The 52,787-nt window shown below is 40.5% G+C and carries 51 protein-coding genes (1 of these 51 only partly in view); 17 read left to right on the plus strand and 34 right to left on the minus strand.

Annotation, left to right across the window (positions count from 1 at the left end; all coding sequences use genetic code 11):
* Positions 1–95 carry the beginning of a nucleoid occlusion protein gene (locus FHQ08_RS02105; protein WP_230912734.1) on the minus strand. Its footprint begins 901 nt before the window's first position, so only the first 95 of its 996 coding nucleotides appear in the window; its start codon is at positions 93–95; its stop codon lies beyond the left edge, outside the window.
* 24 nt (positions 96–119) lie between these two features.
* The gene (gene rsmG / locus FHQ08_RS02110) at positions 120–851 is read right to left on the minus strand and encodes a 16S rRNA (guanine(527)-N(7))-methyltransferase RsmG (protein ID WP_230912735.1); all 732 of its coding nucleotides are present in this window, start codon (positions 849–851) and stop codon (positions 120–122) included.
* 173 nt (positions 852–1,024) lie between these two features.
* Here rsmG and FHQ08_RS02115 point away from each other — a divergent pair, with 173 nt between their 5' ends.
* The 3 genes from FHQ08_RS02115 (at position 1,025) to FHQ08_RS02125 (ending at position 2,777) form a co-directional block, all read left to right on the plus strand.
* Positions 1,025–1,402, plus strand: a complete 378-nt coding sequence (locus FHQ08_RS02115) for a hypothetical protein (protein ID WP_230912736.1) — start codon at positions 1,025–1,027, stop codon at positions 1,400–1,402.
* A gap of 74 nt (positions 1,403–1,476) precedes the next feature.
* The gene (locus tag FHQ08_RS02120) at positions 1,477–1,986 is read left to right on the plus strand and encodes a CvpA family protein (protein WP_230912737.1); all 510 of its coding nucleotides are present in this window, start codon (positions 1,477–1,479) and stop codon (positions 1,984–1,986) included.
* A gap of 89 nt (positions 1,987–2,075) precedes the next feature.
* On the plus strand, positions 2,076–2,777 hold the full coding sequence (locus tag FHQ08_RS02125) for a type 1 glutamine amidotransferase (RefSeq protein ID WP_230912738.1): 702 nt from the start codon (positions 2,076–2,078) through the stop codon (positions 2,775–2,777).
* A gap of 15 nt (positions 2,778–2,792) precedes the next feature.
* On the opposite strand, the gene FHQ08_RS02130 is transcribed toward FHQ08_RS02125, so the two are convergent.
* Together FHQ08_RS02130 and FHQ08_RS02135 are read right to left on the minus strand one after the other, a co-directional pair.
* Positions 2,793–3,326 carry a GNAT family N-acetyltransferase gene (locus tag FHQ08_RS02130; RefSeq protein ID WP_230912739.1) on the minus strand — a complete coding sequence of 178 codons (534 nt, stop codon included), beginning with the start codon at positions 3,324–3,326 and terminating at the stop codon, positions 2,793–2,795.
* A 100-nt stretch (positions 3,327–3,426) separates the two neighbouring features.
* Complete coding sequence (locus tag FHQ08_RS02135) at positions 3,427–4,884, minus strand: NCS2 family permease (protein WP_230912740.1); 1,458 nt, start codon at positions 4,882–4,884, stop codon at positions 3,427–3,429.
* Positions 4,885–5,089: 205 nt separating this feature from the next.
* On the opposite strand from FHQ08_RS02135, the gene rpmG reads away from it, so the two are divergent.
* Positions 5,090–5,239, plus strand: a complete 150-nt coding sequence (gene rpmG / locus FHQ08_RS02140) for a 50S ribosomal protein L33 (protein ID WP_230912741.1) — start codon at positions 5,090–5,092, stop codon at positions 5,237–5,239.
* A gap of 116 nt (positions 5,240–5,355) precedes the next feature.
* On the opposite strand, the gene FHQ08_RS02145 is transcribed toward rpmG, so the two are convergent.
* From FHQ08_RS02145 to FHQ08_RS02160, 4 genes are read right to left on the minus strand one after another with little or no spacing between them, the layout of a single operon-like run.
* Complete coding sequence (locus FHQ08_RS02145) at positions 5,356–6,303, minus strand: iron-hydroxamate ABC transporter substrate-binding protein (RefSeq protein WP_230912742.1); 948 nt, start codon at positions 6,301–6,303, stop codon at positions 5,356–5,358.
* A gap of 13 nt (positions 6,304–6,316) precedes the next feature.
* Complete coding sequence (locus FHQ08_RS02150) at positions 6,317–7,318, minus strand: FecCD family ABC transporter permease (protein ID WP_230912743.1); 1,002 nt, start codon at positions 7,316–7,318, stop codon at positions 6,317–6,319.
* Positions 7,318–8,295: a FecCD family ABC transporter permease gene (locus tag FHQ08_RS02155; protein ID WP_230912744.1), complete on the minus strand. Its 978-nt coding sequence runs from the start codon at positions 8,293–8,295 to the stop codon at positions 7,318–7,320. Before FHQ08_RS02155 ends, FHQ08_RS02150 begins: the two co-directional genes overlap by 1 nt.
* A gap of 9 nt (positions 8,296–8,304) precedes the next feature.
* Positions 8,305–9,087 (minus strand): ABC transporter ATP-binding protein, encoded by a 783-nt coding sequence (locus tag FHQ08_RS02160; RefSeq protein WP_230912745.1) that lies wholly within the window; start codon positions 9,085–9,087, stop codon positions 8,305–8,307.
* A 202-nt stretch (positions 9,088–9,289) separates the two neighbouring features.
* Between FHQ08_RS02160 and FHQ08_RS02165 the strand changes: the two genes are divergently transcribed.
* The gene (locus FHQ08_RS02165; protein WP_230912746.1) at positions 9,290–9,913 is read left to right on the plus strand and encodes a carbonic anhydrase family protein; all 624 of its coding nucleotides are present in this window, start codon (positions 9,290–9,292) and stop codon (positions 9,911–9,913) included.
* Positions 9,914–9,947: 34 nt separating this feature from the next.
* Here FHQ08_RS02165 and FHQ08_RS02170 read toward each other — a convergent pair whose 3' ends face one another.
* Positions 9,948–10,754 carry a hypothetical protein gene (locus FHQ08_RS02170; protein WP_230912747.1) on the minus strand — a complete coding sequence of 269 codons (807 nt, stop codon included), beginning with the start codon at positions 10,752–10,754 and terminating at the stop codon, positions 9,948–9,950.
* A gap of 94 nt (positions 10,755–10,848) precedes the next feature.
* On the opposite strand from FHQ08_RS02170, the gene FHQ08_RS02175 reads away from it, so the two are divergent.
* Together FHQ08_RS02175 and FHQ08_RS02180 are read left to right on the plus strand one after the other, a co-directional pair.
* Positions 10,849–11,745: a cation diffusion facilitator family transporter gene (locus FHQ08_RS02175; protein ID WP_230912748.1), complete on the plus strand. Its 897-nt coding sequence runs from the start codon at positions 10,849–10,851 to the stop codon at positions 11,743–11,745.
* Between the two features lie 276 nt (positions 11,746–12,021).
* The gene (locus FHQ08_RS02180) at positions 12,022–12,579 is read left to right on the plus strand and encodes an AAA family ATPase (RefSeq protein ID WP_230912749.1); all 558 of its coding nucleotides are present in this window, start codon (positions 12,022–12,024) and stop codon (positions 12,577–12,579) included.
* A 72-nt stretch (positions 12,580–12,651) separates the two neighbouring features.
* Here FHQ08_RS02180 and FHQ08_RS02185 read toward each other — a convergent pair whose 3' ends face one another.
* Complete coding sequence (locus FHQ08_RS02185; RefSeq protein WP_230912750.1) at positions 12,652–13,503, minus strand: aldo/keto reductase; 852 nt, start codon at positions 13,501–13,503, stop codon at positions 12,652–12,654.
* Between the two features lie 2 nt (positions 13,504–13,505).
* The gene (locus FHQ08_RS02190; protein ID WP_230912751.1) at positions 13,506–13,868 is read right to left on the minus strand and encodes a TM2 domain-containing protein; all 363 of its coding nucleotides are present in this window, start codon (positions 13,866–13,868) and stop codon (positions 13,506–13,508) included.
* Between the two features lie 220 nt (positions 13,869–14,088).
* Between FHQ08_RS02190 and FHQ08_RS02195 the strand changes: the two genes are divergently transcribed.
* The 4 genes from FHQ08_RS02195 to cydC all read left to right on the plus strand — a co-directional run bounded on the left by FHQ08_RS02195 (position 14,089) and on the right by cydC (position 20,363).
* Positions 14,089–15,543, plus strand: a complete 1,455-nt coding sequence (locus tag FHQ08_RS02195) for a cytochrome ubiquinol oxidase subunit I (protein WP_230912752.1) — start codon at positions 14,089–14,091, stop codon at positions 15,541–15,543.
* Positions 15,540–16,541, plus strand: coding sequence for a cytochrome d ubiquinol oxidase subunit II (gene cydB, locus FHQ08_RS02200; protein WP_230912753.1), 1,002 nt, complete (start codon positions 15,540–15,542; stop codon positions 16,539–16,541). The genes FHQ08_RS02195 and cydB overlap by 4 nt, the downstream gene beginning before the upstream one ends.
* Before the next feature lie 325 nt (positions 16,542–16,866).
* The gene (gene cydD, locus FHQ08_RS02205; protein WP_230912754.1) at positions 16,867–18,627 is read left to right on the plus strand and encodes a thiol reductant ABC exporter subunit CydD; all 1,761 of its coding nucleotides are present in this window, start codon (positions 16,867–16,869) and stop codon (positions 18,625–18,627) included.
* Entirely contained in the window at positions 18,624–20,363 is a 1,740-nt protein-coding gene (cydC, locus tag FHQ08_RS02210; RefSeq protein ID WP_230912755.1) for a thiol reductant ABC exporter subunit CydC, read from the plus strand. Before cydD ends, cydC begins: the two co-directional genes overlap by 4 nt.
* 84 nt (positions 20,364–20,447) lie before the next feature.
* On the opposite strand, the gene FHQ08_RS02215 is transcribed toward cydC, so the two are convergent.
* Together FHQ08_RS02215 and FHQ08_RS02220 are read right to left on the minus strand one after the other, a co-directional pair.
* Positions 20,448–21,086: a hypothetical protein gene (locus FHQ08_RS02215; RefSeq protein ID WP_230912756.1), complete on the minus strand. Its 639-nt coding sequence runs from the start codon at positions 21,084–21,086 to the stop codon at positions 20,448–20,450.
* A 74-nt stretch (positions 21,087–21,160) separates the two neighbouring features.
* Complete coding sequence (locus tag FHQ08_RS02220; RefSeq protein ID WP_230912757.1) at positions 21,161–22,132, minus strand: polyprenyl synthetase family protein; 972 nt, start codon at positions 22,130–22,132, stop codon at positions 21,161–21,163.
* A gap of 88 nt (positions 22,133–22,220) precedes the next feature.
* On the opposite strand from FHQ08_RS02220, the gene FHQ08_RS02225 reads away from it, so the two are divergent.
* A complete protein-coding gene (locus FHQ08_RS02225) occupies positions 22,221–23,135 on the plus strand; it encodes a 1,4-dihydroxy-2-naphthoate polyprenyltransferase (protein WP_230912758.1) in 915 nt (304 codons plus the stop codon).
* Here FHQ08_RS02225 and hemH read toward each other — a convergent pair.
* The 11 genes from hemH to FHQ08_RS02280 all read right to left on the minus strand — a co-directional run bounded on the left by hemH (position 23,124) and on the right by FHQ08_RS02280 (position 36,702).
* On the minus strand, positions 23,124–24,095 hold the full coding sequence (gene hemH, locus FHQ08_RS02230) for a ferrochelatase (protein WP_230912759.1): 972 nt from the start codon (positions 24,093–24,095) through the stop codon (positions 23,124–23,126). The two genes, FHQ08_RS02225 and hemH, sit on opposite strands and share 12 nt — an antisense overlap.
* A gap of 200 nt (positions 24,096–24,295) precedes the next feature.
* A complete protein-coding gene (locus FHQ08_RS02235; protein WP_230912760.1) occupies positions 24,296–25,021 on the minus strand; it encodes a gamma-glutamyl-gamma-aminobutyrate hydrolase family protein in 726 nt (241 codons plus the stop codon).
* Positions 25,018–26,541 carry a gamma-glutamylcysteine synthetase gene (locus FHQ08_RS02240; RefSeq protein ID WP_230912761.1) on the minus strand — a complete coding sequence of 508 codons (1,524 nt, stop codon included), beginning with the start codon at positions 26,539–26,541 and terminating at the stop codon, positions 25,018–25,020. Before FHQ08_RS02240 ends, FHQ08_RS02235 begins: the two co-directional genes overlap by 4 nt.
* Before the next feature lie 396 nt (positions 26,542–26,937).
* The gene (locus FHQ08_RS02245) at positions 26,938–27,651 is read right to left on the minus strand and encodes a LutC/YkgG family protein (RefSeq protein ID WP_230912762.1); all 714 of its coding nucleotides are present in this window, start codon (positions 27,649–27,651) and stop codon (positions 26,938–26,940) included.
* Between the two features lie 2 nt (positions 27,652–27,653).
* On the minus strand, positions 27,654–29,144 hold the full coding sequence (locus tag FHQ08_RS02250; protein WP_230912763.1) for a LutB/LldF family L-lactate oxidation iron-sulfur protein: 1,491 nt from the start codon (positions 29,142–29,144) through the stop codon (positions 27,654–27,656).
* A 17-nt stretch (positions 29,145–29,161) separates the two neighbouring features.
* A complete protein-coding gene (locus FHQ08_RS02255; RefSeq protein ID WP_230912764.1) occupies positions 29,162–29,929 on the minus strand; it encodes a (Fe-S)-binding protein in 768 nt (255 codons plus the stop codon).
* Positions 29,930–30,322: 393 nt separating this feature from the next.
* Positions 30,323–32,065: an ABC transporter permease/substrate binding protein gene (locus FHQ08_RS02260; protein ID WP_230912765.1), complete on the minus strand. Its 1,743-nt coding sequence runs from the start codon at positions 32,063–32,065 to the stop codon at positions 30,323–30,325.
* Complete coding sequence (locus FHQ08_RS02265; protein WP_230912766.1) at positions 32,058–33,314, minus strand: quaternary amine ABC transporter ATP-binding protein; 1,257 nt, start codon at positions 33,312–33,314, stop codon at positions 32,058–32,060. The genes FHQ08_RS02260 and FHQ08_RS02265 overlap by 8 nt, the downstream gene beginning before the upstream one ends.
* Before the next feature lie 191 nt (positions 33,315–33,505).
* The gene (locus tag FHQ08_RS02270) at positions 33,506–34,141 is read right to left on the minus strand and encodes a TrkA C-terminal domain-containing protein (protein ID WP_230912767.1); all 636 of its coding nucleotides are present in this window, start codon (positions 34,139–34,141) and stop codon (positions 33,506–33,508) included.
* Positions 34,142–34,385: 244 nt separating this feature from the next.
* The gene (locus FHQ08_RS02275; RefSeq protein ID WP_230912768.1) at positions 34,386–35,594 is read right to left on the minus strand and encodes an acetate/propionate family kinase; all 1,209 of its coding nucleotides are present in this window, start codon (positions 35,592–35,594) and stop codon (positions 34,386–34,388) included.
* Positions 35,595–35,664: 70 nt separating this feature from the next.
* Entirely contained in the window at positions 35,665–36,702 is a 1,038-nt protein-coding gene (locus FHQ08_RS02280; RefSeq protein WP_407929122.1) for a zinc-binding alcohol dehydrogenase family protein, read from the minus strand.
* A 147-nt stretch (positions 36,703–36,849) separates the two neighbouring features.
* Between FHQ08_RS02280 and FHQ08_RS02285 the strand changes: the two genes are divergently transcribed.
* Complete coding sequence (locus tag FHQ08_RS02285; protein WP_230912770.1) at positions 36,850–37,389, plus strand: biotin transporter BioY; 540 nt, start codon at positions 36,850–36,852, stop codon at positions 37,387–37,389.
* A 127-nt stretch (positions 37,390–37,516) separates the two neighbouring features.
* Here the strand turns inward: FHQ08_RS02285 and FHQ08_RS02290 are convergent, their stop codons facing one another.
* Positions 37,517–38,893, minus strand: a complete 1,377-nt coding sequence (locus FHQ08_RS02290) for an MFS transporter (protein ID WP_230912785.1) — start codon at positions 38,891–38,893, stop codon at positions 37,517–37,519.
* Between the two features lie 211 nt (positions 38,894–39,104).
* Between FHQ08_RS02290 and FHQ08_RS02295 the strand changes: the two genes are divergently transcribed.
* The 3 genes from FHQ08_RS02295 to FHQ08_RS02305 all read left to right on the plus strand — a co-directional run bounded on the left by FHQ08_RS02295 (position 39,105) and on the right by FHQ08_RS02305 (position 40,966).
* Positions 39,105–40,085, plus strand: coding sequence for an alpha/beta hydrolase (locus FHQ08_RS02295; protein ID WP_230912771.1), 981 nt, complete (start codon positions 39,105–39,107; stop codon positions 40,083–40,085).
* 75 nt (positions 40,086–40,160) lie between these two features.
* Positions 40,161–40,352: a hypothetical protein gene (locus FHQ08_RS02300; protein ID WP_230912772.1), complete on the plus strand. Its 192-nt coding sequence runs from the start codon at positions 40,161–40,163 to the stop codon at positions 40,350–40,352.
* 305 nt (positions 40,353–40,657) lie between these two features.
* Positions 40,658–40,966 carry a hypothetical protein gene (locus tag FHQ08_RS02305; RefSeq protein ID WP_230912773.1) on the plus strand — a complete coding sequence of 103 codons (309 nt, stop codon included), beginning with the start codon at positions 40,658–40,660 and terminating at the stop codon, positions 40,964–40,966.
* 54 nt (positions 40,967–41,020) lie between these two features.
* Here FHQ08_RS02305 and FHQ08_RS02310 read toward each other — a convergent pair whose 3' ends face one another.
* The 8 genes from FHQ08_RS02310 to FHQ08_RS02345 form a co-directional block, all read right to left on the minus strand.
* Positions 41,021–41,770: a helix-turn-helix transcriptional regulator gene (locus tag FHQ08_RS02310; RefSeq protein ID WP_230912774.1), complete on the minus strand. Its 750-nt coding sequence runs from the start codon at positions 41,768–41,770 to the stop codon at positions 41,021–41,023.
* A gap of 53 nt (positions 41,771–41,823) precedes the next feature.
* Positions 41,824–42,714 carry an L-serine ammonia-lyase, iron-sulfur-dependent, subunit alpha gene (sdaAA, locus tag FHQ08_RS02315; protein WP_230912775.1) on the minus strand — a complete coding sequence of 297 codons (891 nt, stop codon included), beginning with the start codon at positions 42,712–42,714 and terminating at the stop codon, positions 41,824–41,826.
* Between the two features lie 12 nt (positions 42,715–42,726).
* Entirely contained in the window at positions 42,727–43,383 is a 657-nt protein-coding gene (gene sdaAB / locus FHQ08_RS02320) for an L-serine ammonia-lyase, iron-sulfur-dependent subunit beta (RefSeq protein WP_230912776.1), read from the minus strand.
* 31 nt (positions 43,384–43,414) lie between these two features.
* On the minus strand, positions 43,415–44,470 hold the full coding sequence (locus FHQ08_RS02325; protein ID WP_230912777.1) for a PTS sugar transporter subunit IIC: 1,056 nt from the start codon (positions 44,468–44,470) through the stop codon (positions 43,415–43,417).
* 418 nt (positions 44,471–44,888) lie between these two features.
* Positions 44,889–46,142, minus strand: a complete 1,254-nt coding sequence (locus tag FHQ08_RS02330) for a glycosyltransferase family 2 protein (RefSeq protein WP_230912778.1) — start codon at positions 46,140–46,142, stop codon at positions 44,889–44,891.
* Complete coding sequence (locus FHQ08_RS02335) at positions 46,142–48,148, minus strand: coiled-coil domain-containing protein (protein ID WP_230912779.1); 2,007 nt, start codon at positions 48,146–48,148, stop codon at positions 46,142–46,144. Before FHQ08_RS02335 ends, FHQ08_RS02330 begins: the two co-directional genes overlap by 1 nt.
* Positions 48,149–48,360: 212 nt before the next feature.
* Positions 48,361–49,713: an FAD-dependent oxidoreductase gene (locus tag FHQ08_RS02340; protein ID WP_230912780.1), complete on the minus strand. Its 1,353-nt coding sequence runs from the start codon at positions 49,711–49,713 to the stop codon at positions 48,361–48,363.
* Positions 49,714–49,934: 221 nt separating this feature from the next.
* The gene (locus tag FHQ08_RS02345) at positions 49,935–51,341 is read right to left on the minus strand and encodes a zinc-ribbon domain-containing protein (RefSeq protein WP_230912781.1); all 1,407 of its coding nucleotides are present in this window, start codon (positions 51,339–51,341) and stop codon (positions 49,935–49,937) included.
* A 205-nt stretch (positions 51,342–51,546) separates the two neighbouring features.
* Between FHQ08_RS02345 and FHQ08_RS02350 the strand changes: the two genes are divergently transcribed.
* Positions 51,547–52,506 carry a 2-hydroxyacid dehydrogenase family protein gene (locus FHQ08_RS02350; RefSeq protein ID WP_230912782.1) on the plus strand — a complete coding sequence of 320 codons (960 nt, stop codon included), beginning with the start codon at positions 51,547–51,549 and terminating at the stop codon, positions 52,504–52,506.
* On the opposite strand, the gene FHQ08_RS02355 is transcribed toward FHQ08_RS02350, so the two are convergent.
* Positions 52,499–52,787, minus strand: a 289-nt coding sequence (locus FHQ08_RS02355; protein ID WP_230912783.1) for a transposase, incomplete at its 5' end; no start/stop codon positions are given. The two genes, FHQ08_RS02350 and FHQ08_RS02355, sit on opposite strands and share 8 nt — an antisense overlap.

Genomic DNA, 52,787 nt, shown 5'->3' on the forward strand with positions numbered 1-52,787 from the left:
GGTACAATTGCTGCCACGGGTAATTCTTGAACTTGTTTCAGTTCATTATCTGATTTATTTTTACGATTCTTACCAAAAAATGACGCAAATGCCATAATGCACCTCCCGATATATGACGCTTATTGAATCAATGGCTGTTTAGCTGGCATACCTGCTTTACGAGGGTATCGATTTGGTGTTTGCTTTCGTTTTTGAATCACAATGATATCCCGAGCTTCATCAGAGTCAGGTAATGTAAATGACTTTGTCTTAATGTACTTACCACCTAGCGTGGCGATAGCAAAACGGCTTTTAGTCAATTCATCAGCACCTTGACGACCCTTTAATGCCAAAAAATAGCCTTCTGGTTGAACATAGGGTAAGCAAAATTCACTTAAGATTGGTAATTGGGCCACTGCACGGCTTAACACTAGGTCAAAGCTTTCCCGCAACGGTTGTCCCTTACGCGCAAAGTCTTCGGCACGGCCGTGTTTTAGTGTCACTTGACTCAAGTTAAGCTGAGCCACCAATTCACCGAGAAAATTGATACGCTTATTTAGCGAATCAATGATCGTGATTTTTAAGTCCGGCCGCAGGATTTTTAAAGGTAAGGATGGAAAACCCGCACCAGCACCGATATCACAAATACGACTATCACTCGTAAAAAGTTCAGGAAGATAGAGCAGCGGTGTCACTGAATCAAAAAAGTGTTTCAAATAAACGGCTTCTTTTTCCGTGATTGCCGTTAAATTAACAACTTTGTTTTGAGTTGTTAAAAAATTAAAATATGTCTCAAACTGCTGTAATTGCGTGTCTGAGACTTCAATTTGAAATTGCTGTGCTAAAATTGTTCTAAATGTTTCCGGGGACATCATGGGCCTCCAAACTTTACTTGTGAAACATCGATGTTTCACGTCCTCAATAACTTTAAACTATCTTAATAATTCATGCAAGGTGTTAAGAATTATTTATTGTACCTTGACTTTATATGAGTTCATTCTATGATTAGATTAGTGTTTTATATATTGATTAAGGAAGTCTTTGGATGGAACTCGCAGGGAAAAAAGTAACTTATGATGAAGAATTATCTGATGCTCAATTACAAGAATTACACACAAATTACCAACATTTATGGCAAGCATTAAAAGTTGTCGAATTTGACGATGGTCAACGTGAACTACAAGTTCTCTACCAAGAAGCAGATAATACAGCCAATTATGAAGCTGCTTTCTTTACACTTCAAGTACGTCACCGCGATGATCGTTTCCACTTTGACGAATATACCATTATTGTGAACAACAAAAGTACGTTTAATGATAGTGACGATGAAGAAGTCATTGAACTCTCTCAATATGATGACTGGGCAAAATTAGAAGCTCAAGCCGTTACCTCAGCTAAAAAATGGGCCGCAAAGTTTAACTAAGCTACATCTTTGGGTTGATGCGCCGCACCAATTATATTGTTAAAATTTAGACAGAAACATGCGAAAGGACTAGCATGATGATTCTGTCTATTTTTTTAATTCTATTATTGATCGGTGCTTTTTTTCACGGCTACCACCGTGGTTTTATCAAACAATTGATCTATACACTTGGCGGGTTACTCGTCTTTTTGATTGCCTATCGTTATAATACGGACTTTAGTCAAGGTATTGCCAATTTCTTTCAAATATTTAATCCTAATTTTATTGTGACCTATGTGACCCATATCATCAGTTTTTATTTCATTCTGGCAGTGGGTAACTTCTTGATCATTTGGCTAGCTCGAGCTTCAAAAGCAATCACTTGGCTGCCTGTTGTGCATCAAACGAATGGCTTAGCTGGTGGTTTGCTTGCATTAGTATTGGGTTACTTTGGCCTCTTCATAGTGCTGTGGACCCTTACGCTACTACCATTAACAACCATGCATCAAGTGTTACAGCAATCCTCCGTTGCTCAATGGATCGTTCATCAGACACCGTTATTAACTGAACAATTGATCCAACAAATTCTTGGTATTGGACACTAGTGGGCAAACAAGGGTAAAATAACTCTATATTTTAGACACTTGTATTATTTCACACTTGTATTATTTCTATGAGAGAAGGCATGTTATCAATGACTGATCCAGTAAAAGCTGCACCCATAAAAATTGCTTATCTATACGAAGATCTCATGAATACTTATGGGGATAGCGGCGATGTTAAGATCTTACGTTATCTGCTTGAAAAACAAGGTTACCAGGTAACTGTGACCAATATCAGCCTCACAGATGATTTTGACGCTGAAACTTATGACTTTCTTTTCTTTGGTGGCGGCCAAGACTTCGAGCAAACCGTTGTTGCTAAAGACTTACTGCGGCATAAAGCCACCTTAGCTCATTACATTGAAACTGGTAAGCCTATGCTGGCCATCTGCGGCGGCTACCAATTACTCGGTGATTACTATAAAACCGCTGAGGGAACGGTCATTAAAGGCTTAGGTATCTTGCCTTTACACACCGTCTTTAAAGCCGATAGCCGCATGATCGGTGATACAGAATTTGATACGGCTTTTGGTAAAGTCCGGGCCTTCGAAAACCACAGTGGCCGGACCTATTTTGATGATCCTGATAAATTAAAGCCACTAGGAAAAGTCATTCAAGGTTACGGCAACAATCCTGAGGACGGCGTTGAAGGCTTACATTATAAAAACACCATTGGGAGTTACGCGCATGGCCCTATTTTAAAAAACCAAAATATGGCGACTGCTATTTCCAAATTAATTGTCAAGAATCATCAAGAGCGCATAACCAAACAACTGACAAAAACATCGATTTAAAAAGCAGATAGGTGATCAATCTGTCTTTAAGTGACTATAAACAACCACATCCCAAAATTGGTCGTTATAGTTTAAATACTGACGTAGGACACCATCTAAATGGTAATTAAGCCGTTCCGGGATGCCTCGGCTAGCAGTGTTTTGGGTGACAGCTTGAATCTCGATACGTTGCAAATCTAATTCATAAAAAGCGATTTCTTCCAGTTTTTGAACCGCCTTAGTCATTAGTCCTTGCCCCTGATGGCTCTGATCTAACCAATAACCAATTTCAGCGTGTTGATTGATTGGATCAATATGGTGTAGATCTAGCGCACCAATTACTTGATCATCGAACAGCAATACAAACGCATAAACGGTGCCATCAATTGATTTTTTCAACATGTTCTGAATCCAATTTGCTTCGTCTTCTACTGTCATATTTGGTGTTGCCCAAGGCATATAATCCTGAAGAATACTGATATTTCGCTGAACGAGCCCAAATAAGGGCTGCGCATCCTGAATGGTAAGTCTACGCAAACTGAGATGGTCATTAATTTTTGTTTGAAACATAATTGCCTCCATCAAATATTTAAATTTAGGTATAATAAAAAGGCCACACGTGTTCGCAAACACTTGGCCTTTTTATTATACCTGCTTTTAGAAAGAATACTTAAATAATTGCTAAGACAACAAAGTTCACAATAAACAAAATCGTAACGACCCATAAAATCGGATGAATCTGCTTAGCTTTACCCGTAATTGTTTTGATCAAGCAGTACATGATAAATCCTGCAGCAATCCCATAAGAAATATTGTAGCACAGGCCCATAAAAATTGAAGCCATGAATGCTGGAATTGCCTCGCCCAAGTCATCCCAGTCAATGTTTTTGAAAGATCCCATCATCATGACGCCGACAGCAATCAAAGCCGGTGCAATAGCTTGCGTAGGAATAATCGAAATGAATGGTGCGAATAAACTACTTAATAAGAATAAAACGGCTACGACGACGCTCGTTAAACCAGTACGACCACCCGCACCAATGCCAGCTGTACTTTCCACATAAGTCGTCGTATTGCTGGTTCCAAAAATAGCGCCGACAGATGTCGCAATAGAATCGGCAAACAAAGCTTTATCCATCTTGGAAGAGAAACCAGAGCCACTCTCCAAGGCAACTTCATCTTGAGCTGAGAAGATTCCCGTGCGCCGCCCAGTCCCAATAAATGTCCCTAACGTATCAAATGTATCCGAAAAGCTAAATGCAAAGACCGTCATAATAACTAATGGTAACTTATCGGCCGAGCTGAAGAGCGCCCCCATGCCTTTTGCGCCAAACGCTGCGCCAAACGTAGTTCCCAATTGTTGCACTGAATTAGCCAAGGAATTGGCATTTGAAATATGCAAATTAGTAACGCCCATCGGAATACCAATCAAAGTTGCAATAATGATACTGATCAGAACAGCACCAGGTACATTTTTGACCAATAAAATAACAACAACGATCAGACCGATCAAGGCTAATAGTGCGCCTGATTGAGAAAAATTAACTAAAGCTGGCACAATGCCCCCATTAGAAACAATATCTGTTAAACCGCCCTTAAAGTGCGTTTGCGTAGGGTCAAACGGTTTGCCATTAACGGAAGCAATGCTGGACGCCTCTGATGTAAATTGCAAAAAGCCAGCATTCTTAACACCAATGTACGCGATGAAGACACCGATTCCACCGCCCATGGCTTGTTGTAATACTTCTGGAATAGCGGTGATGATCATCTTACGAATCTTAGTGACCGTGATAAAAATGTTGATCATGCCACAAATGAACACAAGTGCTAAAGCTTCCTGCCAAGAAAAACCTAAGGCAAAAACAACTGTATAAGTAAAGAACGCATTCAAGCCCATACCTGGTCCCAACGCATATGGTACATTGGCGAAAAGCCCCATAAATAAAGTACCCACAGCTGAAGCAACAATCGTTGCAAGAAAGACAGCTTGCGAAGGCATACCTGTCAGCGATAATACGGATGGGTTAACAAAAAGGATATATGACATCGCGAAGAAAGTCGTGATACCGGCAATAATTTCAGTACTTACTTTGGTCCCATTAGCTTTAAGATCAAAAAAGTTCTCCATAAAAATAATTCCTCTTTTCAAAATCAATGAGCTTATTATAACGATTATTTTTTGAAAAATCAACATTTTTAGGAACAAATTTAGTGTAAACGATTTTAATGTTCGTGTTTTGATTTATTTTTTATTTTTGAGTATAATAATCACATTGACTTTTAAATTCAATCCTGTAAATTATTAAGAGGACAATTATAAAGGAGCGATTCTGATGCGTAACAATATCATTTTGGAACACAAAGAATCTGGTGAACGTATTTACTTAACTTCTAAGAATAAGCGTAATACACCAGATCGTTTATCTTTACGTAAATATTCTCCAAAATTGCGTAAACACGTGGTCTTCACTGAAACTAAATAAGGCCTAACAAAAAAAGCAGCCTAGCTAGGTTGCTTTTTTTGTTGTCTTTTTTTAATAATGCTTATGGTTCACCTTTCAAAATGAACCGAAAGACTTTTAGCAGCTGAACATCCCAGCTATTTGCCAGCTTTAAGTAAAGCATCCGTCACAAGTTTCAATTGTCCCATGGTCGCATAGGGATCATAATAATACATTTTCTGGAACGGCAGCTGGATCACGTGTCCTTGTTTCACCGCGGGTAGTTTTTTCCAAACGGGATTAGCTTTTAAATCTTTTAATTCCTGGCTGCCGCTGCCCTTACTGCTATAGTTCGTAAAAAACATATAATCTGCATCATATTGCGGCAATGCTTCGATTGAGACTTGCTTGAATCCAGCGCCTTTATCTACCTCTGCCACTTTTTTCGGTAAGGTAAAATTTAGTCCAGTTGTCAATGCCTGACCCCCGCGGCCAAAATTAGTCCCAAATACGTACATTTTCCCGTCTTGTAATTCATAAATGCCGACAGTCTTGTCCTTAGCAATACCCGCCTTATCCAAACGTTGGCGGTCTTTAGCTGCCTGTTGTTTAAACTTCTTTTGCCAAGCTTTCGCTTCTTTTTGTTTATTTAATAATTGGCCAAATCGAGTGGTTACCGCATTGATATTGCGCATTTTTGTATATGGCAGCAAAACAGTTGGCGCAATTTTAGACATGCTTTTAACATCGGCTTCTGTATCCGTAATAATTAGATCCGGTTTTAGCTTTAAAACCGCCTCAGCATTCATCGGTGTACCAACGTCTTTGATCTTATGACGCACTGCCGAACTAATAAAAGGATTACCCAAATCCCACTTAGTCGCACCAACAACGTTACCTTTAAGTGCAAGCACTTGCCCCATGTACGTCCGTACAACGATCCGTTTGGGGTGATCAGGGACTTTAATACTGCCATTAGCAGCCTTGAATGTGTGTGTGCCGCTGCTAGCAGCCTGCACCTTTCCGCCCCCAAAACTAATCAAACTAAACAAAACGACTACTCCAATTACAAACCCACCAAAAATATACTTCAGTTGTTGTTTCATCTATATTAAACTCCTAACGTGTTGTTTTTAACATCAAAACAATAAAATACGGTACTGTGATCATAGCAACGACTAACCCAACTGGCAACTCACTCGGCGCAAATAAATGACTGGCGACAAAATCGGCCAGAAGTAATACATTGATGCCGACTAAAATAGTCAATGGCAAATTGTATTTTGCTTTATTGCCGATCAATAACCGTGCAATATGGGGCGCCATTAATCCTACAAAACTGATCGCACCACCACCAGCCACACCGATCCCGGCTAAGGCAATGGCAAAAATCAATAATTGCCGGCGTTTATGATCATAATCTAGCCCTAAACTCATCGCATTTCGCCGGCCTAGTAAAATTAGATCAGAATTATGTAAGGCTAATAGACCAAAGGGCAACAATAAACAGCCAATAAGCCCTAATATCAGCATGTAAGGCCAATCTAAATTCCAGAAACTCCCTGATAGCCACACCAGCACTTTGTCAAAATCATCTTGAGAAACTTGCAACTGAATCAACAAAATCAACCCATTAAGCAGCGTGCCCACAGCCACACCACTCAATAATAACCGCAATGGCGACTGGTCTTGGCTAATTTTAAAAACTAATCCAGCAGTCAACAATGCGCCAATTAGAGCGCAAACTGGTAACCAAATATTTTGACTTAAAGATACCCCAAGCTGTGTCAAGCCTAAAAACAAAACTGCTCCTAAACTAGCCCCAGCATTAATGCCTAGTATACTCGAATCAGCCAAATCATTGTTCGTCAAGCGCTGAAACACAGCCCCACTCATGGCTAAACTGCCGCCAACAATAATACTCATCACAATATGCGGCGCCCGAAATTGCCATAGGATCAATTCATTTTGGGCCGAACTTTGGTTTAAAAGAGCCCGCCCTAACTGCAGTGGCGTGAGACTTACCTCTCCAGTAGCAACACTCAGAAGACTGACACCCAAAAAAAAGACACTTAGAATAAAGATCCAGAAAATAAAGCGATGTTTTTTAGCTGTGATCATTACGCTACCACCGCCTCACTTTGACGATACACATACCAAATTAAAAAGCCGCCACCTAAAATCGCTGATAAGCCGCCCAAGGGTAATTCAAATGGCCGGGCCAACAAACGCGCCAATAAATCACAAAACATCAAGAAAACTGAGCCAAAACACATAATTTCAAGATATACATGTTTAAAATCGCGTTTATCAAAATAATGTACCAAATGTGGTATACCCAGACCAATAAAAGCAATATTGCCACCAACAGCGACACTGCCAGAAGTTGCTAAAACAACAATTATAACTGCAACACTGCGGATGAGCACGATGCGGCTGCCTAGGCCCTGACTTAACTGATCATTTAGACCAATAATTGTAATGTCCCGGGCAAAGTAAATGGTTAATCCCAAAATGATGAGCAATAAAATCAATAAGAGCCACATTTGTTTACAGTCCACTCCAGAAAAACCGCCCACCAAAAAATTACGGAATCGTTGACTGGATTTAGTTAAAATACTAATACCGTAAGCGATGCCATTTAAAAATCCTGAAAAAATTGTCCCACTTAAAATTAAACGGGTGGGACTTAAACCTCGGCGCGTCATTGACAGTAAGAAAACGATCAAAAAAGTCAAAAAAGCACCCAGAAAAGCCAAACTAACGCGCCAGAAAAGTGTAAAAGGCACTCCTAAAATCGTCCCACAAATCAAAGCTAAATTAGCCCCGCTATTGATACCCAACAGCGAAGGATCGGCAATTGGATTATTTGAAACGGTTTGCAAAAGCTTCCCTGCGAGTGCTAATAATGCGCCCACAATGGCTGCCGCTAATACCCGCGGCAAGCGCAACTGCCAAATAATAGCAAAATTTTGTGACTGACTTGCAAAAAAATCACTTAGGGCGTAATTGTGAACCCCAAGCAATAAGCTATTCATAAAAAGTAACAATCCTAAAATACAAAGACTGATTAAGAAATAATTTCGATTTTTGCGCATTGACAAGCCTCAAATTGTGTCGTAAGTCAATAATAACGGACAGTGTGCTTTAGGATCCATGGTCACTTTGGCACGGACATGGAAAACGTCCGCCAACATCTGCGCCGTAAAAACATCTTGAGGTCGGCCTTGATAAGCAATCGTCCCTTGTTTGAGACAAACCAAATTATCACAAAATCGGGCTGCTTGATTTAAATCATGCAGGACAATAATGATTGTTTTGTGCAATTCGCGGTTCAAAACGCGGACCAACTTCAATATTTCTAGTTGATGTGGTAGATCCAGAAAAGTTGTCGGTTCATCTAACAACAAAATCTCGCTGTCTTGAGCTAAAGTCATCGCAATAAAAGCACGCTGCCGCTGGCCACCTGATAGATCTGCAATGGGCGTATCCGCAAATTCTTGAATATTCGCATTCACCATCGCCCGTTGAACAGCTTTGTGATCAGCTTCGTGATCAGTTGTCCAGCGATGTTGATAGGCATAACGCCCATAACCTACCAAGTCACGAACCGTAATATCTCCAGGAGCTTGAGGGTTTTGCGGCAAACAGGCTAAAAGCTGGGCTCGCTTTTTCGCGCTAAACTGATGTAACTCATGATCTTCCAGAATGACGCGCCCTGTTTTTAATTTATGAAAACCGGAAAGCGCACCTAGCAAAGTTGATTTACCACTACCATTTGGTCCGATCAATCCAATGACCTCGCCTTTAGGGAAAGTGACGTTCATCTGCTTAATAATCGTGTGCGTTCCGTAATTGATCGTTAAATTTTGTCCAGCAAAAAATGTCATGGCATCACCTTCTAATTGAGAATCTTTCTCAATTTATCTTAGTCCTAATATTAGCAGATTATTAAAGCTTTGTGGGATTGCAACCGAATACAATATAATAGCGTACAATCTATAATTTTATTTTTATAAAGCTTTCTAACCTTTAGTTGCGGTAAAATAAAAAATAACCATATCTATGACTAACAAAAATGAGGCGAATATTATGTTTAACTATGAAACTCAAAACGACTGGCCCATCGTCAGTGGACAAATGCAATCTCCGATCGATATTGAACATCACTTAGCTCAGCCAGTAGAAGATTTGCCCGACTTTGTGCATTATCAAATTAAGATGATTCGGCGGCCAGACGGTAAACTTTCCCTTAAAGGCGATGGTACTGCAACTTTACAAAAGCGCGAAGCCCGCTTCATAGAAGGTCATTTTCATCATCCTAGTGAACACCTGCTAGACGGTCACCAATTTGACTTAGAACTTCACCTTGTTCATGAATTTATTAATGGTCAAAAAGCTGTTATTGCGTTACTTTTCAATGTGGGCGCTGCTGATGCCACTTTAGATAATATCTTACTAAACCTACCTCAACCTGATAAACAGCTTAAATTACCAACACCGATCCAACTAACGGACTGGTTTGACGCTGCCAGTTATTATCACTATATCGGTTCGCTGACAACACCACCGGTTATTGAGGGTATCGAATGGTACGTGGCCGCCACGCCACTAACGATTGCGCCGAAACAATTAGCTACTTTCAAACAATTATTTCCGGAAAACAATCGTCAAATCCAAGCACTTAACGATCGCCCAATTCTACTGTTATATTAATATATATTAATATGAATTTGTTAATTGTACTTATTCATCGATAAGGTATTGATGCTTGATCAATCAAGCGTAGTGCTGCCGGTGTACGCAAATAGTCAATATCAAGATCGCCCTTAAATCGAACACGTTCTAAAGCATCAGCATCTTCAAGTAACGCCAATAGTTTAAATCGGCGCTGCTGCGCGCGATCGTTATAATGCGCAAAAGCTTGTTCGGCTGCCGCTGCTGGCAGTGAATGATAGGTGATCAAATCCAATAGCACATGGCTGTCGTTGGTATTTAATTCAGGCATGGGTAAAACTGCTTGAGAATTCAAGAGAACCATGGACTGTAAAGCAAAAGCTTTAGTGAATCGCTTTAATTTTGTTGCTGTTAGCGGCGGGGTGATTTTGTAGTGATTTAATAAACGTGCCGTCCCCAGCGCACCATGTTTTGGATCAATTTGATCATTTATGCGCCCAATATCATGAAAAATCGCACTGAGATAGAGTATCAAACTATCCTTTAATGAAACCTGCTGCATAATACTTAGCAGAACACTTAGTTTTAGTACCCTCTGCGCATGTTCACGTCCGTGATCATGCGTTTTTGTCTGCCAAAAATCAAAAATCGTTTTTTGATTTAACGCATATTGCACTAAAGTTTCATACCAATCCTTACGTGAGTCTTGTAATAAAGCTTGTACTTCAAGGGACGTTAACTGAGTAATAACCTGTTTCTTGACCGAACTAGGGGCTTGGTTCCGCCAAAACACTCCCGCATTTTGGGTTGCCAACCAAAGTGGGGGCTGAGTACCATCGGTTGTCCACGCATGTATCGCGTCTGCATAATAATTTGTCATTTTGTAAGCACTTCCTGTTGTTAATCTATCCTGTTCATGTTAGAATATAGGAAACATATGAGCGGTTATTCATATGAAATGGGAGGCATGTATTATGCACGAACATCATCATAGTACCAATGTTTCAACTATTAATCGAGCTTTTAAAGTCGGTATTATTCTAAATATTGCGTTTGTCATCATTGAGGGTGGCTTTGGTTTTGCAGCCAATGCTTTGGCCTTGATTGCCGATGCAGGCCATAATTTGAGTGACGTTTTAGGGTTGCTAGTTTCCTGGGTTGCTATCATTTTAAGCCGGCGTGCACGAACTGATCAAATGACTTACGGCTATAAGCGTAGTTCCATCTTAGCCGCTTTATTCAACGCCGTTTTTTTACTGGTCGCTATTGGCGGTATTGTGGTTGAGGCCATTCAACGGCTGCAGAATCCACAACCAGTCGCCGAACTTGATGTGATCATTGTGGCAACGATTGGGATATTTATCAATGGCTTTACGGCCTTATTATTCCGTCATGATCAAAAATCCGATTTAAATGTTAAAGGTGCCTTTTTGCACATGGCTGCAGATGCTGGTGTCTCAGTTGGCGTTGTTTTAGCCGCTATCGTCATGAAAATGACAAATTGGTTTTGGCTAGATCCGGTTGTCAGTTTACTGATTGCTCTGATCGTTTTACTAGGGACTTGGGGCTTGTTACGCGATGCTGTTAACCTTTCTCTAGATGCGGTCCCGAAAGATATTGACCTCGAGCAGGTCAAACAAATTATTCAAGCTAAAGATACCGTTTCAAATGTGCACGACCTGCATATATGGGCATTGAGTACTACTGAGAATGCCTTGACTGCGCACATTTGTCGTACCACATTGGAAGATAACAATACCTTCATTAAAGCCCTTGATTCGCAACTAACCTCACAATTTGATCTCAGCCATACCACGATTCAAGTTGAATTAGGTAAAATCAGTGATGAATCCACTGATCGGAGTATTTAAATTTTTGAAAATAACCATGATTTATTCATACTTTGTTCACATTTTAATTTTATGATTAACTCATAGCTTGAAGGATACCCGACCTGATAGCTTAATTTTAGAAAATAAAACATTTCATTTACTTCCTCCCAAAAGTGAATTGAAGTTAGGTAGTAACCTACCTTTTCTAAACCTTATGAAAAAGCTGTGCGGCTAATTACCGCACAGCTTTTTTGTTTGTCATGACTCTAAATTATCGGTACCATATAGATAGTAAATGAATGATGGAGGTGCGAGATGAATATCGCATTGATCGGACCACACGGCGTTGGTAAAACCGTTTTAGGCAAAGCAGCTGCCAAACAAACAAATTTACGTTACTATTCTTTAGATGCTGCTCGCAGCCAATACTTTACAAAATATGGCTATGACCCTCGTCAAGCTGAACAGTATAGTCGTCAAAATGATATGGTTGCCCTTTTTAAATACTGGAAACCATTCGCGATCAAGACAATCGAAGAAATCTTGCCAGCAAAAGATAATCACTTATTTGATCTTGGTGCTAGTTTTATTGTTTCCCCAACACCAGCCGAAATTGAGCAATTGCAAAAAGTCGTTGCCGCAAATCAAACCGTTTTGATTTTGATGTTACCTTCAAAAGACCTTGAAATCTCTAAAAATACCTTATTAAAACAAGGTATCTATAATGAGTTGACCGAGAACTTTTTAAGTACGTATTCAGATCTACAGATCACTGACCATATTTTTTACACACATGGCCACACGCAAGCTGAAAACGTGACACGTCTCGTGAAAATGATCAATGACATCAAACAAGAATCTCATAATAATTGAGAGTGAGATAAAGAGTGTTGCCTTTTTGAACGCGTTTAAAATTTAATTTTATCTCACGCTCATCATAATTGATCAGTGTGTCGTCATGGTTCCTTTTAACCAATCTATATCATTAGGATCATGACTATGCCGTTGATTTTTATCAATAACTGCGATTTGGTTCATTTCTTCGGCCGTCAGCTTAAAATCAAAGACATTTGCATTCTCAATGATACGATTTTGGTGAATGGATTTAGGAATGACGATTTCATCACGTTGAATATGCCAACGAATGATGATCTGGGCCACTGTTTTTTGATGTTTTTCGGCCAATTCATTCAAGACGGCATCTTGTAGTAAATTTGCTTGGCCTTGACCTAGAGGCCCCCAAGCTTCATGAAAAATATCATTTTCTTTTAAAAACTGATGAAGTGCTTTTTGCTGAAAATAAGGGTGCGTTTCTACCTGATCAACCATGGGCTTGATGGCTGTTTGTGCCATCAAGTTTTTTAAATGACTAATTTCAAAGTTAGAAACACCAATGGCTTTGATCTTATCTAAGCCATAAAGCTCTTCCATCGCCTGCCAGCTTTCCACATAGCCTGGTGCAGGCCAGTGAATCAAATAAAGATCCAAATAGTCTAACTGCAGCCGATTTAGAGTTTCTTGAAAAGCTCGTTTAGTCTGATCATAACCTCGATCAGCATTCCACAATTTTGAAGTAATAAATAACTCCTCTCGAGGGATGCCACTTTCGGCAATGGCTTCCCCCACCCACTGCTCATTATGATAGATCATGGCAGTATCGATCGAACGATAGCCTGCTTCTAAAGCCCATTTAACGGCTTGTTTCACGTCACTGGCCTGATTGACCTTAAAAACACCTAAGCCTAATTGTGGCATTGATTTGCCATTTGCTAAAAGTACACTAGGAATCTGATTCATTATTACACCTCATTATATTGAAATTGCCGTCTGCGTTCTTGGATCGTATGTATACATTGTTGACGCGTTGCCGCATTTGTTTGTGCTACCCACGCTTTTAAATGGCACCCATCATAAAGCCACCAAATAAGATTAATCAGTAATAGAAGATACCAAGTAAACCAGCCAACGGCAATAGCGATGATTGCAACAGCCGACATAGCGAACCCAACTTTATACTGGCGAAGATAATAATGATGGCCGCCAAACCAACCAAGCAGCAGCCAAAGCCAAAAAGTGCCCCAGCCACTACGCTTATTTTTACGATAAGTCATTTTAAAAAAATGCTGTTCATCTAGGGTCAACAGCTCATTTGCCTGAGTCAAAAAATCACCTCTGCTTAATATCTTAGCATAACCCATCGATAGTGCGTATAGACCACCAAAAATAACGAAAAATCAGTACGCAAAACTTATAATAAATAGTAGATAAAATTTTTACGCTGTTTATAGCAATTACTAGTTGCTATTAAAACGGTTTCTGTCTACAATAAAAGTGGTTATTGAATATAACTTTATTATTTTCTTCACTAGGGGAGGTTTTTTTATGGCACTAATGAGTATTGGCGTTTTGTCGCTTGCACGTTGGCAATTCGCTATGACCACAGTGTTCCATTTCTTTTTTGTGCCGTTTTCCATTGGCATGGCGCTTGTCGTCGCAATTATGGAAACCGCTTACGTCCACACAAAAAAGCCAGTTTATAAGAAAATGGCCAAGTTTTGGGGTAACATTTTCTTACTAAGTTTCGCTGTCGGTGTCGTAACTGGTATTATTCAAGAATTCCAATTCGGGATGAATTGGTCTAATTATTCTCGCTTTATGGGCGACATCTTTGGCGCACCACTGGCTATCGAAGCACTGCTGGCATTCTTCATGGAATCCGTGTTCATCGGTGTTTGGATGTTTACCTGGAATCGTTTCAAACCAGGTATTCACGTCATTTTCATTTGGTTAACGATGCTAGGTTCAATGCTATCAGCAATTTGGATCTTAGCCGCTAATAGTTTCATGCAGCATCCAACTGGCTTCGAAATCAATCAAGCAACAGGTCGTGTTCGGATGACTGATTTTGGTGCGATTGTTGCTAATCCCCAACTTTGGCGTGTATTTCCACACGTTATTGTAGGTGCAATTTTGACTGCTTCCGTAGCTACTGTTGGTATTGCAGCATTTGGCGTTTTACGCAAGAAAAATGCCGATTTCTATAAGCAATCAATGCGCGTCGGTCTTTGGGTCGTTTTGATTGCCTCTTTCGGTGCAATTATTACAGGTGACTTGCAAACACAACAAGTCGTTAAAGATCAGCCAATGAAATTTGCTGCAACTGAGGGTATTTACGAGGATACTAAAGATCCAGCACCCTGGACAGCGGTTGCTTTGATCGATACTAAGAACCATAAAGTAACTCATTCCATTGAAATTCCTAGAGTACTTAGTATTTTAACGTATCATAAGTTATCTGGTGGCGTTAAGGGTATGAATACGCTTAACCAAGAATTACATGCTAAGTATGACAAAAAGTTTGGTGCTGATATGAATTATTATGTACCAGTTAAAACTGTCTTTTGGAGCTTCAGAATCATGGCTGCTGGCGCAGTGGTCACATTGATCCTATCTATTCTTGGACTTGCTTATACTCGGCCTGGTAAAGATAGTATTGAAAACAAACGCTGGTTGTTATGGTTATTAGGTATCGCAACTTACTGCCCATTTGTTGTCAATTCGACTGGTTGGTTTGTAACTGAATTTGGTCGTTACCCTTGGTTAGTTTATGGGTTACAAACGATTGCCGATGGGGTTTCACCAACCACAACCGCTGGGCAATTATGGTTCACGAATATCGTGTACTTCTTAATGTTCTCCTTGATGGGTTCAATTATGGTCTTCTACTCTAGAAAACTAATGATCAAAGGTCCAGACGATCTAGAATCAGCGGGTTATGATAATGGTGACGCATCAAAGAAGACTGACCCATTTAGCAAGGAGGCGTTTCAATCATGACTGGATTGCAACTATTATGGTTTATTTTGATTTGTGTCTTGTTCATTGGCTTCTTCTTCCTTGAAGGCTTTGACTTTGGGGTAGGCATGTCAACGCGCCTATTAGCTAGAAACGATGCTGAACGTGAAGCATTAATGGCAACGATTGGTCCCCATTGGGATGGTAATGAAGTTTGGTTGATCACTGCTGGTGGGGCTATGTTTGCTTCTTTCCCACTTTGGTACGCCAGTCTCTTTTCTGGTTATTACATTCTGCTATTCCTCGTTTTAGCAGCTTTGATTTTCCGTGGAGTTTCTTTTGAATTTTCAGCTAATGCTGACTCAATCAGTGCACGCCATTTCTGGTATTGGGCTTTATTCATTGGCAGTACCATTGCACCGTTCTTACTAGGTATGATGTTTACAAGCTTGATTCAAGGCCTTCCGATGGACAGTCATGGCGATATTTATGCTGGCTTTACGGATAATGTCAACTTATTATCAATCGTTGGTGGTGTAGCAGTGACCTTGCTCTGCCTCATTCATGGCTTAAATTATACACGGTTAAAGATCGATGGTAACATGCGCGACCGGGCTAGAAGTTTAGCTGAAAAGTTGTATTTCGTTTTATTTGCTGGTGAAATTGTTTTCGTCATTTTATTAGCCATTTACACAGACTTTATGAAATTACGGCCAATGTCAACTTGGGCCATCTTGATCTTAATTGTCTTGTTCTCTGCTTTATCTATGTGGGGTGCATATAGCAATAAAGAAGGTTTAAGTTTCATTACTTCCGGTTTAACTTTAGGCAGTATTGTGATCCTATTGTTCAACGGATTATTCCCACGCGTCTTAATTGCAAATAATCCAGCACACAGTCTATTGATCAAAGATGCTGCTGCTTCACCTTATACTTTGACGATCATGACGATTGTTGCTTGCATTTTATTACCAATCATGTTGATCTACTTCATTTGGACATTCTTCTTATTCAAACGGCGTGTTAAAACAGCTGATTAAGATGCGTACATCTAATAGTCATCAAAACTAAAATCGGTTATCAATTTTAGTGTGAGACTGGGACAAAACTAACGTCTTGTGCCCAGTCTCTTTCTATATCTAAATGATTTAAATTTAAGAGCGTGAAATAAATATAGGAGCTTTAGGGGAGGCCATTGCCCTTTGGCACACGTTTAAACTAAAATTATTCGCACGGGATTAACCAAAGGCATAAAGTCTTCTATAATAAAAAACGTATGGTGTAAGTACGTAACAAGTGGCCGTTTAATTCAGTTTTACGCCTGCCGCTTCTAAACCATAATATACAGAGAAACTGGTGGAATATATGATCGATAAGCGTTTATTTAAATTACCCGGTCTGACCTTAACGCTGATATGGGTCACGATCTTGACCGGTATTCAAGGTATTGCAATCATTTGCCAAGCTCATTTTTTAACACGGGCTTTAGTCAATTCATGGCAGATGAAACCATTAGCTACCTTAACCACAGCAATCATACTATTCGGTGGCGCATTTTTGCTGCGTCATGTCTGTGTATGGCTTAAAAATATCATTTTAGATCACTATGCGGATCACACAAGCAATCTATTACGTGACCGCTTGTTAGATCAAGTTTATGTCACGGGTGCCAATCAAATCGCCCAGACTGGGACCGGTAAGTTGGTAACTGTGGCTTTAGATGGCATCAATAATGTTTATAATTATTTCAACCTTATTTTTGCTAAAATTTTTGATATGATGATCATTCCTTTTTTAGTCATTATTTATATCTACTGGCAAAGTGTCCGCTCAGGTATTATCTTAACAATCGTCTTTCCCGTCGTGATTTTATTTATGATTATTTTAGGGTTTGCGGCTCAAGATAAAGCCGATCGCCAGTATGCTGGTTTTATCAAACTGTCTAATCATTTCGTTGATTCTTTGCGTGGCTTAGCCACTTTAAAATTTCTAGGCCTATCCAAACGTTATGAAACCAACGTTTATGAAGTTAGTGAAGATTATCGCCGCAGTACCATGGATACCTTGAGAATTGCTATTTTATCGACCTTTGCATTGGACTGGTTCACAACTTTATCCATTGCGCTATTGGCCTTGTTTTTAGGATTGGCACTGATCAATGGTTCGATGCCGCTCTTTCCGGCATTGGTTTCTTTGATTTTGGCCCCTGAATTTTTCTTACCGATTCGCGACTTTGGCAATGACTATCATGCTACTTTAGATGGCAAGAATGCCTTAGGTGATATTTTAGATATTTTAGATCAACCAACGATTCAAAATCGGGAACTAGTTTCTGATAGTTTTCATTGGGATGCCAATAGCACTTTAACTGCAAATCACTTTAATCTGCAATACAATCCCGATAATGCCTATCAAATTGATTTAAAGGACATTAGTTTTACATTGCACGGTTATCAAAAAGTAGCAATTATTGGGATGAGTGGATCCGGTAAGTCGACCCTCTTAAATACACTAGGTGGCTTCTTAACCCCAATGCTCAAAACGCAATCTCAAACAGATAACTTTACCTTAAACGGCCAAGCACTGCCCCATTTAAGCCAAGCCAACTGGCAAAAACAATTTAGTTTTATTCCGCAATTTCCTTATTTATTTGCCGATACCATTGCTGCAAACATTAAATTCTATCGCCCTGAAGCTACTGAAGCTGAGGTCCAAGCAGCCGTGGTCAAAGCGGGTCTTGCCGATTTTGTGGCCTCCCTCAAAGATGGTCTAGCTACTAAAGTCGGTGAAGGCGGCCGTGGCATCAGTGGTGGTCAAGCCCAACGGATTGCTTTAGCCCGTGCTTTTCTAGACCAAGACCGCCGCATTCTAATGTTTGATGAACCAACTGCGCATTTAGATATCGAAACGGAATATGCCTTAAAGGAAACGATGAAGCCTTTATTTAAAGATCATCTCGTTTTATTCGCAACTCACCGTTTACACTGGTTAAAAGAAATGGATTACGTCATCGTTATGAAAGATGGTCAAATTGTCCAACAAGGCCCCGTGGCAGAATTAGCCCAGCAGCCCAACGGTGAATTTAAAGCATTAACAGAACATATGCGAAAGCGGGTGACTTTATGAAACATTTCAAAAATTTGATGGCGCATGATACCTGGGTCAAGCCTTACTTGAAACGATACAAAAAGTTATTATTTTTATCGCTATTTTTTGGCGTTCTGACTGCTATTTGTGCCGCTGCGTTAATGTTCACATCTGGTTATATCATCGATCGATCCGCTACACATCCGTACAATATCTTGATGATCTATGCGGCCGTGGTTCTGACACGTGCTTTTGGGATCGGACGGCCAGTATTCAAATACTTAGAACGTCTACGTAGTCACAATTGGGTGCTCAAAGTGACCTCAGATCTCAGACGACGCCTCTACCATGTTTTAGAAAAAGATGCGGCCTTTTTTGAAGAGCATCATCGGACTGGTGATATTCTTGGCATCTTAGCAGATGATTTAGGTCATTTACAAAATCTTTATTTACGGACGGTTTTTCCCACGATCGTCGGTTATTTAATTGGTTTACTAGTCATTATTCTCTTAGGTAGTTTTGACTGGCGCTTCGGGCTATTGATGTTACTGCTATTTTTCGTAGAAATCTTCTTAATTCCTCTTATTTCTGTAAACGTGGAAGGCGCTCGCCGTTATCACCAAAAAGCGATTAATAATGCACTATACGTTGATCTAACCGATAACGTCATGGGTGCGTCTGATTGGGTTATCTCTGGTCGTCATCAAGATTTTATTCAGCGGCCCAAACCTGCCTTAAAACAGTTACGCCAATCTCAACTTAAAAGCAAACACTTTGGCTGGACGCGGGATTTCATCTTACAAATCGTTTTCTTAGGCATGGCGATTGCCTTGATCATCTTTACCAATTTACATTTAACCGGTTCACAAGCTCAGGCGAACTTCGTCAGCGCCTTTGTGCTCGCAATCTTTCCACTGTCTGATGCTTTTATCCCTATCAGTACCGGTTTTGACGAATTACCACTATATGCAGATTCAATTCAACGCTTGAATGACTTAGCCCCGAAGCCACGTACCTTACCAGCACAACAAACACTTGATCCTAAAGACTTTCAGCAACTCACTTTGAAACAGCTTCAATTTGAGTATGATGCGGACTCTCCCGTTTTGATCAAAGACTTTAATCAAACTTTAAAACGTGGTGAAAAAATGGCGGTATTGGGCCCAAGTGGTACTGGTAAAACCACCTTACTACAGCTCATCTTAGGCGATCTCACCCCTCAATCCGGCGAAATTCTAGTGAATGATACAAATGTGCTAGCTTTACAAAACGAACGGGCCCAACTATTCTCAGTACTGAATCAGAGTCCATTTTTATTCAACACGAGTATCATGAATAATGTCCGCATGGGCAATGAACAGGCTAGTGACGCTGAGGTCAAGGCGGTGCTAGAAAAAGTCCAGCTCAAAGATCTGATTGAATCATTACCAGATAAATACGATACCGTTGTTGAAGAAGCAGGCAATCGTTTTTCTGGTGGGGAACGGGAACGTATCGCACTAGCCCGAATCTTGCTTCAGGACGCGCCGATTGTTTTGCTAGATGAACCTACGGTGGGCTTAGATCCAATTACCGAACAGGAACTACTAGAAACATTCTTCAAGCTGCTGCATGATAAAACCATCGTGTGGATCACCCACCATCTCCAAGGTATTGAACTTGTCGACCAAGTCGTCTTCCTAACTGAAGGTGATATTGAAATGCAAGGCAAGCCTAACGATCTTTATCAGCACAACGCCCACTTTAAGCAATTATTTGAAATGGATAGAGGTTAATATTTTCTAGACGGCATAAATGTCTGTATATTAAAAGCCCTATGTTGCTAGACTATTTGTCTAACAATATAGGGCTCTTTTGGCTTAATTTGTCGTGACTAAAAACCGATCACTTGCTAATATTTTGTTGGAAATGGCAATTTGATACCGCACAAGCACCTCGAGTTCAGTTGGCGGCATCCCTAAGGTCAATTGGCGCAAGTAGACTTCTCGATGGCCTTGATTCAGTCGTCTAGCCTTGTGTTGTTTTATAAAAGTATCTAAGCGCTGAAACGTATCATTACCAGGTACTACTGGGCCAGCATTAAATGATTGGACTTTTGTGCCTTCCGCCAAACGTTCAAAATTCACCTGTTGTAATAATTCTGACGGATACTTAGCCGCTAAGTTTGCCTTAGCCGTTGTTAAAAGTTCTGGTACGGTAAAATTGGGTTGTTTGATCATCAGCAAATAACCACCAAACCCATCCCAAAAGCTGTTCAGTGGATAGGGCACATAGTCCCGAAACCAATCAAGTTGTTTACTCATCTGGGCAGCCTGACGAATCTCGGTTGCTAAATCATACATGACATTAACCTGACGCATAAATTGAGTATCGGTAACACTAAATTTACCAGCACCACGAAAGGTAATATAATTACGTTCATTCAAAATAACCACTGCTGGCCGCGTTGCATGCGTATATTCTTGTTTTTCAACGGTCCGATAATCAAAGCGATCCATAATGACGCCTCCTTAATCAGGCAACATCATAGCACAAATAAAATGACTTGTAAGTTCTTAAGTCCGGAATACTTTCAAAATGACCGTGCCAGTAATGCTTCTGTTAAGTCTTTCAAAATGGCCTTATTCCCGGAATTTGGCAAGGTTTCAATTTGTTGCAGTGCTTTTTGCGTATAATCATTAGCCAATTGCTTAGCATCAGGCACCCCATATTCAGCGACGAGCTGAACTAATTCATTAACATGCGCTTCAGTCATTGGTGCCTGCAATAATTGCGGTAGCTCAGGATAATTGCGGGCTGCAAATAATAATGGCACGGAATAAGTTTCTGAACGTAGATCTTCACCCGCCGGTTTTAAAATTTCATCAGCAGACTTAGTATAATCTAAAATATCATCTAAAATTTGGAAAGCCATGCCGATATTATGACCGATCCGACGAGCGGTCTTTTGAATTTGTTGCGGTGCATCTGTCAAACGTGCACCAAACTCACAGCTCAATTGGAACAAAGCGGCCGTTTTACCATCGATCTCCCGTAAATAATCTTTAAGCGTCATGCCCGTTTTAAAATCAAAACGCATCTGATCTAACTCACCTAACAAAATGCGCCGCATTAATAAGGCATTCAAATGAACATCCTCACGGTTACGCGCCGTTTCATTGATCAACTCAAAGTAAATTGTAAACAGGTAATCACCGGCATAAATCGCATTACGCTGGCCATAATGGGTGTGGATCGTCGGCACACCCCGACGTAACGGCGAATCATCGATTACATCGTCGTGGATCAATGTCGCCAAATGTAAAATTTCCATGGCCGCCGCACTTTTGGTCAATTGCGTGACATCACGTTTAGAACCAAAAACTGAAAATAGTAACAAAAAAGCCGGTCGAACCAGTTTACCGCCACCTGACGTGAGCTCAACTAAGGCAGCTTCTATTTGCTTGTTACGCAACTGTATATTATCTTGGATCACCTTTTCCACTTGCACGAGTTCATCATGCAGCGCTGGAAAAGTAGTCCACATGGGATTAATTGAAATCACGAACTTACCTCTTTATGAAATCTGTTTTTTCGACGAATTTATGGTACTTTAATATTAACTAAAAATTAACCAGAAAGGAAATGTTTTTGTGTCGTTAAGTGTTTTTTTAGAGCTTGTAGAAATCAAAGCAAAAACTGCGAGTGTTTTTCCATTTTTATTAGGTACTTTTTTTGCCTGGTATCATTACCATAGCCTTCATCCGGTATTATTAGTGTTATTCTTCATTGCCATGTTTCTTTTTAATATGGCGGTGGATGCGCATGATAATTATCAGGATTATGTTCATGCGACAAAAGCCCGTGAATACCGTAAAAAGACAAATATTATTGGTGTCAATCATCTTGATCCTAATAAAATTAAATATTTGACTTTAAGCATGATGGGTATTGCTGGTATTATCGGTCTACTGATTGTAGCTAAAGTTGGCTTGCCTTTATTGTGGCTTGGCATGTGGTGTTTTGCGGTGGGCTGGTTTTACGCCGCTGGACCACGGCCCATTTCTTCAACACCCTTTGGTGAATTCTTTTCCGGCTTTACCATGGGTTTCATGATCACTTTAATTGCGGTCTATATCAATGTTTATGACCGGATCACGTTTAATTGGGCGTTTATCTGGCCGGTCTTGTTAGCTTCAGGATTAGCCATCTGTATGATTGCAAGTTTACTGCTAGCCAATAATTTCTGTGATGCTGAAGAAGATATTCAATTAGGGCGCAAAACGATTGTTTATTATATTGGTGTGCCCCATAGTCTACAATTCTATGTCGCTTTGATTGTCGTCGGCTATGCGACTTTGATCCTAGCAGTGATTCTGAATATTTTACCTTTAATGACCCTGCTGACCTTGTTAACCTTACCAATCATTATTAAAAACACTAAAAAACTATTAGCCAAACAAGTTAAAAAAGAGACCTTTATTTTTGCGGTTAAAAATTTATTTATTTCAACTTTGGCATTAGTAGTTACTTTTGCAATCGGCTTAATTTTACCTCTAGGCCGTTGAATTTTTACGAACGAGTTCAGCTAAAAAATCTATAAAAGCATCTTGATCATTAAGTGGTGGGATCAACGTAAAGTTGGTGCCGCCATTTGCTTTAAATACGCGCTGATTCTCATGGCCAATTTCATAAAGTGTCTCTAAACAATCAGCTGTAAAACTTGGGGTCACGACGGCTACATTCGTGATACCAGCTTGAGGCAATGCTTGAATGGTATCAATCGTCGCTGGTGTGAGCCATTGACCAGAGCCAAATTTAGATTGAAACGTCATCTGATAAGGTACCGCATGGTCTAAGCGTTCCATTGTCAACTCTGTGGTCACATGACATTGGTCATAATAAGGATCTTGCAATTGATCAATATAGCGCTTGGGCACGCCATGATAAGAGAACAAGACCTGCTGAATGTCAGGATGTGCATCAAGGACCGTTTGAATTGAATCAGCTAAGACTTGAATATAGCCCGGGTCATCATAAAAATCAGATATTAGGTGCAAGTTAGGTAAATGCGCCTTACCTCGAAAGAATGCCATAACCGTATCCATTACCGAGCCCACAGTTGTACCCGAAAACTGAGGATACATGGGAATAAGTGTCAACTCGGTCACCTGTGCAGCAATCATTTCTTGTAACACTGTTTCAATCGTAGGTTGGGAATAGCTCATCGCATAACGGACCAATGTATCAGGTAGGCGTTGACCTAAATTTTCTGTTTGCTGCTTAGTATAATACAGCAATGGTGACCCACCAAACCGAGCTTCATCCCAAATTTGGGCATACATCTGTGCTGATTTCTTAGCTCGAAACGGTAAAATCACACCGTGTAAAACCGGCCACCAAAGCAATCGTGGTAAATCAATAACGCGTGGGTCACTCAAAAATTGACGCAGAAATAACCGCACATCGGCTACTGTTGTTGATTCTGGTGTCCCCAGATTGACCAGAATGACCCCAGATTTTTTCAAAATACCCCTCCTCCGAGGATTGATACCTATTATTATACCGAAAATACAGCGGAATAAAAATGAATTCGATTACAAAAATCAAGTCACCTAAAATCAAACAAATCAGCATCAAAATTAACGCGTATGAGCGTGAGACAAAAGACCCTCAGCACCTGGGCACTAACCAGAATTGCGAAGAAATGCTAGATGTACCGATTTTCTTATTTAAGTTGATTCGCACGTTCAATTAAGCGACCAAAGATGGCCAAATTACGCCGATCATAATCGATCAACATTTCAGGATGCCACTGCACCGCAAAAAATTGATGATTTCTGCTTTGAATACCTTCGATCAAATCATCTGAACTGCGACTCAATGTGACCAGATCATCGCCTAAAGCTTTAATAGCTTGATGATGCAGCGAGTTTACAAATACCTTCTCGCCAAAAATCTGGCTCAAAAATGACGCCTTAGTTTGATACACATAATGCGTCGGTAAACGATCATCTGTCGGCTCTTGCACGTGCTTATAGGTAACGTGCTTGCGGTAGCTTAAATCTTGATATAAGGTACCACCAAAAGCCACATTCAACACTTGTAACCCACGACAAACGCCAAGCAAGGGTTTATTGGTATGACGCACCATTTGTACCAGAGACATCTCGAACTTATCCCGATTCAAATCTGTTTGTGAAATCTTGGGTAATGGCTCTTCACCATACAAATTGGGCGACACATCTTGACCACCAACTAACAAAAAACCGTCGAATAGTGATACGTAATCTCGAACGTCTGCTAAATTAGTCAAGGGCAATAAAACAGGCAAGCCACCTACAGCCGCGATGGCATTCAAATAAAATTGGGGGACAAAACTAGCTGAATGGTGATGAAAAACCGTTTCAGAATATTCATATTGACTAACCACGATCGCAATTCTAGGTTTCATTTTATGCCTCCAAAAGTACGCGCTTGATCGGGATCAGGCCTTAGCGTGCGGAATTTAGTTTGTAACCACTGATCAGCAGCTTGCGGTGTTCGGATCCAATCGCCATCATACAAATGAAACTCCTTACCGAATTGAACCATAACCCGGTGTACCTGCCAATTGACTTTAAAACCATGAATGATGGCCTGTTGTAATACCAACTGCTGCGATAAATTCAACGTGTCTTTCAAAAATAAAAATGGCCATGTTTTCGCGTTCGCGCCAGCATAGTACATTTTAAACTTTTGACCTTGTGTCAGCCCAAAATTTTCCAAACTATTATTTTGAATTTGGGCAGCAACTTGGTAGCCCAATGTGTCTTGTGGATCATCTAGCTGTTTGCTTAAACGATCCAGTAAATGTTTAAAATAATCAGGTAATCCCAAACGTTCACAAGTCTGATAAAGCAACTTGAAATCTCGCTGCGCCCAAGCGATAAATTGCGGTATTTTTTTACTTGGATCAGTCAAAGCCACTTTTTCGTTTAAAGCCATTGCCGCCGCGTAAGCCTGGTTCATGTCTTTAGGTGCCGCTGTAAACAAACTTTGTGCGATCAATAAACGTACAAAATTCAGGGCATCTAAGCTCAAATGATTGGGCTCGAAAGGATTTAGATCAAACATACGCAATTCCAAGTAATCGATGCCATTTTTAAATACAGCCCGGAAGTCACCTTTACTTTTAACCCGTACTGGCCCATAAAATTCATGCTCGGAAAAGTAACGGCGCTTAGCGATTTGATGTTCGATCGCATTGATCTGGTCGTGCAAGGAGATATATCCGATCCGCTTATCAGCCGTGTTTTCAAAGCCATAGGTACTGGATCGCAAACTACGTACTGGATAATGAATGTGCTCTGGAATACGCCAATATTGGTTTTCAGATATTGGTGAAGCCCCGAAGAAATAAGTTAGCAAGTAACGATGCAACGATAAGAATTGTGCCACGTGGAAATAAGTATGATTTTTATAAGATACGAAATGGCTATTCGGCAACTTAGCCTGCTTAAAAAGTTTTTCCAGCAAAACTTCATTCAAACTAATATTCACATGAATTCCGGTAATAAGTTCTTGTTCTATCCCATAATTTTTCAGTAAATAATCCCGATACTGCTGGTATTTAGGGCGGCCAAAATGTGTGGTCACAAATTGTTTATCGTCATCGGATAAATGTGGGGGCAAGCTCAATGGCCAAATCACTTCATCTGCGTTCAATTGCCGCTGAACCACAGCCTGTAAAACATCTAAAAATGACATGGCTGCCGTCAAATTAGGTTGCGGCAGCGTAACTAATTCCATCTGTGATTCACCAAAATCGGATTGTAACATTGGATGAAAATTACGACTCCCAAAAATATTAGGATACTCATGACGACTTAAACAGCCTGATTTTTGTACCCGATGTTCCTCAACTTCGATTCCTGTGGCTTGCCATAAATCTGCAAAAGTCAACCCAAGTTCTTGCCATAATTCATAATCCAATGTCCCAACCTCCTGTATTCAATATCATAATTTAATCAAAATCTAATTTTTAACATTCTAAACTTTCTGAACTAAAAACGCAAAATATCAGAGTGTGACAAAGAGTGATCAGTGACTGAGCATGAACTAAATTTTTCTCGAACAAAAAGGGACCGGGACAAAACTAATGTCTTGTCTACGGCCCCGATTATTTCACGAACGATTGTATCTTAAACGTGTCCTAAAAGGCAACGCCCTCACGCAACGACGAATGATTCAAATGGAAAGTCCACCATTTTTCGTAATTCTCGTTGGTGCTCAGGCGCTGGGTGCCTTTTGTCTCACTATCCTTTTTATCATTTTCATAATAACTGTTAGCTTTAGTCGGCAACCATTATTTTGCTAGCTTCATTAAATTTAACGGTCATCTACAATGACATAAGTCATATCTAACGGTCCGTGAACACCAACAATAAGAACCATTTCAATATCCCCGGAATTAGACGGTCCAGAGATATAGTTAATATTAGAAGTTTTTAATTCACCTGATTTTAAGCGTTGATCATAGAGTTTCGTGGCTTGCGTGGAGCGCGGTAAAATGTGGCTACGCTTTACAATACTTAAATAATGGGTTGGCAAAAAGTTAAAGGCACGGCCTTGACCTGGTGTCGTTGGTACAGTGATCGTACCCGACTCTGCTAATAGATAGTCGGCAAAGCCAATGGCGACTAATGAATCTTGTGCCGTTGCCAAATTTGTTTCCCGATCAGCCTGAGGATCCCAATATTTTACGGTGCGTTGACCACTTACCGCTTCAACCCAAGAATCCAGAGCATAATCGGAAAAAGCTGCTGAATTTGTTGGCAAAATCAACTGCCCATCACCTAAACGTTTGAGATATTCATCTAGTACAGCACCAAGATCAGCCTGCTTTGTGATATTGACCGTCACATGTAATGCTTCACTGGTCGTCTTAGCTAAATCTAACAGCTCATCACTGTTCAAATCACTCAAAGTTTCTTCAGGTAATTGATTGCGATGAATAAAAGGATGCTTATGCACTTCATGTCTTGGCGTCCCGAGGCGTTCGGCCACATGATCTAAAAAGGCTTCTCGATTATAAATGGTCATGCTTATTGCTCCTTTCGATCTGCTTGTTGCGCTTTTTCTTGGCGATGGTCTTTAAACCAGACCCGGAACTGATCTTTGCCTTTCGGTGGGACAGGTAAGTCACGAACATCAGTCCAACCACCCATCAGTGATGGTCCTTTATCCAAATAACCATCATCTGGAATGAAGTTATCTGCTGTCCGACGTTCTTTTTTAGCCATTGGTTTCAAAGCCGTATGGGCAAACTTAACAGCTGATCTAAAGATCCACGGGAACCCGGTCCCAATCCCGATCACTTGCATGACCAAATTATTTAAACCATGTTGCATATGGCGTTGATCAGTAATGATACGCCGATGCTTGATCAATAATTCATGCAGCGGAATCTTTACTGGACAAACTTCAGTACAAGCCCCACACAAACTAGAAGCAAATGGTAGATCAGAAAAGGCTTCATAACCACCAAGAATTGGGGATAAAACAGCGCCCAAAGGTCCAGGGTAAATAGAACCATACCCATGTCCACCGATATGGCGGTAAACTGGACAAACATTCATACAAGCACCACAGCGGATACATTGCAGAATAGACTGAAATTCTGTGCCTAATGCTTGGGAACGATTATTATCCACAATAACCACATGGAAGTTTTCAGGACCATCTGTTTCACCGGCGACCTGTTGTCCAGCAAAAGTAACATAACTTGTCAATTTCTGACCAACGGCACTGCGACATAACATATTATCTAAAATTTCGGCTTCTTGCATGGTCGGTACGATCCGTTCCATACCCATCACAACGATTTGTGTCTTTGGAATCGCCATCGTCAGATCAGCGTTACCTTCATTGGTAACTAGATTGATCATCCCATTATCTGCAACTGCAAAATTACACCCGGTAATCCCTAGATCCGCTTGTAAAAAGTATTCACGTAAATACTTCCGCGCAAAGCGGGCAAGGTGCATCGGATCATTATCGCCTTCATAACCAAGTTTCATGAAAACTTTACGTACCTGATCCCGATTTTTATGCAAAGTTGGAAAAACGATATGCGTTGGTTCATCCCAATCATCTTCTTGTAGAATGAACTCGGCTAAGTCGGTTTCCATTAATTGAAGTCCTTGATTTAAGGCCAATAAACGCTTATCCAAATCAATTTCCGTTGTCACCATTGATTTAGACTTAACGATACGCTTGGCGCCTGTTTCTTTAACGACTTTTTCAATATAGTCAACGGCGTCTTCTTCTGTGCTGGCAAAGAAAACGTCGCCACCATTTTTTTCAACGTTATCACTAAACTGCTCCAAATAATCAGGTAAGTAGGTCAATGCTCGTTGCCGGATTTGTTCGCCTAATTCACGCCATTGTTCCCAGTTGCCTAGCAAGGCACGTGAATCTTCACGTTTAATGTGTTGTGCATCTTGAGCTTTAGCAACGGAGGCTTGCATAAATTTATCTTGTTCAGATTCTTTGACCCGTTCGATCATTGGTTTATCACTTGTTTTAATGCCCATTATTTTACACTCCCCTGCTATTTAACTGGTGCATGTTTCAAGTAAGTTATCCGACTTTCATCCACATTGGAATTTAGAACTTCGGCTAAATGCATGATCTTGATTTTCTTGCCTTCACGGTTGAAACGACCGCCAATATTCATCAAGCAGCCCATATCACAACTGACCAATACTTCTGCACCGGTATCGACGATATGCCGAACCTTTTCAGTAACCATTAATTGAGACATTTCCGGTTCTTTGGCAGAGAAAGTACCGCCAAAGCCACAGCAATCATGCGCATTTTCCAGCGGAATCATTTCTAGCCCTTTGACATGATCCAATAAGGCATAAGGCGCTTCAGATTCGCCTAATAACCGTGTCATATGGCAAGAACGGTGGTAAGTTGCTTTGGCATTCAGCTCAGCCCCGGCATTTTCCACGCCAAGGATCCGCCAAAGAAATTGTGAGAATTCGTAAGATTTTGCCGCAACTTCACGGGCCTTGTCGGCATATTCAGGATCGTCCTTTAAGAGTTCTGGATATTCCCGCAACATCGCCACACAAGAACCAGCGGGGCCTACGATATAGTCGGCATCAATACTCAATAGAGCATCGATCTCGTTATGAAAGACTTTTTGAGTTGCTTTACTATACCCACTATTATAAGTTGGCTGCCCACAACAAATTTGATCACCTGGTAGGTAACAATCACAGCCAAAACGTTCTAGTACTTCTACCATAGCTTTCCCTACTTCAGGAAACATTAAGTCAACAACACACGTTGAAAAAATTGCTACTTTCATTCCTCTGCCTCCTATATGTCTAAAGCGAATAATTCAAACGCCGATCTAATCACTTATTGATATATTTATTGTAGCGCATTCATACAATTTTGAAAAACAATCGTTTCATTTTCAGAAAGCGCTTAATGTGTTTATAAAAAGGCGTTTTGACTGATATTCTCTTTCCGGCAGGTCCAAAATGTAGGGATTCCCCTCATGTTATTTTAAGACACTTAAAATCTAGTTTCTTTTCTACAGCGCCCATTATTTTACGCATGATTTGATCTTAAACGAAAAAAAGAATCTGAGCACAAAACCATCGTTTTGCATCAGATTCTTCTTACTATTCAATGAATGATTCAATTTCAAACACATTTGTGCAAGCAAACTTACCACACATATCGTCAACGTTATTTATTTTTTCCACGCAGCAACTTGCTTAGGATGTGCTTTGATCCAATCCTTAGCAGCTTGTTGTGGTTCAGTTCCCTGATTAATTTTCAACATAACAGATTGAATATCTTTTTGACTCCAGTGGAAGTTCTTCAAGACTTTATAAGCTTCTGGATTATCTGACTTAAAACCTTTACGCGTCATCGTATTGATACTTTCGGCTTTGCCCATTGTGCCCTTTGGATCCGTTAGATACTTCAACTTGTACTTGCTGAACATCCAATGGGGTGACCAACCCGTGATCACGATTGGCTGCTTGTTCTTAATTGCTTTGCCTAAAGCCACCGTCATCGCACCTGAAGAAGAGGTGGAAATATTCCAGCCGCTTAGATTAGGATAAGCTTTTTGCGTCTTTTGCGCAGCGGCTACCACACCGGCACCTGGTTCGATTCCGGTAATCGTTTGATTGGCTTGATTGGTCAAATCACTAATAGAATTGACGTTGGTCATATATTGCGGCACGACTAAGCCTAATTTAGCACCTTCTAAATTTGGCCCTAATAAGTCAATTTGGTGCTTATACTTTTGATATTGTACCTTATGCGTATTTGGCAACCAGGCACTGACAGAGGCATCTGCCTGACCTTTAGCAACCGATTCCCACATAATGGCATTATCTAATGGTGTGAGTTTGACATTGTAACCCATTTCGCGTAAAACTTCACCAACAACATTACTAGAAGCAACTTCAGTATCCCACTCTACATAAGCAAGATTGACGTCCCCTTTATTACTCGTTTGGTTATTTAACTTGCTGTAAGCAATATTACCACCTAGCAAAGCAATAATTGCCGCAATCACACCAATTGTCGTATAACGCTTCTTTTTCTTTTGTTTGGCCGTCAAATTCTGTTGATGCGCTTTAGGTTGGTTCAAATACTGCGTGAACCGATCCACAATAATTGCTAAGACAACTAAAGCTAAGCCATTTACGAAGCCCGTTCCGACTTCTGCCCGTTGTAACGCTTGTAAAACGCCACGTCCAAGTCCAGGCGCCCCGATCATTGATGCTGTGACTACCATTGATAAAGCGAGCATGGTCGTTTGATTGATCCCGGCCATAATCGTATTTTTAGCAATTGGCAGTTCGACTTTGACTAGTTTTTGCCAACTGGTACTCCCAAATGAATCTGCTGCCTCGACCAAATCGTCAGGGACACTGCGAATACCTAAGTTCGTCATCCGAACAGTTGGCGGTAAAGCGAAGATAATTGAAGCAAACAGCCCCGGTACAATCCCGATACCAAAGAAGGCAACGGCTGGAATTAGATAAACAAAGGCTGGCATTGTCTGCATAAAGTCAAGAATTGGCGTGATCACCGCTTTAGCTTTATCACTCTTAGCCATCCAGATACCTAAAGGTACCCCGATTACAATTGACAGTACACTGGATAAGAGCACTAAGGTCACGGTGTTCATTAAATCATGCCATAAACCCTGATTATAAATATAGACTAATCCAATTAACGTAAATGCTGTCAAACCCCATTTACGTTTCGAAATTACGAACGCCGCTAAAGTCAGTAAAACAATTACGATCACTGGATTGATCGCAATCAAGCCATCAGTGATCCCATTCATCAGCGTTTTACCAAAGTTTTGTAAGACGTTAAAAAATCCGGCCCAATTGGTTGTGAACCAATCGGTAATCTTTTCGATCCAAGACGCCACAGGTAGTTTGGCAATTGCAAGTAAATTAAGCATTAGCATTCTCCTCCCCTGTTGTGGTTTGTGCTTGGCTCTGGTCGTTTGCTGATGTCGCATCAGTCTCTGGCGTATCTGTATCCTCAGCTAAAGCATCGATCACACTACCACGGATGACAACGCCTACGACCCGATTATTTTCAGTGACGACTACCGGCGTTGGTGAATCGTTAATCACATTGAAGATATCGTTGACGTGCGTATCTTTACTGATTGTCGGAATTTTAGAACTAATGAAATCCGCCAGTGGTTTACCTTCTTGTCTGGCAGTACGCGCATCTTCAGCGTTGATCACGCCTTTAAGGTGCCGCTCACTGTCAATAGCCACAAGCATACTGACTTCTTCATGGCGCATGCGCCGTAAAGCCATGTTTGGCCCTTCTTTATCCAAATTAATAGTCAGCGCTGGAATCATGATATTTTGAGCAGTCAAAACCTTTGAGTAATCCACATCTCGTGTAAAGGTGCGCACATAATCATTGGCTGGGTGAGTCAAAATTTCTTCACCAGTCCCAATTTGCATCACTTGACCGTCTTTCATAATCAGGATTCGATCACCCAGACGCAATGCTTCGTTCAAATCATGGGTGATGAAAATAATTGTTTTTTTCATTTTAGCTTGAAGGTCTAGCAATTCATCTTGCATCTCATGCCGAATCAGAGGATCCAACGCTGAGAATGCTTCGTCCATTAATAGAACTTCAGGATCATTGGTCAATGCTCGGGCTAAGCCGACACGCTGCTGCATCCCACCAGATAATTGACTTGGATATTGTTCCGCAAAATCTGCCAAACTCATATCTTTAAGTGTCGCCATTGCTTTTGCTTCGCGTTCTTCTTTGCTTACACCCTTTAATTCAAGCCCATAAGCCGTATTTTCTAAAATTGTTCGGTTTGGAAAAAGTGCAAATCCTTGAAACACCATACTCATTTTTTTACGGCGCGTTTCGCGCAATGCTTCCTTATCCATTGTCGCAATATCATCACCGTCAATATAAATAGAGCCGGCTGTTGGATTGATCAAACGATTGATCATGCGGATCATCGTGGACTTCCCACTACCAGATAAACCCATGACCACAAAGATCTCACCCTTTTCAACTTCAAAATTGGCATCGTAGACACCAACAGTCGCCCCAGTCTTCTTTAAGATATCGGTTTTAGATTTCTTTTGCTTGATCATTTCAAGTGCTGGTTTGACACGTTTCCCAAATATTTTGGTTAAATGTTCCACCTTAACGATTGGCAATTCAATTCCCCCTTTTTCGATAGTTATTATCGGAAAGTGACCATACTATGCTAACTCCATATTGTCACTTTGTCAAATAAGTGACTCCGGCAAACTTTGATCTACCGGAGCTTACATGAAAATATTTAGCAGCTTGTGTCCTATTTGCCTGGACTATACGCCATAGCATGGCACCAGTCAAATAAAACGACTCACTCGGATGCCATCGCAAAATAATTACGTACGCGTCGTGGTGATGTCTCATTCCCAACATAGTAAATAATGTCACCCGCTTCAAGCACAGCGTAAGGCCCAGGAGAAATATGCATTTGACCATTATGACGCACGGCTACGATCGTGGCCGTTGTATTCTGCCATAATTTCAATTCACCAATCGATTTTCCCAAATGCTTGCAGCCAGCCGCCAATTCTAATTGAAAGGGCATTAAGGGATCAACCGTATTAAAACGTTGGGTTTGATCCAAAAACTGGTTCATCATTTCTGACAAATGTTTGTATTCTTGCAGCTGATGTTTCATCGTTTGATGGATATCATGCTTTAAATCTTTAAGTGTCTTTACATTTTTAAATTGATCAACGAAATTGACAGCATTATTCAAGGAAGAAACATAAAAGCCACTACCCTGTTTAGCCTCGACAATATGCAAATCAGCCAATAACTTGATAGCTTTACGTGCCGTTTCCGCAGAAACCTGATACGTATTGGCGACCGTTGAACGCGCATGGATTTTTGCCCCAATGGGATATTCTTGATTAACGATCCGATTGGCGATATCAATGGCTATCTGCTGATAGCGGGACAAGGTATTCTCTTTAATTCCAGCCACGATGAGCCTCCTTTAAGCAGTGATAGGTTCAATTGGAAGATAATACGCCAAAAAAAATTTAAACGCAAGTATCAGGTTTGTTAATTGATAATTTTTTGATCAACAAAAGCCAAGCTACGTTTAATTTCATTATTCATAATTCTAAAGTTAGATCAAACGAAAAAAGAGCTGAAAAGCAAAAAATGAATTCTGCTTCAGCCCATTTTAAGTTTCACAATACGAATATAGTCGGTACCATTCTGAATTACGCTTGCTTCTCTGCATCATTTTCATGCAGTGCAAAGGTGTCTCTGGCAATCATTAATTCTTCATTGGTCGGAATGACATAAACTTTGACTTTGGAATCATCGGTGCTGATCAAGCGTTCTTTGCCGCGAACATTATTACGTTCTGGATCGATCTTAACGCCAAAAGCAGCCAAGCGTTCACAGACATGTTGTCGCAGTTCCTTACCATTTTCGCCCACACCGGCTGTAAATACTAAGCCATCTACGCCGTTTAATCGGGCGACATAAGCCCCGACGTATTTGACCACGCGATTCACAAAAACATCTAAGGCTAACTTGGCACGTGCATTCGTAGTTTCGACTGCTTCCAGATCCCGCATATCCGCAGATAGACCAGATAAACCAAGTAAACCGGATTTTTTATTTAAAATATCGATCAAATCTTGGACATCGGTCAAACCTAGATGGGACATCAAGAACGGAATCAATGAAGGATCAATATCCCCAGAACGGGTACTCATGGTGATTCCCGCTAACGGTGTGAAGCCCATCGAGGTATCTACCGCTTGTCCGTTTTCAATGGCTGAAATAGAAGCGCCGCTGCCTAAATGTAATGTAATCAACTTCAAATCTTTGGGTTGCCCCATCAATTCAGTTGCCCGTTGTGCAACATAGCGATGACTCGTCCCATGCGCGCCATATTTACGGGCTTTATAGTCGTGATAATAATTCAAATCAACACTATACAGATAATCTTCTGGTGCCAAAGTTGAAAAGAAAGAAGTATCAAATACAGCAACTTGAGTGGCATGAGGCAGCAATTCTTCAAACACACCGATATAATAGGCTTCAATTGGATTATGCAAAGGTGCATATTCTTCTAATGCTTTGATCTCATCTGTAACCTGTGGTGTGACCCGTGTTGACGATTTAAAAATTTCTCCACCGGCGACAACACGATGCCCAACGCCCTCAATTTCTTCCAAGTGCGCAACGATGCCTAGATCTTTCAACCGCGTTAAGATCTTAGCAGCTGCTAATTCATGGGTCGTGATTGGTTCTTGTTGTTCAAACCTTTGGCCATCCCCATATTCCGCGATAAACCGAGCGTTTTCTTGACCCAACCGATCGATCATTCCTCCGGCAATTCGCGTTTCAGAAGGCATATCAAATAACTGCCACTTTAACGTGGAACTCCCCGCATTAACAGCCATTACTTTCGTCATGTCAATCTCTCCCTAAACAAAAAATTCAATATTCCTATTTTAACAGTTTTTGTTAGCGCATACACTATTTTTATTTATGAACTGGTCCTGAGAGCACGAGTTTTCCACGCACACGGCCACTTTCTATCAGTTGATGAGCCTGATAGAGCGTATCTGGAGTAATATCATGGAATGTCTCAGTTAAAGTCGTTTTTAAAATACCTTGGTCTATTAATCGACTGATCTGCGCCAGAATTTGTCCTTGACTGGCAATTTTATACCCGTAATCAGCTTTAGCAAACATATATGCCCAATCTAAACTTGCGGCTTTATTCTTTATAAGACCTACTGGCAAATCAGCTGCTGCAACAATTGTCCCAATATGGCCAAAAGGTCGAACCAATTGCGCTGCCACTTCAAAATAAGCTTTGGGATCATACAAAATTGCGATACCATCCATATCGGTAATGTCAACATCTTTTAGAGCTTCAATCAAATCTTGATGGTAATCCAAGGTCACATCTGTTCGATTACGCATCAGCCAATCAAAGTTTCGTGGACTTGATGTGGCATAAACCCGCAAGCCACTCCACTTTGCTAATTGTGTTAGAATCGAGCCGACGCCGCCAGCCCCATTGATTACCAAAATGCGTTGCCCATTATTTGCATTGGCTTGTGGCACAAAATTCATCTTTTCAAACAACAATTCATAGGCCGTCAATGCCGTCAATGGTAGAGCTGCCTGTTGTGCCGACGTTAATTGTTTTGGCGCTAAAGCAATCAAGCGACTATCTACAACCTGGTACTGGCTGTCAGCACCACGTCGGCGTGTCGTTCCTGCATAAAAAACAGCATCGCCCACTTTAAAATCAGTTACTGCGTCACCCACAGCCAAAATACGGCCAGCTGCATCATAACCTAAAACCTGAAATTGATCCGTAGCTGGTAAAGTTTGTCGCCGTTTGGTATCTACTGGATTAACCGACACTGCCTGAATTTCAACTAAAACATCTTTGGGTTTTAGAGGTGCTAATGGCAAAGTCTGCGTTTCAAAATGGCCTGAATTTAACTCAAATCCTGATTTAAAACCAATCATTAAACTTTCAGTTGGTATTTGCGTCATGTGCATACCTCATTTCAAACTTGAAGCAAGTTATATTTTTATATGTGATAACTTAAGTATATCGCAATCATTTAAGTGTGAAAAATAATCGATTATAAATTCATTTATAGCGATTTATGCTATACTTAGGCCATCAAATTTAAGGAGACATCTATGGGTAAAACACACGCTAGAGACATGGTGCTCATCGCTGAATTTGCAATTATTCTGGCAATTCTTTCACAAATCACGATTCCTTTTGGTCCAGTGCCTTTTACACTCCAAACTTTTGGCGTCATGCTGTTAGGTAGTACTTTGAAACCAAAACAGAGTATATTCAGTGTCCTTTTATACCTCTTATTGGGGCTCATTGGCTTACCCGTCTTTGCGGGCGGTGTCGGCGGCGTTACCCAGTTCATCAATCCGCTAACGGGCTTCTTATTAGCTTTTGTCCCTGGCGCAGCACTATTAAGTCTTTGGATCCAAAAATTTGGGCGACCTGATAAGCTTAATATTGGCGCGCACTTATTAAGCAGTCTACTAATTTTATTGTTGGGTACGATTTGGCTGAAATTTTTCACCCATGGGACCTGGTCTAGTGCTTTCTTAGCTGCTTTTGTCCCTTTTATCGTACCCGAGCTTCTCAAAGCCGCCGTGGCTTCACTATTGGCGCTCAAACTGAGACCAATCATTTATCGTGTCAAAGCATCTTAAAAAAGCGTTCACCCTTCATCATAGGCTAGCAATCAGTTAGTCAATGAAGTGGGTGTCACGCTTTTTATTTTAAAATATTTGGTTTTCTAACGGACTGCCATTTATCAGGGTTCTTGTTAGTGTTTGGTCACTGAACACCCTTTGTCGCACGCTCATGGCGAACCGCTAAAGCTTGGCGTTGAATCTGAAATGTTAAAATCAACCCCAAAATACCAATCACCGTAAACAAGCCAAAAGTCATTTGAAAGCCCCGGATTTGTGCCGGCAATTGCCCCAAATATTGACTGTGTTGTGTCACTAACGTCAAAACTTGCGTCGCAACCATCACACCTAATGAACCTAGAATTTGACGCGCGGTAGTAATGACGGCCGTGCCATGGGCGAGCAAATCTTCCGGTAAGGCATTCGAACCCATTGTAACAGCTGGCATCATCACAAAAGCATTACCACTCTCTGTGATAATGGCCATTATAATGGCGATCCAAAGCTGCCGGCGACTGGCGAAGAGTGTCATTAACCCCATACCGACCACAATCAAGCTCATCCCTAAGGCAATAACTTTTGTACCCGACCAATGATCAAATAACTTCCCTGCAATTGGATTTAGCAAACTTAAAACCACGGCAGCAGGTACTAGTGACAAGCCAGAAGCTAACGGAGAAATATGTAACACTTGTTGAAAATAAAGTGGCATGATGATCGTCGTCACGATCAAAGCAATGTAAGAGATACCAGTTAAATAGACGCCGTACCGAAAAGCTTTGGCACGAAAAACACGTAATTGTAAAAACGGTACTTTCTGCCGATTTTGACGCCGAATGAAAGCCCAAATGGCAACAATACTAGCAACCAGTAATATCAACCAGCCAAACTGCAGCCCATGGGTCAATTCGTTTAACGCCCACATGACCCCTGGAAATCCAAGTGCATAGACCACCGAAAAGAGATCAATTGGCTGACGATGGCGTGGCATGACGTTTTTGATAAAGGCATACGAAGCGATGAAAGCCACTAACATGAGAACTAAAAATAGCCCGAAAATGGCTTGCCAAGAAATATACTGCAAAATAATGCCAGAAATGATAGGCCCCACTGCTAGAGCCGACCCCATCACTAAACCAGCAATACCCATTGTAAAACCACGATTGGCTTCCGGTGTAATCGTTAATAAAACAGTCTGGTAACTGGGGAAAATAATACCAACTGCCACCGCTTCTAATAGGCGACCAGCTAGCAACACCCAGAAGCTAGGCGCACTAATACATAATAAGGTTCCCAGAGAAAAGACAAGCAATACCCCACGGAATAATGTTTTGAACCGTAAATTATTTAGCAGCCAAGGACTGACTGGGATCAAAATACTCATAACCAGCATAAATCCTGTCGTCAGCCATTGAACCGTGTCAGCCCCAACTTGAAACGTTCGCATTAAGGTTGGATAAGCAGTGGACATAGCTGACTGACTGATAGACATGCCAAAAGTGCCCATTAATAATGTAATCATGAACCCAACGCGCTGACGACCTTGGACTGTTTCCACCGTATCTTGTGTTTGCACTAAAAAGCCCCCAAATAAGCCACTATTTAAAATTATTATTATTAATCACAAGTCCATTTTAATCGTCTTTCAGAAAATGGCAACCTCTGATCAATCTCGCATCACTGTGCAATTCTTTTTAACTCGAAACTATGCTATAGTATTATGGAGTATCGTTATGGAAGGAAGTGGTGAAAGTTTGAAATCGGCAGAACAATCTATTCGCCAAACAACGCAAATGAACGGTTTTTGGGGGCGGATTACCGCATTTTTTGCAATTATTGGTGCCTTGATTTTTAGCTTTTTGCCCAAAAGAATTGCGCAACATCTTGATTTATCCCAGGTTGAACCTAAAATACCACTGAATCATCCGATACAAATTCCGACGATCTTTGTTCACGGCTTCCGTGGCGGCTTAAATACGACTGAAAAAATGGTCGAAGCTGCGATCGACTATACCAATCAACAAGATTTTCTTCGCGTTATCGTTGATTGGCGTGGTCGAATTCGTTATCAAGGTACTTGGACAACTAATGAAAATCCGATCATTCAAATTATCTTTGAAGAAAATATTGCTAGTATGCGCATGCATTCACGCTGGCTAGAGCTAGTTTTACCAACATTAAAAAAGCGTTATGGCTTCAAGAAATTTAATGCCGTTGGTCATTCGGTTGGGGCGACTGCTTTATTAAACTGCCTATTGGAAAATCATGATGATCCTATGTTTCCAACACTTAATAAGGTCATTTTAGTTGCTGGCCCATTCAATGGCGTCATTGCATTGGGCGATATTCCCAATATTAACCAGTTGACGCTCAGCGGTCGGCCAATGCTAATGAATATGCATTACTTGTACTGGTTCTTTCACAAAAATGAATTTCCTAGGGATGCTAAAGTATTAAATATTTATGGTAACACGGACACTGGGTTTAATACCGATAAGTACATTACTGTGAATTCGGCGCGCTCTATTAATTACTTATTACGAGATACTGCTTCTATATACCATGAAATTGAAGTTCATGGTACTTCGGGTGAACATTCTGTCATGCACGATGACCCGAAAGTACTCTATATCATCAATAACTTTCTCTTTAACGATCGCGTCGTTGAACCAGCTGGCAGTACAAATCCGGTTTTGGAAGATATTTCATATTAATCAGCAATAATTATGTGAGTCTTCTAATCTTTTGTGTTACACTAAGAATACAAAGATTAAGGAGGTGACCACACCATGACCAAAGATGAATTGCAGCATCGCCTTAAACAAGAGTTATACACAATTTGCGACCACTATGATGTCGAAATGGATGATCGCTTATATACCGAAGCGCAATATCAAGATTTGAAACGCACGTTACTTGTTATGAATGAGCTCGGGATGGATCAAAATAAATTGAATCAACTCTTAGCGATTGGTGCTTAATTTAATTATTGGAGTGATGGAAATGTCTTCAGACTCACAGTCCTCTGACTCATGATACGGTCAAATGTTATCCAAACATTTGACCGTATTTTTTTGTGGAAAGTGCGACAAAAGGCGTTCAGCACCTGAATACTAACGAGGCAATACTCAAATTAGATAAATTTTAATCAGTCTAATAATTTAATATCTATATGATAAAATTTTTTCAACAAATCCTTTAGTACCAACAGATTGACAAAACTAACAAACCTAGATAAGATTAAATCAAGTTCATAAAGTTCTCATATAATTATGGAGGTGGCAAAATGGCAAACTTAGGACAGTTGATGTTGACCGCTGCAGTTTTAGTTGGCATTCCAATTATTTTGACATTGCAATATATTTTGGGGTATAAACAAGCCTCTAAAGGAACTGCTGCCATTGTGCCAATATTATATGTCAGCCTGGTAACTATTTTGACACTGGCTCATCGGCCTTGGCATGAGACGCAGTGGCTGTTTGTATTATCTCAATGGATCGTTGGCTATTTCTTTTACTTTGTTTATGAATTTGGCCGGAATAAAAGTTTAGCAAAAATTGGTGACTTATCGCATCCTGTAACTGATAAATTATAATTTCATTCAAATCTATATAATAAAAAAAGTTGGGCCTATACCCAACTTTTTTTATTACGCATTTTTCCGATGTTCCGTTAAATCTGGTGCACTAATATCCTCATGATCCGTTTTTACAGTTTGTAAATACCGATACACACTTGGTTCTGAAGCACTCAAGGCCTTAGCCGTATCTACCACGCTATCTTTTAATTGGAAGAAACCTTGTTCGTATAAGCGCCGAACACATTCAATTTTATCCGTTCGTTTCATATAAGCCAGTTGCAACCCTTTCTCCTGAAGGTAGGCGTCAACAATCTGCTTCGCATAGTTTTCAGAGGACGTGGTTAAATGCTCATATTCGTAATTATGGCTTGTGGCCGTCTTTTGAATTGTTTCTGGTGTCGTATCCAGATCACGCAATTCTGCCTCACTAGGTCGATAAGCGTTCAATACGCGATCCAAACTTGACTGTAACTGATCGAAACAAGAGTCATCTGTATTGATACAGATCATCGCCACAATTTTACCTTCAAAGCGAAGAAAATAGGTGGAGGACCGCAATGTCACCTGATTATCAGACACGCCACGGTAATTGGCGATAAAATCCCGTTGTTCTTTACGACCGGCTTTAACCGTTCTGAGCGCCAAATCAGATGCAGGATCACCAACTTGGCGGTGAGAGATATGGTTGTTGCGAATAGCAATAATGGAATGATCTAAATTCGTCAGATCATTTAAGACGACTTCACTATTTTTTCCTAGGATTTCGGCAATGAAATCAACCATAGGAATATAACTTCTAATAAATGTTTTGACGTCCATTGGGTCCCCTCCTTTTTAATAGAATTTTATCATTTTAAATATACCGAAACAAATCAGCTTATTGGAACGGATTTACCAAAGATTGAAACTTTCATCTTAACGCCAGTTCGTGTGCCGGCTAAACCACCGATACCAGTTTCCCGAAGTGCTTTTGGTAAGCCTTGCCCTACTTCTTTCATTGCGGAAACAACTTCATCTGCTGGAATCTTATTCGTACATCCGGCAAGCGCCATATCTGCAGCAATTAACGCATTTCCTGCACCAATAGCATTACGTTTCACACAAGGTAATTCCACCAAACCGGCAACTGGATCACAAACCAAACCTAATAAATTACTCATCGCCATAGCTAAAGCTTCCGCACTTTGCTCTGCATTACCACCGGCAGCTTCTACTGCAGCAGCAGCAGCCATCGCTGAAGCACTCCCAACTTCAGCCTGACAACCACCCGTGGCGCCAGCAATCATCGCATTATTAGCAATAATCATACCAAAAGCACCCGCAGTAAATAAAAAGTTGATCATTTGTTCACGGGACAGATTTAATCGGTCACGAATAACGAACAACACGCCTGGTAACGTTCCCGTTGACCCTGCTGTTGGTGTGGCACAAACAACGCCCATCGCTGCATTGACCTCATTAGTGGCAATGGCATTTTGTACGGCTTCAACCATCGTATCACCTGATAACGTATGGCCTTTTTCACGATACTTTTTCAGTAACACCGCTTCGCCGCCAGTTAAGCCTGTCTTTGAAAAGACCCCGTCACCCTCAACGCCACGTTTGACAGCAGCCTCCATAACTTCTAAATTATGGGCCATCTGTTGCCAAACTTCTTCACGGCTGACATTATTTTTAGTCATTTCTTGTTGGATCATTAATTCAGAAATTGATGTGTCTGTGGACATTGAAGCATCAACGAGTGCCTTAATACTTTCATACATGACGTTTGCCTCCTATAAGTAGACCATCTTAGTGTGCTTCTGTGACAATGTACTCAGATCTTGTTCTTTCAACCGATTCTCAAGATCATATTCATATAACATGCCTTTACCCGGTGCATCGTACTCTGCATGGTAATTAATCGTATTGATTTTAGCTAATTTTTCTTGAATCAAATTTTTGTTAGAAGCATCACTTTGAACCAATAATATCGGCAAGGGGCCTTTGGGTTTAATGTGGAAACCATCCATTTTGATATCTCTGATCTCGATTGTGCCACCGCCGATGGAACAACCAGCTACGGTAATTTCACGATCAGCTTTACTTAATTCGACAATTGCCGTATTGGGATGACCAATGGGACTGTCCCCTGCTTCTTCAATAAACTGCACCTCAATCCCACTATCTTTAGCAATCTGCAACGCATTAGGTACACGCGCATCATCTGGTTCAAACCCCATGATGCCGCTGATGATCGCATAATCGGTGCCATGACCCTTATGTGTTTGGGCAAAGGACTCATAATAATGAACAACAATTTTAGTTGGCACATCACCAAAGATCCGATTGGCGGCGCGACCAATAGCTACGGCACCGGCTGTATGTGAACTAGAAGGCCCAATCATAACCGGACCAATGATATCAAAAACACTCTTGTAATTTCCTGACATTATTTTCACCCCATTTTATATTAATAATCTATTAGGCGTTTGCTTGTGCCGCAACAGGTTCCGCTTCAGTTGTTGTGCCACGAATTTCTTTAACTGTGTGAATTTTAAAGTTTCTAAAGACAAAGCCGCCAACATAAGCCCAAATTGTACTATTGACTAAAATCAATACGACAGCCATAGCCACTTTCAATGCTGGGTTAAAACCAAAGGCAACGATCAATCCAGCCCAAGGTGTTGCCATCCCGGTTACATTGATCACTAAGCCAAATGCTGCTATTATCATACCATTAATTGCACCAGCAACAGCATTCGTAGCGAAGATTGGGACTGGATTTGCAGAAATAATATCAATCTGCGTTAATGGTTCAATCGTTACTGCAACGGTAGTTGATCGACCACCAAATTTTAAACGTCGGAATAAACTAAAGTTTAAGAAGGAATTACCGGTACATCCCAATGCCCCAATAGCCATTGGTACACCAGTCAAACCAATCAAGCTGGTCAATACCATTGAAGACAATGGCGTCATACCAACCAATGGAATAATTGCACCTAAAACTGCTGCCATTAACATTGGATTAGCCTGTTCTGCACTAATGATTGCATTACCGATAATATGTAGAATTTGTAAAACTGCTGGTGAGATCAAAGCGGCAACACCATTTACCAGTGCCGGTCCGATCAAAACAACGGCAATCAGATCTAAGCCTTCGGGAACACGCTTTTCAATCTGCTTCAAAACAAAGGATACCACATATGCTGCTAAGAAAGCAGGTAAAAGTTTAACTTTGAGCAAAGAGACACCAACGAGAACTGCAAAAACTGGGCTGATCCCAAAAGCTAGCGGCACTAAAGTCCCAGCTGCCAAGCCGCCCAATGATCCCATAATGTCACCGATCTGCTTAATGAATTGAATATGGAAAACATCACCCACGGCATAACTTAGAAAAGCTTGTGGTAGAAAAGTTGCACAAGCAGCACCTGATAGAGCGCTAATTGCTTTTTTACCATTTGGTGCTTTGAATGTAAACAACGTCATCACTGCAATCACAGCGAATAGAACTAAAACCCCAATGACAATTTGCATTTCTTGTTACCTCCAATTTCTATCACAATTGATGCCGGCAATAATTGTGATGATAATCACTTGAGTGACTAATAATAATTTCTCAACGATTAAATATTATCACACTGATAAACTTTTTGCATTAAGTTTTGATAAAAAATTATTCCTAATGACAATTATTTCTCATTATTGGACCAATTTTCTTAGCCTATTGCTTCTTATTTAGATACAAAGACTATTAAAGCAACTTTTTCAAGTAATCGTTTTCATTTTTATTATGAGAAAAAATTTTTGCGTTTTAGAACACGTTTAAGATACAATCGTTCGCAAAATAAACAGGAGCCAGAACAAAATATTAACTTTGTTCTGGCCCCACCTACTTATTGTTTAACCATAAGCCCTAAAGACAATTAGCGTCTAATATATTTGGACAATACATTTAGAACAAGCCATGCGTCGTTTTATCCCACTTATTTTTATGTTGTAAAAAGCGATATAAAGCCACCACACTGATAATCGGTGCAAACAGGCCATAAATCGGCAGCGTAAACGTCAACCACAAGATATGCCACCAAGAATGATGCGTAAGCCGTTGATAAAACGAACTCAGTAATAAATTCTCACCAAACATCAACAGTAATAGCAGCAATAAGAACCACGAGAATGAGCCATGTAGACCGATCCAATAATATAACTGGGTTCCAAAAACAATTACCCCTAGCACCGCCGCAACAATACAAATTATTGGGGTCAACATAAATAAAAGCATTTCAACTTTTGCCAACACACTCAAGTGCGAATTCGTTTTAATAGCCTGATAAAACTTTTGCAGACATTGAAGTCCGCCTTGAGCCCAACGTGCCCGTTGTCGTAAAAAAGTTTGCCAGGTAATCGTGGCTTCTTGATATACTTTGATATCATAGGCATAGGCTGTTTTTAAGCCCCGAAGCAATAGCTTTGTACTAATTTCGAAATCTTCTAACAGGGTTGCACCCCAAACAAAATGCCGTGGTAAAGCAGACAAACGGAAAAATTGACCATTACCTGAACCGGCAACATTGCCTAAGTGACCACGCATATTTTGCAATAATGTATTCCCAATTTGAAATTCAAAATCTTGCAGCAAAGACAGCCAATGATTTAAATTATAAATACCAATGCCAGTTTGCAACATACTAAGTGTTGCATCAGCTGCGAAAATATTAATGATTTGATTTAAATCTGCCTGTGCGATGTAAGCATCTGCATCCAGCACACCAATAACTGTCTGTTCCAAATCAACTGGTGCTACTTTCTTGTATACATATTCTAAACCTGCATTCAAAGCACTGCCTTTGCCATTGCCAGCATCTAAATGGCGATAAATCACAGTGACATTAGGATGGTGTTTATCATAGGACAATAACTGGTCTGGTGTCGTATCTTCACTACCATCCTCAATAATGACCCAATGAATCGCATATTGATATTGGGCATCGGCTGGATTCTGCTTCAAAAATCGAGCTAAGGTTTGCCCAGCAATCGGGGCTTCATTGTGCATCGGTACTAATAGATATAATTGATAAGCAGCCAGCTTAGTTGCCGCTGGCTTAGGTTTAGAAACACGTAAACATAATAAAATCAATGGAACCAGCAGACAAGAAATCACTACGATCAGTGAAATGATTGCAGTGATTTTTATGAATATTAACATTAAGCATCCGTTCCTACTTGTTCAGCACCCAAACTTTTTGGTAAGGCGTAGTCTTGCTGGGTACTAACACAAGAAATGTTAATATCCCGATCGATGATACCCTCTAACAAACTACGCTCCGTTCTGGAACTAACCAACATTTGCAGCCAAGGATGCTTTCCGTGCAGCATGGCCTTTAATTGACTGAGATTTTTTTTAACATTCACCAAATAAGGTAATGCCGGAATACTCTGTTCGCTGATCAACTTACGATAAGTGATATCGTTATCCATACCAACCAAAATAATATTACTTTGTAAGCCCAAGTAACTTGATAACCACCAGTAATCAAAATCAGCCTCAGAAGCAAATGACTGTGTTTTCAATTCATTATTATCATAAACTTCCACCGTAACAGCGTTTGCTTCATGGTGCCAGCACTTCAGAGCTAGAGTACCATCGACACGATAATATTCCGCAACAGTGACTTGTCCATCATCATTATATTGTTCACTACGCGACAACTGACCTTGATCATTTAAGGTGATCATTTTGTTTAATTTACCATTTTCATAATAACGGATAGCCTGCATTTGTTCCCCATTGCCAAAAGCCGCAACCATTTTTAATTGACCGTCAATATCATGATATTCCTTAAAGCGACGATCTTTAGACCATTCGCCCTGCAAATTATCACTCTCATGAATCGTAATGACTGGTGCTGTATTTTCTGCGCTGGCTTGAATTTCAGTAAAAATATTGATTACTTTGGGTACCGTAAGTTGTTTTTGTTTAGCCCAACTCATCAAATGATCTTTCAATTGAGGATCATAAGTTAATGAAACTAAAGTTAGAGGCTTTTCCACTTGATTTTGTAAATAACTTAGTAAATTGACATCGGTTTGACTAGCTTCAGCTAAAGGTTGACTCAACATGACAAAAAAGTCCGCACTCTGATCAAATTGGACGTCTTGGATAAAATAAGACGTCCCGAAAGCTGCCTTGATCTGCTTTTGCATACCCTCTAGATTAGACTGATAGCCCGAAATCTTCATTGAAACGACATCCATTTGCTGCTTCAAGTTATTTTGTTGAGTTGCTAAAGCGGCCTGTTTCTGAGCCCGCTGACGGCGTGCATTTTCAATCTGAGATTCAATCTCTTTAACAGCCCGCTGTTTCGCAGTTAATTCGGTTTGGTCGTCATTAAGCTGTGTTTGCAGCTGTTCAAGTTGTGCCTTGATTGTTTGCGATTCTTTATCTAAAGTTGCCTGTTTTTTAGTATATTCTTTTTGCTCTGCCACTAATGTTAAGGCTTGTTTTTTGTTTTCTTCAACTAGCGCCATCATCTTAACCAAATCAGATTCATTTTTAATGGTGTCAGATAGCTTTTGTGCTGCTGCTTTGCTTTCGTCTAATTGTTGTTGAATCGTGGTTTGATTTTTTTGATTTGCTGTTAATTGTTGATTAGCCTGACTCAATTGACGTTCAACCTGATTGATCCCCTTTTTGATCTCAGGAATTGCCTTATTAACATCAGCTTGTTGTCGTAATAAGTCACTATCATCTTTGGCTTGCAACTCAGCAGCTTGTGCGTTTAATTGATCCAATTGACTTTCTAAATGTTGTAACGAATGTTTAGCTTTGGCCAATTCGTCAGCAAAAAGACCTTTTTGTTGAAACATTTTGACCTTTAAGTTATCCCGTAATTGATCATATTCAGTGGATAGATCATGCATTTTTGTTTTTAAATTAGCAATATCTAAAGCTGTCTTTTCAGCCACACTCACCGAATCGTAAGGGGCAATATTTTCAGGCTTCTCAATCTGAATCGACTTAACTTCAGAAGCTAGTTTGCCTTCAGGTATGATCTTCTTTGATGCCTGTTTCTTGACTTTGATTTTCTCCACCTCATTTTCATCTGTATCTGTATGTGATGCAGCGACAGATGCGGTTTGACTTTCGACGCCATTAACCATCGCACTGGCGATCGTGGGTGCTTTATGACTATTGCGTTTAAAAATCCCCATAGTGACTCTCCTTAACGAACATTAGCAAAATAGAATAGATAAATTCATTATACAATTAACTCGTGTCTTTAACTAGTTTATTTATAATTATTATGTCATATTGTAACTTTTCTTAGACCATTGCCTAAGAAATGGCTCATAAATGAAAAAAATGTAGCAATTACAGTTCAAAATAGCAACTGCAATTACCACATTTCTTTTAACTTAAATTATTATTTTTCGTTACGAACAGCTTTTTGAGCAGCAACATTCATAATATTCCAAGGCCGATCAAAACCGGGTTGGAAGAAGAAGTCTGCATAGGCTAAATCATCAATGGTTAATTTAGTTTGAATTGCCAACGAAATAGCATTGATATTAGCCGTGACATCACCCTTAGACATAATCTGAGCCCCCATTACCCGACGTGTCTTTGGATCATAGGTCAATTTGAAGTAAACCGTTGGGTTCAGCTTTTCTGGTACAAAGGCTGGACGTTTCGAATCTGTGACAAAGACAGACTTAACGTCAACCCCAAATTTTTGCGATGTCCCTTGCTTAACACCAGTTGAAGCAAATTTGTAATCAAAAACCGTTAAAGCGGAAGAACCAGTAACGCCTGGGAATTTGTGCGTTGGCTTGTCGATATTCATTGCTGCAAACCGACCTTGCCGCCGCGCAACAGTTGCCAAAGCAATTGGTGCTTCTTTACCCGTTGCTGAGAACTTAGCCATAACTGCATCACCAACAGCAAAGATATCTTTTTGACTTGTTTGCATATAGTCATCAACTTTAATACGGCCGGTTTCGTCCAAATCAAGTAAGTCTTTAAGCCAAGCTGTATTTGGTTTAATACCTGCTGCTTCGACCACAAGATCTGCCGGGTATTCCCCTTGATCAGTCACCACTTTAGTAACCTTACCAGCTTCACCCTCAAAGGATTGAACGGTTTGACCTGTAGCAGCGTAGATCCCATGATCAGCCATTTCTTTCGTTAAGATATCGGTAAATTCTTCATCGAGATAAACACTTAACAAACGTGGTAATAAATCAATGATCGTAACTTTCATACCAGCTTTGGCAAAAATCTCGGCAGCTTCAATACCTATGTAACCAGAACCAATAACGACCACGTTTTTCACATTAGGGTCAACTGTTTTGGCCTTTAATTTAATGGCCCAATCACGTCCGCGCATAGCATAGATGTTTTCAAGGTCCTTACCTGGAACTGGCAGTGCAGCAGGTACCGCCCCAGCACTTAAAATCAGCTTGTCATAACTCTCTTCGCGCGTTGAGTGATCTCCGTGATTTTCAACGGTGACTTTATGATTGGCAGCATCGATCTTAGTAATTTCTTGTTGTACAAAGACGTGTACACCCTCAGCACGCATACCTTCAGGGGTTGCGTAACGGACCGTATTGACATCCTTGACCACACCCTCAAGATAAAGCTGCATCCCACAGGAAAGGAATGATAGGAAGTCGCCCTTTTCATACCATTGGATCTCTGCATCCGGATGATCCATCAATAACTGGCGAACTGCTTCATAACCACCATGAGAAGAACCAACAACAATAACTTTCATCTATGAAAACCTCCATTACTTGATAATTATTACAATTTAAATGATAACCCAATTGGCTCAAAAAACAAAGGATTATGCTGTCAATTTCTAATTAAATAACAGTATAAAAAAACCAGCCCCTATCTAATAGACGGGACTGACTCCAGGTAACTATTTATTTACGTTGATACATGGCGACGACTTAAGTATCTAAGTTTCATCATAGCTTAAATTAAATAACTCTAATAGCGGACAAAGTCTACAACTGCCAAGATAAAGTTAGTCACTAGAATAACAATAGCAATTATTGCTGAGATACCAAACTGGAAGTTTTGCAACCCACTAGCCGCTACTAAGCCTTGCGTGATCATAATTCCAAAGACAGCAATATAAGCCAAAATCGAAACAACTGCGGCAACTAATTTAAGAATATGGGCAATGCCCACTTTCCAAATACTAAAGACAAGCATCAGCAACGGTCCAATAACAAGTAAGGCAATCATCAGATACATCATTGTTGCAAAACTAGTACCACCAAGTTTCATTTGACCAATCAAAGTCGTCCCTTTACCTAAGGGGGTGCTGGTAATGAAACTACCAACAAAATTAGTAACGATCAAAACAATCGATAAAACTGCCGTAATGTAATCGGTCACTTTAATCTTTTGAAAAAAGGTTAAATTTTCATCATCTTGCTCATAATCATCTTGGTAATCGTCAGCATAGTCATCAGCTTCCTGAGCTGAGCTTTGACCGCGACGACCGTAACTCATATCGTTAGTGTCAGCTGAATTCGATGCATAACTATTTGTACCATAATAGCCTTGATCACTCGGATTTGCAGCCATTGTACCTGCCCCTGAATTCGTATTCATGTCGTAATTATTTTGATAAGCTGTGGTCTGATCGGAACCATAGGCTGCGCTAGTAGACTGGGTGTTAGAACTATCATATGGTTGATAACTGGTACTTACACCAGCTGGATCATTATAACTATAACTGGAACGTCCCATATCACCTGTCTGGGCATAGCTATCAGCAGCTGTCATGGTATTTTGATTATTGTTATCTAAGCCATTATTATAAGCAGACTGCGGCGTTTGATAAGCCCCATAATTACTATCTGATCCATAGTTGTCATTTTCTGGCGGTGTCACAGCCGACCCGCGTCCTGCAGGCGCATCTTGCTGCCCACCAGTCACCTGCTCGTAAGCCGACCGCGTCATATAATTATTTAATGTGCCCGGTGCAGCCGCCTGTTGTTGCCCATTAGTCTCTGGACGTGTATTTTCTTGACTGTAATCTGGTGAAGCTTGATAGCCATTGACCCGACTGCCAACCGTTGAACTGGTCTGATCAAAGGGCTGTTGAACATCATTACCTTGTAAATAAGGATCATTGGCTGGGTCGATCCGCGATTGATTTTGACGATTACTTCTATTGGTGTTTGGTTCATAATGACGACTCAAAATGCCATTTTCATCTGTGTTTGGTACGTCATTGTTATCGGTTTGGGGCGCCATTAATAACATTTTTTGGGTTACACCCATAACCATTTTTCTTGCTTTAGCACTTAGTGGGTACCCACAATTCTGGCAAAAGTTTTGTGTTGGTTCAATTGGTGCCCCACAGTTAGGACAAAAACCCATTGCTAAGCCTCCATTTCTCCTTCGAACTTATTAACTTCTATCATAGCACATCCCTATCTTACGAAACTTCTAGTTTTTTATAAGAAAAATTAGATTTTTTAGAAAAAAGATACATTTCGAGCCACCTTGATTGCAGGATCGTCTATTCTGGTCTAAATTTGATTTAGTATCGTATTATAACAATATATTTGGAAGGAGCAATACTATGACAAAAGTATTTATTGCAGCTAAAATACCCGACAAGGCTTATAATACTTTAACGCATGCTGGAATCGATGTCCAAGTATATGCCGGTTCTGGTTTGATTCAAAAGGCCGCATTAAGAACGGCCGTTACCGATATCGATGTCTTGATCACCGCACTGTCCACTCAGGTCGACCAAGAAATCATCGATGCGGCACCAAAATTAAAACTCATCGCTAACTATGGTGCCGGTTTTAACAATATTGATGCCGCCTATGCTCGAACAAAAAATATTGCTGTGACGAACACACCTTTTGTTTCTACGGATTCGACGGCTGAACTGACTGTTGGGCTGATTCTAGCAGTTTCACGACGAATCGTAGCTGGTGATCAGCTTATGCAGACACAAGGGTTTGATGGTTGGGCACCGTTATTTTTCTTGGGCTATCAAGTCAGTGGTAAAACTCTAGGGATTATCGGCATGGGGCAAATTGGTCAAGGGGTCGCTAAAAGGATGCGTGGTTTCGGTATGCATATCTTATATTACCAACGGCAGCCTCTAGCGCCAGAGTTAGAAAAAGAATTAGGCGCTACTTATACTGATTTTGATAATCTCATTCAAACGGCAGATTATGTCACGATTCACGTCCCTCTAGTTCCAGCTACCAAACACCTGATTAATGCGGCAACATTTAAACAAATGAAATCCAGCAGTTTTTTTATCAACGCTGCTCGGGGGCCAATCGTTGATGAAAAAGCCTTAGCCCAAGCGATTAAGGCTAAAGAAATTGCCGGTGCCGCCCTTGATGTTTACGAGCATGAACCTGACGTTGAACCTGAATTAAAGCACCTACCAAATGTAGTTTTAGAACCACATATTGGCAACGCCACCATCGAGGCTCGAGATGCTATGGCTGCTATTGTAGCCGATAATACAATTGCTATTGCCCAGAACAAGCAGCCTAAATACATCGTCAACTAAACTTGAATTTAGCCTGTAAACAAGTGGCTGGGACATAAGCCACGCAAAATAAAATAATCGTGGTTTTCAGACTGATATTGAATCTGAAAACCACGATTATTTTTTTAACGATTGATTTTCTAAAAATAACATTGACCTTGAGGGTCAATTTCAACAGATTAGCTGCCATAATTGCAATTCCTGCTTCAGTAGTAACCTTTTCAATCCCACGAACCGAGGTTCGTAGGTACTTCAAATTAGCCTTCAGATTTCCGAAGAATGGTTCATCTTCGATTTTTCTC

The organism is Agrilactobacillus fermenti, from assembly GCF_021030645.1.
Taxonomy (GTDB): Bacteria; Bacillota; Bacilli; order Lactobacillales; family Lactobacillaceae; genus Agrilactobacillus; species Agrilactobacillus fermenti.

Excerpts from the sequence above, each read along its gene's own strand:
- FHQ08_RS02275 (WP_230912768.1), bottom strand. The coding sequence starts at position 35,594 with ATGACGAAAGTAATGGCTGTTAATGCGGGGAGTTCCACGTTAAAGTGG.
- FHQ08_RS02215 (WP_230912756.1), bottom strand. The coding sequence starts at position 21,086 with ATGGATCGCTTTGATTATCGGACCGTTGAAAAACAAGAATATACGCAT.
- FHQ08_RS02150 (WP_230912743.1), bottom strand. The coding sequence starts at position 7,318 with ATGATCACAGCTAAAAAACATCGCTTTATTTTCTGGATCTTTATTCTA.
- FHQ08_RS02290 (WP_230912785.1), bottom strand. The coding sequence starts at position 38,893 with ATGATTACATTATTAATGGGCACTTTTGGCATGTCTATCAGTCAGTCA.
- FHQ08_RS02250 (WP_230912763.1), bottom strand. The coding sequence starts at position 29,144 with ATGGGCATTAAAACAAGTGATAAACCAATGATCGAACGGGTCAAAGAA.
- cydB (WP_230912753.1), top strand. The coding sequence starts at position 15,540 with ATGACTGGATTGCAACTATTATGGTTTATTTTGATTTGTGTCTTGTTC.
- FHQ08_RS02340 (WP_230912780.1), bottom strand. The coding sequence starts at position 49,713 with ATGAAAGTTATTGTTGTTGGTTCTTCTCATGGTGGTTATGAAGCAGTT.
- FHQ08_RS02295 (WP_230912771.1), top strand. The coding sequence starts at position 39,105 with ATGGAAGGAAGTGGTGAAAGTTTGAAATCGGCAGAACAATCTATTCGC.
- sdaAA (WP_230912775.1), bottom strand. The coding sequence starts at position 42,714 with ATGTATGAAAGTATTAAGGCACTCGTTGATGCTTCAATGTCCACAGAC.
- FHQ08_RS02115 (WP_230912736.1), top strand. The coding sequence starts at position 1,025 with ATGGAACTCGCAGGGAAAAAAGTAACTTATGATGAAGAATTATCTGAT.
- FHQ08_RS02300 (WP_230912772.1), top strand. The coding sequence starts at position 40,161 with ATGACCAAAGATGAATTGCAGCATCGCCTTAAACAAGAGTTATACACA.
- FHQ08_RS02170 (WP_230912747.1), bottom strand. The coding sequence starts at position 10,754 with ATGACAAATTATTATGCAGACGCGATACATGCGTGGACAACCGATGGT.
- FHQ08_RS02310 (WP_230912774.1), bottom strand. The coding sequence starts at position 41,770 with ATGGACGTCAAAACATTTATTAGAAGTTATATTCCTATGGTTGATTTC.
- FHQ08_RS02135 (WP_230912740.1), bottom strand. The coding sequence starts at position 4,884 with ATGGAGAACTTTTTTGATCTTAAAGCTAATGGGACCAAAGTAAGTACT.
- FHQ08_RS02195 (WP_230912752.1), top strand. The coding sequence starts at position 14,089 with ATGGCACTAATGAGTATTGGCGTTTTGTCGCTTGCACGTTGGCAATTC.
- FHQ08_RS02285 (WP_230912770.1), top strand. The coding sequence starts at position 36,850 with ATGGGTAAAACACACGCTAGAGACATGGTGCTCATCGCTGAATTTGCA.
- FHQ08_RS02160 (WP_230912745.1), bottom strand. The coding sequence starts at position 9,087 with ATGACATTTTTTGCTGGACAAAATTTAACGATCAATTACGGAACGCAC.
- FHQ08_RS02180 (WP_230912749.1), top strand. The coding sequence starts at position 12,022 with ATGAATATCGCATTGATCGGACCACACGGCGTTGGTAAAACCGTTTTA.
- FHQ08_RS02305 (WP_230912773.1), top strand. The coding sequence starts at position 40,658 with ATGGCAAACTTAGGACAGTTGATGTTGACCGCTGCAGTTTTAGTTGGC.
- rpmG (WP_230912741.1), top strand. The coding sequence starts at position 5,090 with ATGCGTAACAATATCATTTTGGAACACAAAGAATCTGGTGAACGTATT.
- FHQ08_RS02350 (WP_230912782.1), top strand. The coding sequence starts at position 51,547 with ATGACAAAAGTATTTATTGCAGCTAAAATACCCGACAAGGCTTATAAT.
- FHQ08_RS02120 (WP_230912737.1), top strand. The coding sequence starts at position 1,477 with ATGATGATTCTGTCTATTTTTTTAATTCTATTATTGATCGGTGCTTTT.
- FHQ08_RS02130 (WP_230912739.1), bottom strand. The coding sequence starts at position 3,326 with ATGTTTCAAACAAAAATTAATGACCATCTCAGTTTGCGTAGACTTACC.
- FHQ08_RS02260 (WP_230912765.1), bottom strand. The coding sequence starts at position 32,065 with ATGCTTAATTTACTTGCAATTGCCAAACTACCTGTGGCGTCTTGGATC.
- rsmG (WP_230912735.1), bottom strand. The coding sequence starts at position 851 with ATGTCCCCGGAAACATTTAGAACAATTTTAGCACAGCAATTTCAAATT.
- FHQ08_RS02325 (WP_230912777.1), bottom strand. The coding sequence starts at position 44,470 with ATGCAAATTGTCATTGGGGTTTTAGTTCTATTCGCTGTGATTGCAGTG.
- FHQ08_RS02155 (WP_230912744.1), bottom strand. The coding sequence starts at position 8,295 with ATGCGCAAAAATCGAAATTATTTCTTAATCAGTCTTTGTATTTTAGGA.
- FHQ08_RS02255 (WP_230912764.1), bottom strand. The coding sequence starts at position 29,929 with ATGAAAGTAGCAATTTTTTCAACGTGTGTTGTTGACTTAATGTTTCCT.
- FHQ08_RS02280 (WP_407929122.1), bottom strand. The coding sequence starts at position 36,702 with ATGCACATGACGCAAATACCAACTGAAAGTTTAATGATTGGTTTTAAA.
- FHQ08_RS02245 (WP_230912762.1), bottom strand. The coding sequence starts at position 27,651 with ATGACCATTTATAATCGAGAAGCCTTTTTAGATCATGTGGCCGAACGC.
- FHQ08_RS02185 (WP_230912750.1), bottom strand. The coding sequence starts at position 13,503 with ATGAATCAGATTCCTAGTGTACTTTTAGCAAATGGCAAATCAATGCCA.
- FHQ08_RS02175 (WP_230912748.1), top strand. The coding sequence starts at position 10,849 with ATGCACGAACATCATCATAGTACCAATGTTTCAACTATTAATCGAGCT.
- FHQ08_RS02235 (WP_230912760.1), bottom strand. The coding sequence starts at position 25,021 with ATGAAACCTAGAATTGCGATCGTGGTTAGTCAATATGAATATTCTGAA.
- FHQ08_RS02335 (WP_230912779.1), bottom strand. The coding sequence starts at position 48,148 with ATGGGGATTTTTAAACGCAATAGTCATAAAGCACCCACGATCGCCAGT.
- FHQ08_RS02125 (WP_230912738.1), top strand. The coding sequence starts at position 2,076 with ATGACTGATCCAGTAAAAGCTGCACCCATAAAAATTGCTTATCTATAC.
- FHQ08_RS02165 (WP_230912746.1), top strand. The coding sequence starts at position 9,290 with ATGTTTAACTATGAAACTCAAAACGACTGGCCCATCGTCAGTGGACAA.
- sdaAB (WP_230912776.1), bottom strand. The coding sequence starts at position 43,383 with ATGTCAGGAAATTACAAGAGTGTTTTTGATATCATTGGTCCGGTTATG.
- FHQ08_RS02345 (WP_230912781.1), bottom strand. The coding sequence starts at position 51,341 with ATGGGTTTTTGTCCTAACTGTGGGGCACCAATTGAACCAACACAAAAC.
- cydC (WP_230912755.1), top strand. The coding sequence starts at position 18,624 with ATGAAACATTTCAAAAATTTGATGGCGCATGATACCTGGGTCAAGCCT.
- FHQ08_RS02330 (WP_230912778.1), bottom strand. The coding sequence starts at position 46,142 with ATGTTAATATTCATAAAAATCACTGCAATCATTTCACTGATCGTAGTG.
- FHQ08_RS02145 (WP_230912742.1), bottom strand. The coding sequence starts at position 6,303 with ATGAAACAACAACTGAAGTATATTTTTGGTGGGTTTGTAATTGGAGTA.
- cydD (WP_230912754.1), top strand. The coding sequence starts at position 16,867 with ATGATCGATAAGCGTTTATTTAAATTACCCGGTCTGACCTTAACGCTG.